The organism is Trinickia sp. (genome assembly GCF_051953955.1).
In the GTDB taxonomy this organism is placed as follows: domain Bacteria; phylum Pseudomonadota; class Gammaproteobacteria; order Burkholderiales; family Burkholderiaceae; genus Trinickia.
This window is the reverse complement of record NZ_JBQCIF010000019.1, coordinates 1-55,375: the sequence shown is the minus strand read 5'-3', so window position 1 is coordinate 55,375 and position 55,375 is coordinate 1. Positions and strand designations below refer to the sequence as shown.

The following is a 55,375-nucleotide window of genomic DNA, read 5'->3' as shown; positions in this document are numbered from 1 at the left end:
GGCGCTTTCTCGGGTAGTGGTCCACCCCCTGACGTTCGTCCATCATGCGGCTCACCACCTCATGGGGGAAGCCCGGGTGCCCCGAAGAACGATAGGCTTCGATCGACGCCAACACGTGTGCCTCTTCGGTCAGATGCGCGTCGTCCAATTCGCTCTCGTCGAGCACGACCTCTTCGACCATGTAAGGCGGGCCTTCGTACCAAACCGGGTCTTCCTCGATCAGCCGGATCGCGACGATCGTGCGCATGCCCACGTCCGTGCAGCGCCACCAGTAAGGGCCGCACATGAACTCGAGGCCAATGTGAAATTCAGACGGTTTCAAACGTTCTCTCCTGCAGTCACTCATCGCCCTACGGCTTCGCCGCAGATGCGGCGAATCTCGGCTGTGACTGTAGTTATCTTGAAATCGCCTCGCAACCCGCTACGCTCCACGCAGGCCAGGTAGAGATCGATCGTCGAACTTCGAACGGGACCATTATTGGGATGGCTACACCGCCGGCGAGAACCACGCCACTTCCCCTAGCCAATGGCCCTCGCGCTGGGAACTAGGCAGGGGCCGGCAGCGAACCTGTCGGCGTTTGTTCCAGCCGATTGCCGCCGAGCGACTTCGCCCGATATAACGCCCGATCCGCAGTTGAAAGGAGGTCGGTCAGCGAAGCCGTTTCGGGATCGGACTCAGCTAGTCCGATGCTGACGGTGGCGCGAATCTGATCACCTTCAGCGCTGTGCGACAGCGCGGCAAATCGGCTGGCAATGGTCTCGCCTAGTTCTTTGGCGCGGTGGCGATCGTAGCCTGGCAGCAATGCGGCAAATTCTTCGCCGCCGATTCGCGCAAGAATCGCGTCGGGACCCGAGACGAATCGAGCCGTTTCAGCAAATGACTTTAAAACCTCGTCTCCCGTCTTGTGCCCATAGCGATCGTTGATTCTTTTGAAGTGGTCGAGATCGAACGCAAGCAGCGTGACATGGCGTCGATGCAACGCGGACTCTTCGATCACCCGTTCTCCCTCCTCGAAAAACAATTTTCTATTGCCCAAGCGAGTCAGGTAATCGGTGCGGGACTCCTTCAACAGTTCGCCATGAACTTCTTCCCGGGTTAGCCGCAGCAGCGTCATCGGCAAAATCACCGAGTAAAGAACGCCTTCGTACATCGTGATGCTGCTCGAAATCGACACGATATGCACCCCGAACGTCGGGACCAACCACGGCAAGACGAAACCTCTGGAGGCGTAAAACAGCGCATGGATGCCGGTCACCCCCACCGCGACGCGCCGAGCCTGGACAGCGGGCATTCCACCGGTTCGCATCAACTCGAGGGCCGTCATCGCGGAGGTCAATGCGATGGGAATGGCACTGACATAGAGCCATACGGCAACTTGCCAACGCACGCCAGCCGCGCCCCATGCAAGCCCCATCAACAGCAATAGACCGATCGAGCTCGCAAGATGCCGACGCCCGTTGAACATGGCCACGGCGTGCAGAACGAGTAGGTAACCGCCCAAGATCACCAGGTTGCTCACAGCGGGACCTGTGGCGCCCAGCAGTTCACGGCGAAACGCAGCCAATGCACAACCGATTCCGAGCGTGGCATACCCAGCCGCCAGCGTTCGCAATTCCTTTCCCCGCTTAGGATGCGAGAGGTGTTCCCAATACGTCATGGCGGAACTGGCTAATAACGTCCCGATCACCAGGAGATAGAGGGTGGCTAAATCGACTTTCATCGTTGACATCAGGGCGTATCCCCGGCACAGAGGGAAAAGTTAGGGGCGAACGTGAGATAACGGCAAATGCAGGCCAATTCTTGAAAAATACAATGAAATGACTCACAGGAAAGTCGAAATCCTCCGCAAGGATACCGTCATCTGGTATCGCCATCCGTCAACGCCGTTCCTCAGCGCCAGCCCATGGCGCGGACCACTAAAGAATCCACATCGCAACGCCGTAAACCAAGAGTGCCCGGGACAGACGGAAGATAGGGGCCGCACCGCCGGGCACATTTCTGGTTGATGGAGACCAATGAATGAATAAGTTTTATCGAACGCTACTGATTTCAACCGGAGCGGCATTGCTCGCGGCAGGCTGCGCGTCGGGCCCGCAGTATAAGGACGTGGCGTCAGCCATCCCGACCCTCGCCCCCGATCATGGCCGCATCTATTTCTTCCGTCCGGGTAATTTTGGCGGCTCGGCAATCCAGCCTGAAATCAAGCTCAACGATAAGGTCGTCGGACGCTCGATCCCCGGCGGCTTCTTCTTCGTCGATGAAGAGCCGGGCGAGTACACGGTCTCGACTTCGACCGAGGTGAAGCGGGACATCAAATTCATGCTGCACGCGGGTGACACGAAATACGTGCGGACCACCGTAAGCATGGGTTTGTTCGTCGGCCACATCACGCCAACGCTCGATGATCCTGAGACAGGACCGCAGGAGATCGAGCAACTCAAATATACGGGCGCTCCGATGAGCACCGCTTCGAAATAACGAATAGCATTTCGCTACCGCTGGCCGTTTCGCTTCATCATCGAGCAAATCGGCCGGCGCTTCGCCGCAAACAATCCCCCGCTCACAGCGCCCCTTCCCTTCGAACAATGCGACATGCGCATCTTCGAGATGGGCGAGCGTTACGGTCGGTTTCATGAGACTAGTATATGGGTCAGCCGAGGCTAGCCGTCGCCCCGGACGGTCCCGACGTGAAACACTTCCGGAAAAGACAATGAATCCCAACGAATACGAAATTCACGATGCGCGTTTTCGTGCGCTGCTCCAACCGAACGCGCCGTTCGAAAAGCTCGCGGGCGGCTGCATGTGGGCGGAGGGGCCGGTATGGTTGCCGGCCGCTGAATTTCTCGTGTGGAGCGACATTCCCAATAACCGCATGATGCGCTGGGTGCCCGGCATCGGCACGGGCGTGTTTCGCACGAATGCGAACTTCAGCAACGGCAACACGCTGGACCGGCAGTGCCGGCTCGTGAGTTGCGAGCACGGCACGCGGCGCGTCACGCGCACCGAGCATGACGGCCGCATCACCGTCATCGCGGATCGTCACGGCGGCCGCAGATTCAATTCGCCGAACGACGTGGTCGTGCACTCGGACGGTTCCGTCTGGTTCACGGATCCGGACTACGGCATCCTCAGCGACTACGAAGGCTTCCGCGCGCCGAGCGAGATCGGCGCATGCCACGTGTACCGCGTCGCGTCCGAAACCGGCGAGGTGGAGCGCGTGGCCGACGACTTCGCGAAGCCGAACGGCCTCGCATTTTCGCCGGACGAAACGCGGCTCTACGTAGCCGACTCCGGCGCATCGCATATCGAAAACGGCCCGCACCATATCAGAGTGTTCGACGTCGACGCGCGCGGCCGCTTGCACAACGGGCGCGTGTTCGCTGACGTTGCGCCGGGCGTGCCGGACGGCATGCGCGCGGACGAGCACGGGAACGTCTGGACCAGCGCCGGTGACGGCATTCATTGCTACGCACCCGACGGCACGCTGCTCGGCAAACTGCTCGTGCCCGAGACCGTGGCGAACCTCGTGTTCGGCGGGCCGCTGCGCAATCGTCTTTTCATCGCGGCCAGCACGTCCGTGTACTCGATCTATGTCGGCGTGCGCGGCGCGTAGTGTGAGGCGCCCACTCGGATAGTCGAGCGGCATCGTGCGCGATCACGTTCGTGTCGACTATCATGCGTACTTCTACCGCCCGGTCAAATCGATGCCAAACGCCGCGGATCCTTACATTCTCGTCGATACGCGACACGGCACGATGCTTGCCAACCGCTTCGACGAATATGTCGGCCAAGCGTTGATCCAATACGGCGAATATGCCGAGTTGGAAACGCAGTTGCTTATGCAATGCATCGACGGGACGGGCACCGTCGTGGAAGTCGGCGCCAATATCGGCAGCCAGACGGTGCCCCTCGCGAAGGCGGCCAAAGCCGCCGGAGCGGACATCATGGCATTCGAGCCGCAGCCATTCGTCTTCCAGAACCTCTGCGCCAATCTCGCGCTGAACGCCACGGACAATGCGGCCGCGTGGCCTTTTGCCTGCGCGGCGCAACCGGGAACGGTCTGGCTTCCTGCCCCGGATTACCGCCGCGCGGGCAACTTCGGCGCGGTGTCGGCCCGCGCGCAACCGTTGACCAACGGCATCGAGGTGCCGTGCGTACGCCTCGACGATATGACACGCGGGCGGACCGTCCGCCTCTTGAAGGTAGACGTCGAAGGGTTCGAGTTACAAGTCCTGCAAGGTAGCGAGCGGATTCTCGCGCATGACCGCCCGTTGCTGTACGTCGAAAACGATCGGGTCGCCCACTCGCGCGCGCTCATCGAGTTCTTGTGGGAGCGCGGCTACTGGCTATATTGGCACGTCAGTCCACTATTCAATCCAGATAATTTCCGGGGCAATGCGCAAAACCGCTACCCGCAAATTTGCTCCTTCAATATGCTGGGCGTTCCGCGCGAGTCGGGCCTCGTGCTGCGCGGCTTCGAGAAAATCGTCGATGCGGCGGCTCATCCGTTGCATCCGTTGGCAAGCGATAAGCCGTGATTCACGCAGGCGACCCGCGCACCGCATCGTGGTGCATATCGGGGTCGGAATTCAATTTAATCACACCACATAATCATCGCGTCAATCGGTGTTTTTCCCCGGCAACACGTTACAACTGCCTGACGGAATACAGTGCGACATTTCCACCCGATAAGCATCGATTTCGATGGCCTATCGCCCATCCGCCTCTGAGGCGGCAAGCGTGCCGACGCGGAGGAGGCCCGCTGGACAACCCTCGGCACGCATTTTCAAGTCTCGCGTCGATTTTTTATGCCTCGATCGGTCGAAGCGTTTTGGCCTTTTTGCGAAAAAAGCGCCTCGGCCAACAGACGTAATCGGGAGAATTCCGCAGTTGAATTTCGCGATTCCTCTGAATAGTATTCGGGGGTCGATAGAATTTTCACATAGCCGCTTCTCCAACGATCAGAGTGCTCATGAACCGCGTCAACGTGCCTTCGAGACAACGCGCAATCGCGGCGGCCCTTGCCGGTGCGCTCGCCAGCATCGCGCCGCTGGTTGCAAAAGCCGACTGCGGGATCAACGGAACGATCAGCTCGAACACCACCGAAGTCGGCTGGTCGTCGGGCAACTGCACGATCAACCCCAATATCGTCCTCTCCAACTTCAACACCGCGACCGCGTTTCTGTCGACCGGCTCCTCGCTAGGCACGCTCACCAACAGCGGCACCATCGCGGGCATCACGTATGGGATGGTCAATGCCGGGACCATCAGCGTACTGACCAACAACAATGTCGGTAACTTCGTCGGCGGCAGTTCGGGCATCAGGAACACCGGCTCGATCAACACATTCAACAACAGCGGGCTCATCAGCACGTCCGGTATTGCGGGCACCATCGCGGCCGGCATCAACAACAGCGGCACCATCGCGACGTTGACCAACACGGCAACCGGCACGATCACCGGCGCCGGGAGAGGCATCTACAACACGAGTTCCGGGACCATCGGCACCATCAACAACATGGGCCTGCTCGCCGGTAGCGGCACGGTCAGCGGCAGCATATTCGGCATCGACAACTCCGGCGGCAGCATCGGTACGATCCTGAACAGCGGCACCATCAAAGGGTCCACGTACACCGGAACGATCGTCGGCTATGGCGTGCTCGGCGAAAACTCAGGCGTGATCGGCACGCTGAACAATAGCGGCACGATCACCAACGAAATCGGCGTTCTTATCCGTAGCGGCGCCAACCTGGGCACGCTCACGAATACCGGATCGATCACCAGCACGTTTTCCGGCGTCGTCGCACAGTCCGCTACCATCGGCACGATCAACAACTCGGGCCTCATCAGCGGCGCGACCACGCAGACGGTGACCGGCTTCCCGAGCGGCCCCTATACCGGCGTCTTCGCGCTGGCCGGCGCAACGATAGGCTCGCTGATCAACAGCGGCACGATTACCGGCCTGCTCAACGCCATCAATATCGACAGCACCAGCACGATCAGTCAGATCAGCAACAGCGGCTTGATCGCAGGTGCCATCCATAACACCGGATCTACCGCTCTGAGCATCAGCGGCGGCAGCGGCGCGGTATTCGGCACGCTGACGGGCCTCGGCGGCGGGATCGCCGCTGCGAACGTGGGCACCATCACGAATACCTCGTCCAATGTGGCGTTTGGCTCCGGCAACGTGCTGCTGAACGACCAAATCAACGTGGGCAGCCACGCCGTCAATAACTCGGGCGCCACCGTTCAGGTCAACAATCCCATCGCGATCACCGGCAACTACACGCAGGGTGCAGCCGCCACGCTATTGGTCGGGGTCGCGGACAGCGCCGTCGCAGGCGGATCGATCGCCGGCGATAGCGGCTATGGCCGGCTCGTCGTCTCGGGCACCGCCAATATCGCGAGCGGTTCCGCCGTGACGCTGCAAAAGCTCAATGCCTATGGATTCGCGGCGGGCCAGCGCTTCGTCGTCGTCGACGCGGCTGGGACCGGGACGAACTACAACGCTGGCACGCTGCGCTATTCGATCGCCGGCGTCACCGGGCTCGTCGTCACCGGCGCAGCCGTGGCCAATGGCTCGAACAGCGATCTGGTCCTGACGCTCGCCAATGCAACGGGAACCGGGACATCGACACCGACACCCGCACCGGTCGTCGCTACCGCCCCCAATGCCGTATCGGCGCTGACCGGGCTGAGAAACTACACGGGCGTCGACCCGGCGCTGCTCAACCTGTACAACGCCTCGCTCGCCTTCGAAGCGGGCGGCTCGAGCCAAGCGCTCAACGCCGCCGGCAAGCAGCTCAGTCCGACGTCGCAGACCTCCTCGAGCCGCGCGGCGGCTGCTCCAACCCTAGACGTGCTGAACATCATCTCGAGCCACGCCAACGGGCTGCGCCTCGCGCAACGGTACGGCAGCGGCATCTCGACCGGCGAGGGCTCGCCGAGCTGGGGCGTCTGGGGCCAAGCGTTCGGCGGGCATGCAAGCCAGAACGAGCGGAATCAAGTGGACGGATACAGCGCCAACTATGGCGGCCTGCTGTTCGGTGTCGATCGCGCGGTCTCGCAGGCGTGGCGGGTCGGCGGCGCATTCAGCTACAGCAACACGGCGGTCAACAATACGGGCGACACCGCCGGCGACAACACTCGGATCAACGCTTACGGCCTGATCGGCTATGGCAGCTACGTAGCGAACAGGTGGTACGCCAATCTGTCCGCGGGCGCCATCGTTCAGCGCTACGACACGAATCGCCTGATCAACTTTCCCGGGTTTTCGGGGCAAGCCAACGGTAGCTTCAGCGGTCAGCAGTACGTCGCGCGAGGAGAGATCGGTTATCCGCTCGCGCTCGGCGTCGCCACGGTCACGCCGCTCGCGAGCCTCACGTACAGCTACCTGCATCAAAACGCCTACACCGAATCGGGGGGCAACGGCGCTGGGCTGTCGGTCGGCGCCACGCATCTCACCTCGGTCACCACCGATCTCGGCGCAAAGATCGACCGCGAGGTGCCGACGTCCTATGGTGTGCTCGTGCCCGAGTTGACCGTTGCGTGGCGACACGAGTACGACAACACGCGCGCGCTCACCACGGCCTCGTTCGCTGCCGATCCGAGCGGCCAGACCAGCTTCACGGTGCTCGGCACGAGCCCCATGACGAACTCGGCCCTGCTGACCGCAGGCATCACGCTGCTGAAGGCAAGCAATCTGAGCTTGACCGCGCGCTATAACGTCCAGCTCGGGCCGGGCTTCGTCTCGCAAGCCGGCAGCCTGCGTCTGCGGCAGTTGTTCTAATATGTCGGGCATGGTCAGCACAGCCGCCCCTCAAGACAACATCAGCATCCAAGAAGCGCTTGCGCGTGCCTACGCGCATTGGAACGCAGGCCAAGCGCAGCAGGCCGAAATGCTGGCGCAGCGCGTGCTCGCCGCCTGGCCGGGCCAGCCCGATGCCCTTCATTTGCTTGGGCTGATGGCCCATGCCTACGGCAACTTGGATCTGGCGATCTCGCACCTGAGGCAGGCTTGCCTCGCCCCGCGCGCACCGGCCGTCTATTCCAGCAATCTCGCGGAAATGTATCGCCAGAAGGGCATGCTGCCGGAAGGCGAGGAAGCCGCGCAGCGCGCCGTCGCAATGGACCCGATGCTCGTGTCCGGATGGAACAACTTGGGCATCGTGCTGCAGGAAGCCGGCAAGCTCGAGCATAGCCGCGCGTGCTTGGAGAAGGTCATCGCGCTCAATCCCGAGTGGCCCGACGCTCGGAACAACCTCGGCAATACGTGGCGGCGACTCGGGCAGATGGACCGCGCCGAGGCTTGCTATCGTGAGGCGCTCGCGCTCAATCCATCCTATGCGGAAGCGCACAGCAATCTCGCCTACCTGCTCTCGACACAAGGCCGCTACGACGAAGCCGCCCGGCATGCGCGGGAAGCCATCGATCTGAATCCTCGCCTCGTCGACGCGTATTTGAACCTGGCCGATGTCGAGATGTCCCGCCAACGCCACGATGCGGCACTGCGCGCATTGGATATGCTCGGCGCTTTCGCTCCCGAGCATCCGGCTGCGCTCACTGCGCGCGCGAAGGCGCTCAGACAGATCGCCCATATCGACGAGGCGCTCGTCATCGCGCGGCATGCCGTGGCGCTTGCGCCGCGCAACGCCGAGGCGCAGTACACGCTTGCGCTGGCGTTGCAAGATCTCGGCCTGACCGATGAAGCGCTCGCCGCCTACGAGCAGGCGGCGACATTGCCCGGCACGGTAGCGGAGGCGGCGCTAGTGGGACGCGCCACCTTGCTGATCGAGGCGGGGCGCCGCGACGAAGCGCTGGCGGCATTCGAGCAGGCGCTCGCGCAGTTCCCGGAATCCGCGCAGGCGCTCGCGGCACGCGCCGAGCTACGCACCTTTACTGCCGACGATCCCGACATCGGAAAGCTGGAGGCGTATCTCGCTCACGGCGAACGACGCCCGCTCGTCGATCGCATCGCGGCGCACTTCGCACTCGGCAAAGCCTACTTCGACATCGACGATCCGGAACGGGCGTTTCGTCATCTAGAAACCGGCAACCGCGGCAAACGTGCTTCGTTCGACTATGACGGCGACCAAATCGGCCGCTGGATGGAAGACATCGGGGCGGTTTTCACGCCGGAACGGTACGGCAGGCTCGCGGGGCTCGGCCAACCGTCGACGTTGCCCGTCTTCATCATCGGCATGCCGCGCTCGGGCACCACGCTCATTGAACAAATCCTCTCGTCGCACCCGCGGGTGACGGGCGCGGGCGAGCTGTCCGCGCTGCGCTTGTCGATCGACGAACTCGGCCCATTCCCCGACTGCGTCGTTGCGCTCGACCGAGAGCCCGGCGCCGAGCAGCGATTGCGCCAGTGCGCGCAGGCCTATTTGGCCCGCGTGGCTCCGCTTGCCGGAGGACGACCGTATGTCGTCGACAAAATGCCGGGCAATTTCTTGTATGCCGGCATGATCCCGCTGATCCTGCCGGGCGCCCGCATCATCCATGTTCGACGCGACCCGGTCGATACGTGCTTGTCCTGCTACACGAAGCTGTTCGCCGGACACCAGCCGTTTGCCTATGACCTCGCCGAGCTGGGCGCGTTCTACCGCCGTTACGAACGCTTGATGGCGCATTGGCATGAACTGCTGCCTCGCGAGGTGCTCATCGAAACGGAATACGAGGCGGTGGTCGACGATCTCGAAGGCGAAGCGCGGCGGTTGATCGACTGGCTCGGGCTGCCGTGGGACGATGCCTGCCTGGACTTTCACCGCAACCGTCGAGTGGTCCGCACGGCCAGCGTCAACCAAGTGCGCCGGCCGATCTACCCGACTTCGAAGGGCCGCTGGCGAGCCCATGCGCGCTATCTCGGTCCCTTGCTCGAGGTGCTGGGCGTCGAGGCGACGTGATGTCCGATCCCGACAGCGATATCCGCGCCGTCGAACTGCGGATTCGTCCGCTGCTCGCGTCGGGACGCTACGAGGAGGCCGAGGCGATCGTGCGGCCCTATCTGGCCTCGGGCAGAGGACCGCTCGCACTCTGGAAGCTGCTCGCGGCGGCGCTTCGTGCGCAAGGACGCATCGCCGAGACGCGCGCGATCCAGGAAATGCTGGTGGAGCATGCGCCGGGCGATCTCCCGACGCGGTTCGACCTCTCCGAGACTTTGCTGCTCTCGGGCGAGTTCGAACGCGGCTGGCGCGAATACCGCTACCGCTATAGCCTCGCGCATACGGCCCCTATCGAGCGCAAGGTGCAACTTCCACGCTGGGACGGCCGCGCCATGCCCGGCAAAACGTTGCTGATTCACGACGAGCAGGGTTACGGCGATACGTTCCAGTTCACTCGCTTGGTGCCGCGGGCCAAGGAAAAGAGCGGTGCCCGGGTCGTCCTCGAAATCAACGCCGAATCGCTTTCGCTCGTACGGCGCGGCACGGGTTTCGACGAGATCATCGAGCGCGGGAGCCTGCCGCCCGCGTTCGACATGCACTGCGAGATGATGAGCTTGCCGATGGCCTTGGGGCTGCGTCTGGACGATCTGCCCGGGCCGATGCCCTACCTGAGCCCGGACCCGCGGCGCGTCGAGCGATGGCGACAGCGGTTGGCTGCCCTGCCCCGCCCGTTGGTCGCACTCGTTTGGGCGGGGCGGCCCACCCACCCCAACGATGCGAACCGCTCGCTGAACCTGGCCGAGCTCGCACCGCTCGCGCAGGCGGACGTCAGCTTCGTGTCGATTCAAAAAGGCCCTGCCGCCACGCAAGCCGATACACCCCCCGACGGTATGCGGCTCTTGTCGCTGTCCGACGAAATCGGCGATTTCGAGGACACGGCGGCAATCCTTTGCATTGCCGATTTGTTGATTTCGGTCGATTCGTCTCCCGTCCACCTCGCGGGCGCACTGGGGCGGCCCGTATGGGTCATGCTGCCGAAAGTCCCCGACTGGCGCTGGCTGCTCGAGCGAACGGATACCCCATGGTATCCGCGGATGCGGTTGTTTCGTCAGGCCACGCGTACGGACTGGAGCGGCGTCGTTTCGCGGATGGCCGCCGAGCTCACGCAATGGACAGTGCAATGAGATTGCCGCGCCGCCGCGCACGCCGGTACGGTGACCAGTCCCATCGCATCGCGTACCGCCGCGCAGCCGTCTCGCCGGATGGGATGTTACCCAGGGTGCGACATCTTTGGACTCTTCTTATGGTGCTCGCGCCGGTTTCGTTGCTGGGCGCGCTGTCGGCATGCGCCGCGCTCGATCCCGACGCGCACGCGAATGCGCTCGCCGAACCAGCTCACCTGCGCCGCCAACTCGTCGATGCCGGCCCCTTCGTGCTGACGGCTTTTTCGCGCATCTCGCAGCCTCGCAAGCCGCTGCGCGTCTACATCGAAGGCGACGGTGCCGCGTGGCTCTCGCGCACGGAGCCTGCGCTCGATCCGACACCGCACCAAGCGATGGGGCTCGCGCTCGCTGCGAAGGACCCCGCGCCGAACGTCGTTTATTTGGCCCGCCCTTGCCAGTTCACGCCGATGGCGATGAACGCGCGATGCACCGTTGCCTACTGGACCGGCAAGCGTTTCGCGGCAGACGTCATCGAGTCCATGAACACGGCCGTCAGCCGCTTTGCCGCGCTCACGCCCGGACAGCCCGTCGAGTTGGTGGGTTACTCGGGAGGGGGCGCCGTTGCGGTACTGATTGCGGCGCGCCGTACGGACGTCGATTCGATTCGCACGGTGGCCGGCAATCTCGACGACGAATTCGTCAATCGACTGCATGACGTATCGCCGATGCCCGAGTCGGAAGATGCGATCGATTTCGCCCACCGGGTAGCCAGCATTGCACAGGTGCACTTCAGTGGAGCCAAGGACGATGTCGTCCCGCCGTCGGTGGCCGAGCGCTTCGTCGACGCCACGGGCACGCGATGCGCGCAGGCATTGACCGTTCCCGGCCTGGCTCACGACAGCGACTGGAGCCAGCGCTGGCCGGCACTGCTGAACATCGTACCGACTTGCCGCCCCATGGATTGAAGCATCGATACACCGCTAGGCCCGGCGGCTCTTTCCCCTCACGCCGCCACGTACCCCAAACTCGTTGCCGCTCGCCCCGCGAGCCTCAGGAGTTTCTCGTCGCTCACGGGGGCGGTGGGCACGACATAGAGGTCCGCCATATCGGTGACCGGCTCGCTGAACGGCGTCGGCTCGCGGCGCTGGGACGTCAGGAAGTCGCCGATGGGCGAGGCGTCGTCCAAGCCGAGAAAGGCGCCGATGCGCTCGGCCGTCGTATCCGAGTCCTCGACAAGGTGGCGATACGCGATCGTCAGTTGCTGCTCGGCCGGCAATTCTTCGAAGAAATCGAGAATCTCCGTCACGTATTGCCCCCATACACGCACGCCATCGTCGAACGCGCCGATCCAGCGCTTGCGGACAAGCGAGTTCGCCACGCGCCCCGGATCACGGTGGATGTGAATGAACCGCGCCGTCGGCAGCAGTTCGCGTATCAGGCGCAAACCCGAACCGGAACGCGGCAGGCGTTCGACGCAGCCCATGCGGCCCGACAGCAGCGTCGGGTCCGCGTAGGGAGGATGTTTGTCGCCCCAGATCGGGGTGGTGATGTCGAGCTCGTCGCGGTAGAAACGCTCGATCCAGCCACCCAGCGTGCGGCGGCTGAACGCGAGGAAGCGATCGCGCAGCGGCGGGCTGAGCAGGTCCGGACGTGCGCTGCCCACGTCGAGCGTGTCTTTGAGCAGCGCAAACACGCGGCATTCGTTCGTCAAATGAATGAGCGGGTGAGCATTGAGCACGCAACAGAGAAAGGTCGTTCCCGACCTCGGCGAACCTACGACGAACAGCGGGAAGGATTCCATGGTTGAACCTTTGAAGGGTCGAGCTCGGAGCGGCGGAAAACGGCCGAAATCGGGTCAACGATTCCTGACAGCTTGGCTGCACACATCCTTTCAGATGGGCGACAAACCTGAACACTAGACGCTCGGCGGCTCCGCCAAACGACTGCTTTGTATCCGCGCGTTACGGTGTAACCGTTGATGGCCGGCGCGCCGGCTCGCATGAACGCCGATTGTTAGGAATGTAATGAGCAGCAAGAATCCGCCCCCCGCGGCGGCAGCCCGCATGGGCAATTCGTCTGGATTTTGATGGGAGGCGGTCGAGCGCCTGAGGCGATCGACCGCGCGGGTCAATCCGCTTTCAGTTCTTCGGCGTGCAACCGGCGCTCGGCGATGGGCAGACTCAAATCCTGCTGCATCTGCGCAGCCAGGTAATCGCAGGTCGGGCGGTTGGATTTTGCGCTGCGCGCGACGACGATATCGAGCGGTTCGATCTCCGGCAACCCATGCCGCCCCGCGAGCACGCTCAGCCGATCGGGAATACTGCAACGAGCCAAGGCCGATACGGCCAGCCCGGCATCCACGGCCGTCAGCACACCCAGCATGCTCGCGCTGCTGTAGGTCGCACGATAAGGCAGTGCCGCCCGATCGAGCGCCGCAACGGTGTTGGCTCGGGCCATACAGCCGGGCTCATAGAGCGCGACCGGCAGCGGACGCGCCTGCCACAAGCGCGGGTCGTCGGGCTTGCCGACCCACAACATCGGCTCACGGCGGATGAAATCCCCGTTCAAGCGCAGGCTGCGATCACGCGTGACGAACGCGAGATCGATGAGGTTATCCGCAAGCATCGGTGCGAGCGCCGTGCTCTGAGCGCAGATCACCGTGACTTCCACGGCCGGATACATCGCGGAAAAGCGCCGCAGCACGGGCGGCAGCAACGAAGAGATGTAGTCGTCCGGGCCGCCCAACACGACATGCCCCGAAATTTCGGGCCGCGCCACGGCCGCCCAAGCCTCGTCCTGCAGCGAGCGCATGCGGCGGGCGTACTCGAGCAGCGTTTCGCCGGTGCGGGTCAACGACAGATTGCGCGTATCGCGAACGAATAGCGGTTTGCCCACGATGCGCTCGAGCCGTTTGATCTGCATGCTGACCGCGGCCTGCGAACGGAAGACGACTTGAGCGGCCTTCGTGAAGCTGCCCAGTTCGGCGGCGGCGATGAAGGTCTTGAGCAGATCGGAATCGAAATCGGGCGACATGATCGAATTATTCAATGCAGCTGATGAGTGGCGTAAGTTTTATTCGTTTGAGTTGGCAAATCAAGCTCGCGATACTGAGGCTCCGCCCAAGGAGTCTTCATGCAGAACTCGGTCCCCGGACAACGCCCTTCTTCTCGCGAGGGCGTGCTCGGCTTTTCGGTCGCCGCCGTCTTGATGGGCACCATGGGAGTCTTCGTCGAACAAGCGGGGCTCGATCCGGTCACGACGGTGTTCTATCGATGCGTCTTCGGCCTCGCGACGATGGCCGCGTACTGCGCATGGAAGGGCTATTTCCGCAGCCAACGCTTCAGCCGCCGCTTGATCGGCTTGGCGTTGCTGTCCGGCGTCCTGATGGTCTCGCAATGGGTGTTCTTCTTCGGCTCGCTCGAGCGCGTCGGAATCGCCGTGTCGACGGTCGTCTTCCACGTCCAGCCGTTTTGGGTCGTGTTGCTGGGCGCGCTCGTCTTCCGCGAGCACGTCAGCGCCGCAAAATTGGCGTGGATCGGTATCGCGTTCGTCGGCTTGGCCCTGGCAGCCGGCATCGGTCGCAATACGCTGTCCGCGGATTCGGCTTATTTGACCGGCATCGCGTTCACGCTGATCGCATCGGTCCTCTACGCCGGCGTCACGCTGATCGCAAAGGCACTCGGCGATCTACGGCCGCATTTGCTGACGATGATCCAATGCGCGGTGGGCGTGATCAGCCTGCCGTGGCTGGCGCCATCCGGCGCGACGACGCACATAGCGCTTCACCAGTGGGGGTGGCTGGCGGGGCTTGGCGTCATCCATACGGGGCTCACATATGCGCTGATCTATGGCGCCGTGCCGAAGATGCCCGTATCGGCGATCGCCGTGCTTCAGTTCATTTATCCGTTGACTGCCGTTCTGGTCGACTGGCTCGTGTACGGACGGGCTTTGACGCCCCTGCAAGGATTAGGCGTCGGGCTCATCGTACTGGCCAGCCTCGGCGTCAATCTCGGATGGTCGCCGAACGGGCGCCTCTTGCGCCGCCTACGTCCGTTGCGCTGAGGGACGCCTCGAACTGGTGCGCCGTTCGTGCGCCATAAAAGTGCATCAGCTCAAATCATGTGCATCCGACGCACCAGTCACGAGCGCGCGCTCTTCCCCAAGCGGCAACGACGTCGCTTCGTTATGGTGCGCCCATGCCCGTCCCACGGTGGCTCCGCCCCATATGCGAACACCGATTCCCCGACTTGGTACGAGACTTGCATACTGCGCCTATTTTTTGCTCACAACGTGACCCATGAATGACCTGAAATCGGGCAGCGACACACTCTTCCTGTTGCTAGGCGCCGGGATGGTGCTCGCGATGCATGCAGGCTTCGCGTTCCTCGAGCTTGGCACGGTTCGCAAGAAGAACCAGGTCAATGCACTCGTCAAGATTCTCGTCGACTTCGCCGTGTCGACGATCGCGTACTTCTTCATTGGCTACACGATTGCCTACGGGGTTCAATTTTTTGGCAGTGCCGCCACGCTCGCCGAGCACAATGGCTACGCCCTCGTTCGCTTCTTCTTTTTGCTGACGTTCGCCGCGGCGATTCCGGCCATCGTCTCAGGCGGGATCGCGGAGCGCGCCAAGTTCAATCCGCAGCTGTGCGCCACGTTCGTCCTCGTCGGCTTCCTCTATCCGTTCTTCGAAGGCATCGCCTGGAATGACCGGTTCGGCATCCAAACTTGGCTGACGGCGGCCCTCGGCGCACCGTTCCACGATTTCGCGGGCTCGGTGGTCGTGCATGCGTTCGGCGGCTGGGTGGCGCTGCCGGCCGTGCTGCTGCTCGGCGCGCGCCGCGGCCGCTATCAACGCGACGGACGCATCGCAGCGCACCCGCCGTCGAACATCCCGTTCCTCGCGTTGGGCGCGTGGGTGCTCGCCGTGGGCTGGTTCGGCTTCAACGTCATGAGCGCACAGACGATCGATAAAATCAGCGGGCTCGTCGCCGTCAATTCGTTGATGGCGATGGTCGGCGGCACGCTGGCCGCATGGCTGGCCGGACGCAACGATCCGGGCTTTGCCTACAACGGCCCGCTCGCGGGGCTCGTTGCCGTCTGCGCCGGCTCCGACGTCATGCATCCGATCGGCGCGCTCGTGACCGGCATCGTCGCCGGCGTTCTGTTCGTCTATATGTTCACTTGCGTGCAAAACCGTTGGCGAATCGACGACGTCCTCGGCGTGTGGCCGCTACATGGCATGTGCGGCGCCTGGGGTGGCATTGCCGCGGGCATCTTCGGCGCGAAGGCACTCGGGGGCGTCGGCGGCGTCTCGTTGACGGCGCAAGTGCTCGGCACCCTGGCCGCCATCGTCGTTGCAACGGCCGGCGGTGCGATCGTCTACGGCGTGCTTCGGGCCACGGTGGGCATCCGGCTCGATGATGAAAGCGAGTTCGACGGCGCGGACCTTTCGCTTCACAAGATCAGCGCGACGCCGGAGCGCGAAACCGTCGTTTGAATGAGCTACCCGAGGTGCGCGAAGGACGAGGCTTGCGCGCACCCGCTTTGCCGCCCTCACCGAATCGGTGAGGGCGCGCTAGTCGGCGTCTTCGCCGATGCTCTCACCGAAGTTGTTGCGCACCCGCTGAAGCAGATGGATCAGCGTGTCGCGCTCCTGCGCCGACAGCCCACGCAATCCCTCCTCCGCCACCTCGTCCCCCACTTGCAGCACGCGCGGGAAAATCGTGCGCGCCTTGCGGGTCAAACGAATCACGAAGGCGCGGCGGTCCTCGCCGCTGGCGACGCGCTCCACCCAGCCGCAGCTTTCCATCCGATCGAGCAGCCGCGTCAATGAAATCGGCGTGATTTCCAAGAGTTCGGCGAGACGCGCCTGGTTCATCTCGCCCTTCCAGTTCAGGTACGCCAACACGCGGCTTTGCGCGCGCGTCAGCCCGAGCCGCTTCGCCCGTTTGTCGAACAGACGCCCGCACAACCGCCCCGCGTCGGAAATCAGAAAGTTCAGCCGGCTCTCGTAGCTTTTGTCCATGCGCGGATTATAGGGGAGCGAGTCACGCCGCTTTCAATGCCTCGGTTCGAACACATCTCATGCACTAACTTATAATAAGCATGCTTACTAACTGAAGATCGCGCAAGGCTCCTCGCCGATCACAGGAGACGCTCGTTGGATGCACCGCTTTCCGCCGCCAAGCCGCGCCCGCCGCTGAATCGGCCGATGCTGACCGTTTCGATCATGCTCGCGACGCTGATGCAAACGCTCGACAGCACGATCGCGAACGTCGCGCTGCCGCACATGCAAGGCAGCCTCTCGGCGTCGCAAGACGAGATCACTTGGGTGCTGACGTCGTACATCGTCGCCGCGGCGATCGCGACACCGCTCACGGGCTGGCTGTCGGATCGCTACACGGTGAAGCGCCTGTTGACGCTATCGATCGTCGGCTTCACCGTCGCATCGGCGCTGTGCGGCTTGTCCGAGACGGTCGCGCAAATCGTCGTGTCGCGCCTGCTGCAGGGCGTCTTCGGCGCCGCGCTCGTGCCGCTGTCGCAGTCCATCCTGCTCGACGTCAATCCGCGCGAGAAGCAAGGCCAGGCGATGGCGGTCTGGGGCATGGGCGTGATGGTCGGTCCCATCATCGGGCCCACGCTCGGCGGGTGGCTCACCGAAAGTTACTCGTGGCGCTGGGTGTTCTTCATCAATTTGCCGATCGGCATGCTTGCCTTGGCCGGTGTCGCGGCGTTCTTGCCCGCGAAGGAACCCAAGCACGGCGTCACGTTCGATGTGTTCGGCTTCGCCACGCTCGCACTCGCGATCGGCGCACTGCAGGCGATGCTCGACCGCGGCGAGCAACTGGACTGGTTCGGCTCGAAAGAGATCGTGACGGAAGCGCTCCTCGCGGCGATCAGCTTCGCATTCTTCGTCGTCCATACGGCCACGGCCGGCAAAGTATCGTTCTTCAAGCGCGAGCTGCTGCGCGATCCGAATTTCGCCGTCGGCACGTTCTTCATCTTCGTCGTGGGGGCCGTGCTTTATGCCACGCGCGCGCTGATTCCGCCCATGCTCCAGAATCTGATGGGCTATCCCGTCGCCACGGCCGGTCTCGTCACGGCACCGAGCGGTGCGGGAACGATGGTCGCGATGCTGCTCGCCGGAAAGCTGCTGCGCCGCGTCGATGCGCGCCTGATGCTGCTCGCCGGCATGGGCATTTCCGCGCTCGCGCTGTGGCAGATGATGCACTACACGATCGTGCTGTCGCCGTCCGACATCGTATGGCCCGGCGTCATCCAAGGCTTCGGGCTCGGTCTCGTGTTCGTGCCGCTCAGCACGCTCACGTTTTCGACGTTGACGGCGGAATTGCGCGCCGACGGCACGGCCACCTACAGCTTGATGCGAAACATCGGCAGCAGCATCGGCATTTCGATCGTGCAGACGCTCATGACGCGCTATACGCAGGTGTCGCATGCGGATCTGGCCGCGCACGTCACCGTGTTCGATTCGACCGTTCGAACACTGCTCGCATCGGGCTCGAAGCTCGGCATCGCCCTGCTCGATCAAGGCATCACTCAGCAGGCGGCCATGATCGCCTATGTCGACGACTTCAAGCTCATGTTCATCGCCACGCTGCTGGCGATCCCGCTGCTCGTGCTCATTCGCTCGCCCCACTCCGCTTCGACGGACGAGGCCGCGTCGCACGCCGCACTCGATTGACAGATCGGCTCGTCCAGATTTTTCTTGAAACCCCCGGCCCAATGTGTAATGATAATCGTTCTCATTTGTATTATTAACTTCGATTGCGCGTCGCGCGCGTCGTCAAAAAAACGGCTCCCGCCGGCAAGCGGCCGAGCCCATATCGACACAGGGGTTTTCTTACATGCTGACGAAGACACCGCTCGCGCGGGCGCTTCCGGGGGCGTTCCAATTGGCGCTCGCGTTACACACGGCAATTCCTCTCGCGGCCCACGCGCAAGTGGCTTTTGCACCTACCGCTCCCGGCAATTCGCCGCAGAAAGATGCGGCAGCCTCGGAGCCGCAGCAAGCAGCTTCATCGTCGAGCGAGGCGTTGCCTACCATCGCAATCAGCGGCAGCAAATCGCATCGCGACTTCCTCACCGATAAATCCTCGGTCGGCGGCAAGGTGCCGACAGCCCAGCGCGACATCGCGCAATCGGTCACGGTGATCAACCAAGCCCTCATGCAATCGCAAGGCGCCACGTCGTTCCAAGACAGCTTGCGCAATGCGCCGGGCATCACGATCGGCGGTGCCGAAGGCGGCCAGATCGGCAACAACATCAATCTGCGCGGCTTCACGGCGCAAAACGACATCTACCTCGACGGCTTCCGCGATCGCAACCAGTACTATCGCGACACGTTCGATCTCGAGTCGGTCGACGTGCTGTACGGCCCCTCGTCGATGCTGTTCGGACGCGGCTCGACCGGCGGCGTCATCAATCAGGTCAGCAAGCAGCCGACGCTCAAGGCATCGGGCGAAATCTCGACGACGATCGGCACCAGCGACCGCTATCGAACCTCGGTCGATCTGAACCATCCGCTGACGGACACGGCTGCGTTCCGCGTCGATGCATTCGGCCAGTCGATCGGCTCGACGCGCGATGAGATGAAGAACAAGGACTACGGTGTTGCGCCGTCCGTCCGCTTCGGCATCGGCACGCCAACGGAAGTCACGATCTCCGCCCTCGTTCAGCACAACTACGACATGCCGGACTACGGCGTGCAGTCGATCAACGGCCATGCATTCGCGCCTTCGATGCACACCTATTACGGGCTGACCGACGATCGCACGATCCAGGACGTGCAGTCGCTCAGAGCGCGCATCGATCACAAGATTTCCGATTCGCTGTCGATATCGAACCAGACGCAAATTTCTCACTCGATGACCGATGCGCGCGAGAGCGCCGCCCGTGCCGTGCTCACGGGCCCATCGGCTTCGAGCACCGCACTCTCGAACGGCAACTTCACCTCGCTCCCGCTGCAAGACCTCTACGTGCAGTTGCAGAGCCACGACCGCGTGATCCAGAATCGCTCGATCAGCAACGACTCGATGGTCCGCTATCGATTCGCCACGGGCCCGATCGGCCACGACTTGATCGCGGGCGCCGAGTTCGGCTACGAGCGTTACGGCAATCAGCAATACACGCGCAACAACATGCCGGTCGTATCGCTGATCGATCCCGTTTATGAGAGCACACCCGCGAACGTCACGCAGTCGGTCGGCAACTATGCCTCGTCCGGCGCGACGTCGCTCGCCGTGTACCTGAACGATACGGTCTCGATCGGCCAGCATTGGAAAGTCATCGGCGGCCTGCGCTGGGATCGCTTCCAAGCTCACATCAGCAACACCGTCAACGCACCGGGCTATGCGGCTCAAACGAACTACTTCACGAGCGTGCGGGCCGGCGTGATTTACCAACCAACCGATTGGCAGTCGTACTACTTCTCGTACGGAACGTCGTTCGACCCCTCGCTCGAAGCCCTGACCGTCACCAACTTGACGCAGAATCTCGCGCCGGAGCACACCCAGTCGTATGAAGTCGGCGGCAAGTGGGACTTGCTCGGCGGCACGCTCTCGGTCACCTCCGCGCTATTCCAGGAAGAGATGGACAACGCGCGCACGCAATCGTCGTCGGGCGAATACACACTTAACGGCGACATCCGCGTGCGCGGCTTCCAGGCTGGCGTGACCGGCCATATCCTGCCGAACTGGCAGGTGTTCGGCGGCTACACCTATATGGATGCGATGGTCCTGCGCGCGCTGGACGGCACGCAAGGCCATACGCCAGCCAACACCCCGCGCAACACGCTGACGCTGTGGAGCACGTACAACCTCTCGCCGCATTGGGAGATCGGCGGCGGCCCGACCTATATGTCCGCGCGCTATGCGGCCAACACGAACTACGTGCAAGTGGGCGGATACACGCGCTGGGACGCGATGGCCGCCTATCACGCGAAGAAGTGGGACGTTCGCCTGAACCTGCTCAATTTGACCAACAAGTTCTACTACGACGCCTTGATCCAATCCGACGGCGGCCGCGCGGTGCCCGGCATCGGCCGCACGCTGCTCGCGACGTTCGAGTATCGGCTCTGAGCGAACCTCCCGCCGGGCGGCCCGAACATGCTCCGCCGAGCAGCACCCGGTGGCCCCCTTCCCCGTCAAGGAAAGATCGTCATGCTGCTACAGATCCCCGGCGTGCTGAACGCCGAACAGATAGGAATCGTGAGAAGCCGGCTCGACGCCGCGGGCGACGCCTGGGTCGACGGCCGCGCGACGGCCGGCTACTCGGGCGCGCCCGTCAAGCGCAACGAGCAGATCGCGGAGCACACGCCGATCGCGCGCGAGCTCGGCGACATCGTGCTCGCCGCACTCGAACGCCACCCGCGATTCATCAGCGCCGCATTGCCGAACCAGGTCTATCCGCCGCTCTTCAACCGCTACGAAGGCGGCATGGCATTCGGCAATCATGTCGACGGCGCCGTGCGCGTGCTGCCGAACGGCATCAAGCTGCGCACGGACGTTTCCGCCACGTTGTTCCTGTCCTCTCCCGACGAGTACGACGGCGGCGAACTCGTGATCGAGGACACGTACGGCACGCACGCGGTGAAGCTGCCGGCCGGCGACATGGTGCTCTACCCCGCCAGCAGCGTTCACCGCGTCACGCCCGTCACGCGCGGCGTGCGCGTGGCCAGCTTTCTCTGGGTGCAAAGCCTCGTGCGCAGCGACGCACAGCGCGCCCTGCTGTTCGACATGGACAACGCGATCCAGCGCCTGAACGCAACCGAGGCCGACACGCTGGCCCGGCGCGATCTGGTCGGCTGCTACCACAACCTCTTGCGCCTCTGGAGCGAACCATGACCCCATCGGAAACGGTGCGAAAGCCGGACCGGCCGCCGTGGCGTAAAATACGCGCTTTCCCGACCCTACCCAACGACATGTCTCTCGCCTCCACTCCCGAGATCATCGCCGAGCTCAAAGCCGGCCGAATGGTGATTCTCGTCGACGAAGAAGATCGCGAAAACGAAGGCGACCTGGTGCTCGCAGCCGATTTCGTCACGCCGGAAGCGATCAATTTCATGGCGCGCTACGGCCGCGGCCTGATTTGTCTGACGCTCACGCAGGAGCGCTGCAAGCAGCTGAACCTGCCGCTCATGACGTACCGCAACGGCACGCAATACGGCACGGCCTTCACGGTCAGCATCGAAGCCGCCGAGGGCGTGACGACGGGCATTTCGGCAGCCGACCGCGCCCGCACGATCGCCGCCGCCGTCGCGCGCGACGCCCGAGCCGAGCACATCGTCCAGCCCGGCCACGTATTCCCGATCATGGCGCAGCCCGGCGGCGTGCTCGTGCGGGCAGGCCATACGGAGGCGGGCTGCGATCTGACGGCGCTCGCCGGGCTCTCGCCGGCCGCCGTCATCTGCGAAATCATCAAGGACGACGGCACGATGGCGCGCCTGCCCGATCTGATGGAATTCGCGGCCCAACACGGCATCAAGCTGGGCTCGATCGCCGATTTGATCCACTACCGCAGCCGCACCGAATCGATCGTCACGCGCGTGGCCGAGCGCACGATGCACACGGCTCACGGCCCGTTCCGCGCGATCCTCTACCAGGATCAGCCGAGCGGCTCGCCGCACCTCGCCCTCGTGCGCGGCACCCCCACGCCCGAGCAGGACACGCCCGTGCGCGTGCACGAGCCGCTGTCGGTGCTCGATCTGCTCGAGGTCGGCACGTCCACGCATTCCTGGACGCTCGACGCCGCCATGAAGGAAGTCGCCGAGCGCGATCTCGGCGTCGTCGTCATGCTCAACTGCGGCGACACGAAGGATCATCTGGTCGACGTCTTCAAAGCATTCGACGAAGAAGAAAAAGCCGCGCAACTCAAGCGCAGGCCGGTCGACTTCAAGACCTATGGCGTCGGCGCTCAGATCCTGCGCGATCTGAACGTCGGCAAGATGCAGGTGTTGTCGAATCCGCGCCGGCTCGGCAGCATGTCGGGCTACGGCCTCGAAGTGACGGGCTTCGTGCCGATGCCGGGCGCCCCGGTGCGGCCTGGCGCATAATCGCGGGCAGTGCGGCGGCGCACGCCACCCCCTTTCTACGGATCTGTTATGGAAATCGGACAATACCAACCGAATCTCGACGGCGACGGCCTGCGCGTCGGCATCGTGCAATCGCGCTTCAACGAACCCGTCTGCAACGGCCTCGCCGACGCCTGCATCGAAGAGCTCGAGCGTCTCGGCGTTGCGGGTGAAGACGTGCTGCTCGTCACCGTTCCCGGCGCGCTCGAAATCCCGCTCGCGCTGCAAAAGCTCGCCGAGAGCGGCCAGTTCGATGCGCTGATCGCGCTCGGCGCCGTCATCCGGGGCGAGACCTATCACTTCGAGCTCGTCTCCAACGAAAGCGGCGCGGGCGTCACGCGCATCGCGCTCGACTTCGGCATCCCCGTCGCCAACGCCGTGCTGACGACGGACACCGACGATCAGGCCGTCGCGCGCATGACCGAGAAGGGTCGCGATGCCGCGCGCGTGGCCATCGAGATGGCGAACCTCTCGGTTGCGCTCGAACAGCTCGGCGGCGATGAAGACGAAGACGAGGACGAAGAAGAAGAGGACGAGGCATGAAGAGCGCCCGCAGACGCTCCCGCGAATTGGCCACGCAGGGGCTGTATCAGTGGCTGCTGTCGGGTGCGCCCGCCGGTGAAATCGACGCCCAGCTGCGCGGTGCGCAAGGCTTCGACAAGGCCGATCAGGAACACCTCGATGCCTTGCTGCACGGCGTGATCCGCGAGAGCGCCGTGCTCTCGGCCGATCTCGCGCCGTGCCTCGATCGCCCGATCGAACAGCTCTCGCCCGTGGAACGGGCCGTGCTGCTCGTGGCGGCGTTCGAGTTCAAGCATCACGTCGACATTCCGTATCGCGTCGTCATCAACGAAGCCGTCGAACTCGCAAAGACGTTCGGCGGTTCGGACGGCTACAAGTATGTCAACGGCGTGCTCGACAAGCTCGCCTTGAAGTTGCGTACCACGGAATCACAGGCAGGGCGCGCCAACCGCTGAGCCCTCGCCGGCAAGTCCTCATCGGCGCGCCCCGCTACCCGCGGCGCGCGCCGATGAATCCGGAACCAACAAGATGAACATCGCCGCAGAACCGCGCACCAAGCTCGCCTCGCGTGTCGACGCGATCGCTCCGTTCTACGTCATGGAGCTGGCCAAGGAAGCTCGCCAGCTCGAGTTGGCGGGGCGCCATATCATCCACATGGGAATCGGCGAGCCCGATTTCACGGCGCCCGAGCCGGTCGTCGAAGCGGCCGCGCAGGCGCTTCGGCGCGGCGTGACGCAATACACTGGCGCACTCGGCATCGCGCCGCTGCGCGAAGCCATCGCCGCTCACTATCAGCGCACCTACGGGCTCGTCGTGGATCCCGCGCGCATCGTCATCACGGCCGGTGCGTCGGCCGCGCTGCTGCTGGCTTGCGCGGCGCTGGTGGACCGCGACGACGAAGTGCTGATGCCCGATCCGTCCTATCCGTGCAACCGTCACTTCGTCGCCGCGACGGAAGGCAGGCCCGTGCTCGTGCCGAGCGGCCCCGAGGTGCGGTATCAACTGACGGCCGCCGACATCGAACGTCTCTGGGGAGCCAAAACGCGCGGTGTGCTGCTCGCCTCGCCGTCGAATCCGACAGGCACGTCGATCGAGCCTTCGGAGCTCGAGCGCATCGTCAAAGCGGTGCGCGAGCGCGGCGGCTTCACGATCGTCGACGAAATCTATCAAGGGCTGTCCTACGACGCGCGCCCCGTGTCGGCGCTATCGTTCGGCGACGACGTGGTCACGGTCAACAGTTTCTCGAAGTACTTCAACATGACGGGCTGGCGGCTCGGCTGGCTCGTCGTGCCGCCGTCGATGATCGAAGCGTTCGAAAAGCTCGCGCAGAATCTGTTCATCTGCGCGTCGGCGCTGGCCCAGCATGCGGCGCTTGCCTGCTTCGAGCCGGAAACGATCGAGATCTACGAAGGAAGGCGCCTGGAATTCAAGCGCCGGCGCGACTTCATCGTGCCTGCTCTCGAGCGGCTCGGCTTCAAGGTGCCCGTCACGCCCGACGGCGCGTTCTACGTCTATGCCGATTGCCGCGGCGTGCCGCATCCGGCGGCCGGCGACAGCGCCGCGCTCACGAAAGCGATGCTTCACGATGCCGGCGTCGTGCTCGTCCCAGGGCTGGACTTCGGGCAACACGCGCCGCGCGATTACATTCGGTTGTCGTATGCGACGGCCTACGCGTCGCTCGAGGAAGCCGTCGAACGCCTGGCGCGGCTGTTCGGGCATTGAAACGCGGCACATAAAAAAAGCACCTCGCGAGTCGTCTTGTCGCGGAGCGGGATGCAAATCCCACTTCGAAAGACAGCTCCGAGGTGCTTTTTTATTTATTTCGCGGCAGGCACGTCTTGCGAGAGTCGTGCGAGATCAGGCGCCGAATTCCACTTGCACGCCGTCACGGTGCGGCGTGCTCGCGTTGACGTTGGCGCTATCGCCGTCCGATGCCGGCGTCGACGATGCGTTGACGCCGCTCGTCTTCGCGGGCGCCGCAGCCGGATGGCTGCCATTGCTGCCGTTGAGTGCGACCTGAACGCGCTTCGTTGCGGCGAGCACCGGCTTTTGCGGCGCCTGCGGCGCGTTGATCGGCACCTGACGGCCGCGCGCCACGTCGCGCAACCGGGCGCGTTCGGCGAGCACCTTGGCGCCATAGCCCCCATCGTCCGGCGAAGTCGAACCGACGTACAACCGCAAGCCGTCGGCCAGCGAACCGCCGCGTGCGATGCAATCTTTCAGGACGACCGCGCCCACGGTGATGTTCGCGAGCGGCTCGAGCGCCGCACCGGTCCCGCCGACGTACTGAAACTTGTCCGAGTGAACCTTCGACATGACCTGCATCAGGCCCTGCGCCCCTACGCCGCTTTCCGCATAGGGATTGAAGCCGGACTCGATCGCCATCACCGCGAGCAGCAGCAGCGGATCGAGGCCGATTTGGCGGCCCGTGTCGAACGCGGCCTTGACGAGGTCGCCGACGGGTTCCTGCGCGACGTGATAGCGGCGGGACAGATACGACGTGACGAGCGCCTGCTCGCGCGCCGAGACGAGCACGCGATCGTCGCGCGCGTCGGCGGAAACCGGCTGCGACGAGATCATTTTCGCGAGCAAGTACAAGTTCGACGGCGTGATGCTCGCGGGGAGGTGCGTGTCCGCGGCCGCAGGGGCGGCGGCCATCGACAGGCCGCTGGCACCGCTGCCGTCGAACGCGCCGTCGTAGCGCGTGTTGTCGAGCGAGAGCCCTTCGTCCATGCCGCTCGCGCTGGGCGACGGCGTGCCGAACGCAGGCAGCGGATGTCCGCTCAAGAGCCGCGCGGGGCCCGCCTGAACCGCGGCTTCGATGAACGGCATCATGCGCGCCGCCAACGTGCCGCGCAGGCCCGGCCACATCCACAATGCAAGACCGGCCAGCACGGCGCAGACGCCGACGATGCTGAAAAGATGGTGACTTACACGCGTCCCGCGGCGCAGCACGGATCGAGCCGCTGCACCGAAACTGCCCTGGGGACGCCACGATAACCAAGTATTCATTCAGTTCTCCCATTGAGCATGGCACGTCTCGACGGGTGCGGCGGCGCGCGAAGCGCCTGTCGAGCGGGCCAAGGCGTCGCGGGCCTTGGTCGGACCTCGGGAACGCCGGGATACGGCACCCTACCGCGCTTGGCGGTAGCGAACCGTGTGGAGAGCCACATCGGAGCAAAAGGACCGGCGACGTGCCGACGGCACGCACACAGGTGGCTCTCACGCAAAAGCCGGCGTCAACGCGCCGGCGCAATGACAACTATTGGACCGTTAGAGCGCCGTGCAGGGCGGCGTACGGTGACGCGACACTTCGCGTCTCGAGCTGGATCGAGGGCAAGAAACTACCAAAACTACTTGGCCCTGCAGCCAATGTGGGACGGATTCTAGCAGGCTTTTATAGATCGTCAATGCTATAAAATCTCAGAATCATAACAAAATGTAATTAAGGAACCTCGCCGCGGCGCCGATAACCACGCCCGGCTTGCGTTTTGACTATTTTGCGATGTCGCCGCGAAAGAAGGCGTCCTTGCTTTCCGCAGGTAAAATCGTCGCCTGCTGGGTGCCGACCATCGAAGCGGCACCGCTGGTCAACCAACGAAACTTATGAAATACAAGGACTTGCGGGACTTCATCGGCCGGCTGGAAACGCTCGGCGAACTGCGGCGCGTGTCCGAAAGCGTCTCGCCCGTGCTCGAGATGACCGAGCTTTGCGACCGCGTCCTGCGCGCCGGCGGGCCGGCGCTGCTGTTCGATGCACCGGCAGGCCACGCCATGCCCGTGCTCGGCAATCTGTTCGGCACCACGCGCCGCATCGCGCTCGGCATGGGTATCGACGAGACCGCGGCCGCCGAGGAAGGCGCCGCGCTGCGCTCGCTGCGCGACGTCGGGCGGCTGCTGTCGGCCCTGAAGGAGCCGGAGCCGCCGAAGGGGCTCAAGGATGCCGGCAAGCTGCTGACGCTCGCCAAGGCCGTCTGGGACATGGCGCCGAAGACGGTCGGTGCGCCGCCGTGTCAGGAGATCGTTTGGGAAGGCAACGACGTCGATCTGGCGCGGCTGCCGATTCAAACGTGCTGGCCCGGCGATGCCGCCCCGCTCGTCACCTGGGGCCTCACCGTGACGCGCGGGCCGAACAAGCCGCGCCAAAACCTCGGCATCTATCGGCAGCAGCTGATCGGCCGCAACAAGCTGATCATGCGCTGGCTCGCGCACCGCGGCGGCGCCCTCGACTTCCGTGAGTTTGCGTTGGCCAACCCGGGCAAACCGTATCCGGTCGCCGTCGTGCTCGGCGCGGACCCTGCGACGATGCTCGGCGCCGTCACGCCGGTGCCGGACACACTGTCGGAATACCAGTTCGCCGGGCTGCTGCGCGGCGCGCGCACCGAACTCGCGCGATGCCTGACGCCGGGCCTCGAAACGCTGCAAGTGCCGGCGCGCGCGGAAATCGTCCTCGAAGGCTTCATCCACCCGCAGGAGCGCGAGCCGAGCGGCGCCTCCGCCGGGGCGCCGCCGCGTCCGTCGAAAGGGGCGACGGCGCGGTACGAGCATGCGCTCGAAGGCCCCTATGGCGATCACACGGGCTACTACAACGAGCAGGAGTGGTTTCCGGTCTTCACGGTCGAGCGCATCACGATGCGACGCGACGCGATCTATCACTCCACGTATACGGGCAAACCGCCCGATGAGCCCGCCATGCTCGGCGTCGCGCTGAACGAAGTGTTCGTGCCTCTGCTGCAGAAGCAGTTTCCCGAGATCACCGATTTCTATCTGCCGCCCGAAGGCTGCAGCTATCGGATGGCCATCGTGCAGATGAAGAAAAGCTACGCAGGCCATTCGAAACGCGTGATGTTCGGCGTCTGGAGCTTCTTGCGTCAATTCATGTATACGAAGTTCATCGTCGTCGTCGACGAAGACGTCGACGTGCGCGATTGGAAGGAAGTCATCTGGGCGATCACGACGCGTGTCGACCCGGCGCGCGACACCGTGCTCGTCGAGCGCACGCCGATCGACTATCTCGACTTCGCCTCCCCCATCGCGGGCCTCGGCTCGAAGATGGGCATCGACGCGACCAACAAGTGGCCCGGTGAAACCGATCGCGAATGGGGACGCCCCATCGCGATGGACGCCGCGGTGAAGACGCGCGTCGACGCTTTGTACGAACGTCTGGGGCTCGCGCGCTGAATCGGCGCCGTGGCCGCGCCATGTAACCGTCCGAGGACATCGCCATCATGACCGCTGCTCACGCTTCCCAAGCCGCCGTGACGACCTATCGCGGCCCGGCCGTCGAAAACCGGCATCATGCGCATGTCGCCGTCGTCGACGGCGCCGGCCGCCTGCTCTTGGCGTTCGGCGACCCGCATCGCGCCACGCTCCCGCGCTCGGCCGTCAAGCCAGCGCAAGCGCTCGCCGTCTTGGAGACGGGCGCGCTCGAGCGCTTCGGCTTCGACGAGACGGATCTCGCCTTGATGTGCGCATCGCACAGCAGCGAGGATCGTCACATCGCCCGTGCGCGCGCCATGCTCGCGAAGGCGCACGTCACCGAAGAAGAGATGCGCTGCGGCGGCCACCCCCCGATCTCCGAGGCGGTGGAGCGCGCGTGGATCAAACGCGATTTCGTTCCCACGCCGGTCTGCAGCAACTGCTCCGGCAAGCATGCGGGCATGCTCGCGGCCGCGCTGGCCATGGGGCAGACGACGACGAACTACGAGCGCCCCGAGCATCCGCTGCAGCAGCGCGTGAGGCGCACGATGGCCGAGCTCGTGGACCTGAACGAAGCCGATATCGCCTGGGGCACCGACGGCTGCAATCTGCCGACGCCGAGCTTTGCCCTGGACGGGCTCGCGCGGCTGTTCATGAAGCTCGCGCACGCAGCCGACAAGGCTGCGCGTGGTGAGCCTGCGTCCACGCGCGATGCCGCGCTCGCGCGCATCTGCGGTGCCATGACGGCGCATCCCGAATATGTCGCGGGCGAAGGGCGGTTTTGCACGGTATTGATGAGCGCGTTCGGCGGCAACGTCGTCGGCAAAGTGGGTGCCGAAGGCAGCTATGGGCTCGGCGTGCGCGCCGGGGCGCATGGGGTCGACGGCATCGACGGGCCGATCGGATTGGCGGTCAAGGTGGAAGACGGCAACGGCGCGATGCTGACGGCCGTGGTCACCGAACTGCTCCACGAGCTCCGCATCGGTACGCCGTCGCAACGCGCCCAGCTCGATGCGTTCCGCGCACCGACGATCAAGAACACGGTCGGGCTCGAAGTCGGGCGCACTGAAGTGAGGCTCCCGCTCACACGCCAGGCGACATAACGATCGCATTCGTCGATCCGAGCGCCGAGGCCCCGCCTCCGTAAACGCCGACGGCGCAACCCGGCACGAGGCCGGCGTTGCGCCGTAGACGGATGGCACGCTTCGTCGTCAGGCGGAAAGCGCCCGGCGGCGATCGGCCGCGTTACCAGCCGCGGTAATAAGGATGGTGGTGCCAATGATGGTAATAGCCGCCACCGCGCCAGTAACCGCCATAGACCACCGGCGGGGGCGCGTAGTACACCGGCGGCGGCGGCGCATAGTACACGGGAGGGGGCGGCTCGTAGTAGACAGGCGGCGGCGGTGCATAAACCGGGTAGGCAGGCGCGACCGGGACACCGATGCCGATGCCCACGGACACGTGCGCTTGGGCCGTCGCGGCGAACCCCGCGCTCACTGCTGCGACGGCAATCAACGAAACGAGCTTTTTCATTTCTATCCTCTGGCGAATGCGCGGTCGCGTTGCCCTGTCCCTGTGTCGGGCGGCACGACCGCAATCTACGCATTTCAATGTATAGAAAAAGCGCGGCCGGAGGGGGTGGCATTTGTTGCAAAATGCAATCGGGGCGCGGCTGACGAGCCGTGAGAGTCGGCGCCCGCCAACCGTGGCGAGGCGCGACAGGTGAAAATTTACCGCTTTGGGGCCGAACGGTCGGGTGCCGTCGGTAATGTTTAATTACAAATTGCTCATCCGACCTTCACGTAGGTGAACTCGCGTGTGATGCTGGGCGGCACGTAGGCCTCCCCGATCTTGACACGCGGCGTCAACCGCTTCTTCTGGTCCCACCAAAGACGACGCTGCGTGCGACTCAGAAACCGCAAATGCTTGCGGTAGGAAAAAACGTTCATCGTGACCTCCCAGGCATGGCTGCGACGCAAGAACGAAGAACGAAGCGCATCGGTCTGGCCCCTTCTTGTGACTGCCGAATGCGCATCTCAATACGACGCCGGAAACATATCGACGAAAATCGGCACGAACCCCCGTTGCAGAACGTCGCGCGAAACGCTATGTGAAACGGGTGCATCCATGCGAAGGACGGATGGGCGATACTGGCGACTTTATCGCTCGCGACCGCAGCGCGCCGCCGGCGCGGTGCCCCTTTTTACCATGCCGCTTCCCGCCCTTCCCCGCCTCGGCTTCGTCGGTGCCGGCCGCTTGGCGCGCTGCCTGGCCAAGGGCTTCGCCCGCGCGGGCTATCCCGTGGCCACGGTGACCGCGCGCTCGCCCGATTCAGCTGGCAGGCTCGCCGGGAGCCTGCCGCTGTGCCAGGCCGTCGCCGATGCACAAGCCGTCGTCGATTCCTCCGACCTTGTCTTTTTAGCGGTTCCCGATGACAGCATCGGTACGATCGCGAACAATCTGACGTTCGACATGCGCGACGGCCGCTCGGTCGCGCTCGTGCACTGCAGTGGGGCTGCGAGCGTCGAAGTGCTCGCGTCGGCGCGGGCGCACGGCGTATCGATCGGCGGATTCCATCCGCTTTATCTGTTCAGCGGCGACGAGGCCGATCTCGAGCGAATCTCAGGCTGCTCGGTGACGATCGAAGCGCGCGACGATCTCGCGCAGCGGCTCGAGGCGCTCGCCCGTTCGCTCGGCTGTGAAATACTGACGCTGGCCGGCGCGCAGCGATTGCTTTACCACGGCGCGGCGCACTACGCGGCGAGTTTCGCGCTCGCCGCGCTTGCCGAGGCCGCCGACGTGTGGCGCACGCTCGGGTTCGACGACGATCAAACATTGCGCGCGCTGCTACCCATGCTGGCCGGAACGGCCGAGGCCGCGCGGGCCAAAGGCTTGCCGGACGCGCTGGCCGGCCCGGTTTCGCGCGGCGACGCGGTCGTCCTCGAGCGTCAACTCGCGGCCTTCGAAGCGCTCGGAGGCGACCATGCGACGCTCTACGCACTGCTGACGCGACGTGCGCTGTCGCTCGCACGATCGAGAACACGGCCGCCGGCCTCGATCGACGCGATGACCGAGGCCGTGGAAGCCGTGCTCGAGCGCTCGCTCGCACGAGGTGCAAGCGCCACGTAAGCCGTGTTATGGTGACGACCGGCGCTCCAGGGCCGCTCCGGCGCGGCTGAGCGCCCCCTAGCAACCTGACGAGAACGCAAGAATGATCAAAGTCAGCATCCTCTATCCCTATCGAGAGAACGTCCGCTTCGACTTCGACTACTATTGCGGCAAGCATATGAAGCGTGCCGCCCGCTATTTCGAGCCGGAGCTCAAGGGATGGTCCGTCGATAAAGGCATCAGCGGCGGAGAGCCGAACACAGTGGCCAGCTTCGTCGCGGCGGGCCATTTTTTGTTCGATTCCCGGGAAGCGTTCGAAAAAGTATTCGCGCCGGTGGCGGGCGAACTCGTCGCCGACATCCCGAATTACACCGACAGCGCGCCGCAAATCGTGATCAGCGAAGTGCTCGTAAACGTTTGACGTTCGCCGCTCGTCTGGTCGAAAAACGCGTTCCACGCTGGGCATCCGGGCTTGGCGTGTGCCGCGCAAGAAACTCCAAGAAGGAAAGGATCGAAGATGTTCGGGGATATTGCCCGTTTTCTGCTCAACACCATTTTCACGTTGTTCGGCGCCGCGCTGATTTTGCGCGCCTGGATGCAGGTCGTGCGCCTGCCGCCGTACAACCCCGTGTCGAACGCCATTTATCAGGCGACGAACTGGCTCGTCCTGCCGCTCAGGCGCGCGCTGCCCAAGGCACAGCGTGTCGATGTCGCGAGCATCGTCGCGGCGCTGCTGGCGGCGATCGTCTTCGTGGTGGCCATGGTGGCGATCGCCGGCGTCGATCCGTTGCAGATCGCCCCCCTCCTCGCGCTCGTGGCGCTGCTCACGGTCCTCAAGTGGGCGCTGAACCTCGTCATCTGGCTCACGATCCTCATGGCGTTGCTGTCGTGGCTCAATCCGCACTCGCCGGCCATGCCGATCCTCTATCAGTTGACGGCACCGTTCCTGAACCCGCTGCGTCGTGTGATCCCCAATCTCGGCGGCATCGATTTGTCGCCGATTCTGCTGTTCGTGATCGTCCAAGTGTTGCTGATGGTCGTGACGCGGATGGCGGTATCGCTGACGCTATTCGGCATCTAGCCGACATTGCGCTTCGGAGCACCGCGCTGTACGCCGCCTGCGTCAGCGCGGCCCGCGTACGGCAACTATTCGGTCATGCATCAGCACCGATGACGCCGAACGTGGCTGGAATCACCGTGTAGACGGCCCGCACCTTCTCCTGCGATGCGAGGTGGATCAGTTGCCGGGCCTCGGCTTCCGTGACCACGAACTCCACTTCCACCGTCAACGATCCCTGCAGTTCGAAGAAGCGATCTTCATGCAGGACGCGATGAGCGCCGAAGCCGGCCATGGCTCGAAACGCCGAGCCTCCCATTACGCCGAGTTCCTTCGCACAGCCGAGCAGCCACTCCCATAGCAGCTTGCCGCGCAGCCGGTGATTCTCGTGGACGTAGAACCGCAACAATACATATTGCTCGGCTTGCATGAGGGCCTCCTGGCGCTAACGCGGCACCATCCGATTGTGCCTGCTGCATCGCCCGGCTACAACGGCGGCGACGCAGCGCCTCGGTGGTAAGGCCGCGTCGCCCTCCAAGGTCCATCCTTCCCCCGCCGCCGCCGCGCGGGCTGCGGAACCATCGAATAAACAAGCCATCGAGCCATCGATCAATCAGGCGGCCACAAGCCAGATGCGCGCGGTCCACATCCCGAGCGCGGTGAGCGCGAACGAGCCGAACAGGTGCATGCCGGCCTCTGCGATTGCCCAGCCCAGCTGGCCTTGGGCCAGCGAGGTGACGACTTCGGCCGAGAACGTCGAGAACGTCGTCAACCCGCCCATGAATCCCGTGATGACGAAGAGACGCCACTCCGGCGGCAAGCCAGCCTTGAACGAGAAGAACACCGTGGCGACGCCGATCAAATAGCCGCCGAGCATGTTGGCCGCGAACGTACCAAGCGGGATGGCCGGAAAGACGGCATTGAGGCCAAGGCTCAGCACCCAGCGCAGCAACGCGCCGAGACCGGCGCCGATGAAAATGGAGAGAATCGAGTAGATCAACCTGTAGTCCCGTTCAAATCGTATTTTCGATCGAACCGGATGGCGGCAGCGCCGAACGAACAAACGCCTACCGATTCCGGCTCGGGAATGGTAGGCATCATCAGCCACGCGGGCGGTTGAAGGAGGTATGCCATCTCCCGTGCGCGCTGCGCGGCCTTACGCCGGCGGGCGGCACCCGTGTCGCGCAACGCCGCGACACGCTACTTTAGGGGTTTGAGCGGCGAGACGCAATATGGGTGGCCCGCGCGGGCTTTGGTGCGTGCGGGGCGCATCGATCTCGCTCGAGCGATGGCGCGCACTGTCGTTTTCCCGCAAGGAAACGATTCCATGCCGATCGCCGATTGAACTGTGCCGCGCCAAGTGCCGATATGTTTATTGGATGACAACGCCCGGGAGGCTGTGACTTCGCGCGTCGCTGCGATGCATAGGCAAGCGTAGGTCGTCGCGACATCCATTGAATTCGGAGGGGCAGGAAGATGATGGTCGAAAGTCGCTCTATCGTTCGCGTTCGCGCACATGCGGGACTGCGGTACGCCCAGCCTTCGCGGCAAGCCATGGCGTGGCTCGCCGCGGCGATGGGAATCGCATTGGCGGCAGCCTTGATGCCGCGTCCCGCGCCTGCGCAGGACGTCATTAGGATCGGCGTGCCGGTCCCGCTGACCGGCAGCTACCAGGAGGCCGGCACGGACATCGTCGACGGCGCGAGGCTTGCCGTGGACCAGATCAATGCGGCGGGCGGCGTGCTCGGCAAGCGGCTCGAACTGGCACCGGCCGACGATGCCTGCAACGCGGACAGCGCTGCTTCGGCGGCGACGCAGCTCGCCGCCGAAAGCGTCGCGGCGGCGGCCGGCGGATATTGCTCGAGCGCCGCGGTACCCGAACTGCGCGTGCTGCATGATCGGCGCATACCCTATGTGCTCGATGCATCGACGTTCCCGTCGTTGACCGAGCATGGTTGGAACGATGCCTTTCGCACGATCGGCCGCATGGATGCGCAGGGAGTATTAGCCGCGAAGTTCATGAAGGAGGTGCTGCACGCGAAGCGCGCGGCGGTGATCAACGATGGGTCGACCTACTCTGTCGGGCTCGCGACGAGCACGATCGATGCGCTCAAGCAAGAAGGCGTCGACATCGCCTACAACGGTGCGATCTCGCCCGGACAGCCGGACTATCGCAACACCGTCAAGGCCGCGGCGGCGGCTAAGCCGGATGTTCTCTATTTCACGGGCTACTACACCGAGGCGGTCGTGCTTGCCCAGAATCGACGCGAGTTGGCTACGTCGATCCAATACTTCATGGGCAACGGCACGGCGGCGCCGACGCTCATCGAGAAAGGCGGCGCGGCGACCGAAGGCATGATCATGACGACTTCGCCGCTGCCGCAGTTTCTCGACAATGCGCAGGCGCGGCGCTTCGTGAAAGCCTACGAGGCGGCGTATCAACGGGCGCCGGGGCCTTATTCGGTCTACGAATACGACGCGATCGGCGTAACGGCGGAGGCCATCAAGAACGCGAAGTCGACCAAGCCGGAGGATATCGCCGCGGCACTGCACAAGCTGAAGGCGTACCGAGGCGCGACGGGCGAGATTGCGTTCGATCAAAAGGGCGATCGAGCCAAGGCGGCCTTCATGGCCGTGACGATCCGGGACGGCAAATTCCAGCCCTACGCGAGAGTCGATGCCTCGGGGCGGTGGGTCGCCGTGAAGTAAGCATGGCGCGGATCAGAGCGCCTTTCTGATCGCCTCGGTGGCCACGCGCAGATCGTCGAACTGCGTGATCATTTCAAAGCAGAGGACGAAGGCGAACGTATAGCCTGGCGCCGGATACCGCTCGATCCAGTGCAGGATCGGAGCCGCGATCCGCGTCCGCACGGCATCCCGGGTCATCAAGCACGCCAATGCGATGCCCAGCACGAGGCCCGCGAGGACGTCGGTGGGGTAATGCAGGCCCAGATAGACGCGCGGCAACAAAATGAACAATATCGTGTACAGCAGCGCCAATACGCCGACGACGCGGTAAACGAGGAAGATGCCCATCGCGATCGCGCCCCACATCATGGCGTGGTCGCTTGGAAACGAGCTCCAGAAGCGCAGGGTCGGCTCCGTGTAGGTCGATTCGGGGAAATGCAGGTGGACGTTCGGGTCGTGTATGGGCCGGATTCGGAACGGCAGGTAATGCGCGAGGAGTCTGCCGACGACAAGGGCCAGCAGGCCGGCTGCAATCGTCGCGATGACCATTTCGCGGTTGGCGGCGTAGCGCTCGTCCTGGGCGAACCACATCCACCAGAGAACGGTGGTCAGTACGAGCCCTTTGACGGTATAGAACTCGGTCAACGCTCGGATCGCGTGGTTCGCGAAGCCGGAATGAAACGCATGCTGCGTCAAGAAAGTCAGAATCGCATTGTCGAAGCCATTCACTACGCCCTTCTCCTCCTGGTAAAGCGGCTCGCCCCGCCAAGCTGGAAAAGCCGAGCCCAGGGAAGCCCCGCATGATGCTCCCACGAAAAAGATTCACAAAAATTTAAAAAAATGGCCGTGGGGTGGTCATCATTGACGCGGATCACCCGCATTGGCCGTGGCGGCGGGACGGACCGGTCAGCTTCGGGGCTGCGGGGCGCGATTTGCTACCATACGTCGCCATTCGACCGACAAAAGGAACGACACGTGCGCTGGGGATCGATTCAACAAGAACGGGCGATGCTCGAGCTCTCGAACGCGCTTTCTCCGTTGATTGGGGTGGAAATAAGCTACCTCAAACTTCCTCCCGAGGCCGCCCGACAGTTCGAGCCGTCACAAATCGGGACGATCGTCGGCACACTGACCGACGCCGTGCTCGCGAGCATAGCGTCTTCAAAACCGGTCGGCCTTCGCAAGGGCCCCGGCATCCTGGGCTCGCGAGAAGGGTATCCCGATTTTCTGCACGAATCCGGATATCGAATCGAGCTCAAAGGATTGTTTTGCGACAATCCATCCGTCGCGCTCAAGAAGCCGCCCACGCGACGGGAACCTTCCGCGCGATTGACTCAAAAAGTCACGCTCAACAACGTTGCGCCCGATGCGGACGCGTTGCTGATCCTGAGCTATCACCTTCATCCCGCGTCGGAAGGCGGCAGTTTGTTGACGCCCGTGATTCGAGACCTCGGCATCTTTCCGGTCATCGAATGCGTCAGAGCGCGCGACTTTCGCCTCGCTGAAGGCGGCGGGCGGTGGTTCGGCAACTACCAAACACCCGCGATCCTGAGCAAGCAGGGAAAAGCCAAGCTGGCTCGCGGCGAGCCGCTCGACATAACGTCTTACGGCCGCAAGGAAAGTGAGCAGAAAGATTTCAACGAAGACACGAACTTCGGAAAGCTCAAGCGAATTCCATACAAACCGCTGCAGGAATTTCTTGCGAGGAACGGAGCCCACTTCGCAGCTCGCGGTGCGTACCCCGCTCCATGGGCAATCAGCGGCTACGAGGGCACGGAATCGACCGACGACGATTGACCGTTTACGGATGCGATGAGCGCGCGAACATCTAGTTGTGCCCTGACATGATCCAGCACCGACTGCTCGACTCGCCGCGACGTCTCATCGCGGCGAGCGATGACGTGATCCGGCACGGTCAACTTCAAGATCAACTCCTCGTTGAACCTCGGGTGATGCCCACCGGTCGTCGCCTGCTCGAAAACGGTTTGCACCCCTTCCGACAACAGCCACGGAACCAGATAGGCGATGGAGTGGCGATCGTCCTTGCTCACGAGAACGTAGTACTCCGTCGAACACAAGATCCTCTCGATCCCTAGGACGTCGCATATTCCATGCGGAATATAGGCGACCTGCTGCAAATACGGCCGCAAACGAGAAATGATCACCGCCCCTTCTGGCGCCACCTTTTTGGTACTCACCCGCGGTGCGCTGTTCTTCCCCGTTATGAACGGCAAGACGAGCAACCCCCGATCGCTGTTACCTGTATCGAGCACGAATGCATCGGCGACATCGCTCGTGCTTTTCTTCTGCAGCGAGACGATCTCCCCCAGCACGGTGCCCGCACCCATTCCATCGGCCGAGATCGATGAAAGCCAATATTCCGGGGAGAGCAACGACAGATCCCCTAGCGCTCCTGCGCTAACCTTGACCTTAACCAATTACCCACTCCTCGGTGATGTCGTTCGCTATTTCGGTCAAATCATGATCGATCTCGCCGTCAGCGAGCACGGGATCGCCATTCGAAGACTTCCCAGCCTTGTCCGATCGATAAAAGCTAATGGCTTCGGATCGGGCTCCGCGATCATCGCGAACGGCAAAAAGGATGCAAGCCTTCTGCGACGTGAAAGGTCTGAAAGTGTACGAATGAAGACTGACGACAGCCTTGACGAGCATGTTCTCCAGCAACCAACGTCTAACGGCAGCGAAACGCGCACCCGAGAACTTGTTATCCGGGAGCACGATCGCGAGCCGGCCACCCGGCTTGAGCAAGGTATGGCACCGCTCCAGAAACAGCGTATCGCGCTCGACCTTAGCCCCGCCAAGCCTCGCCGTCTGATAGTAATTGAGATACTGTGCTTCCGAAACGTCGCCGGCGAATGGAGGATTGGTAGCGATGATGTCGAAGCCTTCGAATTTTCGTCCGTTCGATCGCATGAATTGTTCGATGGAAAAGCCATCGACTTTCAAAAGCGAACTCGACTCCACCGCGAGCGCATCGAGCTGATTGACCGAGAGCCTATCGTCACAAGCGAGATATGACAGCAGCGAAGCGGTTTTCGATGCCCGTTTCGATATATCGAATCCATAAATATCGCAACGGGCCCGCCCCGGCTTCATCGATTCATATGCACTTTTGAGGAACGCACCGCTTCCGCAAGCGGGATCGCACAGCGTTTCTCCCCGGCGTGGCCGCAGCACGTCAATGCAAAAGTCCACCACATGAGAGGGGGTGAAATACTGTCCTTTCTCGGACTTGTACTGCCGCCCCGTCATTTGCTCGAATACGGTGTGCAACATGTCGTAGGACGCATCCTTCAACAGTGTGGGCGACAGTATACGCAGACATTCGTTTGCCACTTCTTCGGGGGCGCATAACAAGTGCTCGCCCTCCACGAAGCGTTTCACCACCTCTTCGCCGGCTTGCAGCACCAACTGTGCGTTTTCATATGTCAGAGGTTCCGTCTCTCTAGCTTTCTCCCAGAACGATTTGGCGAGCAGCAGCCTCACCGTTTCGTAGAACTCGTCCACGCCCGTGCGAGCCATGATGAGTTCCTGGCAGCGGCGAACCTGCGAGATGAGGTGTTCTGAAGCTTGATGTCTCTTTGCCATGCGACGTATGTCAGTTGATGGTGACCCACGTCTATTCTACCCGGAGCGCTGTGATTTTCGTTCGTTTCACTCCCGCTGCCGCGCCGGAAGAAGTCCAAGGGGCACGCAAGGCCCCCTGTCCCCTCCTCACGCGAAGGAGGCACATAGCTAGCGCTTCGAGCGGCAAGTCGCCGCCCGTCCCGCGCGCCTACTGAACGAAGCGGCGCAACTCGACTGTCGAGGGGCGATCGAAGATTTCGTCGGGCGGGCCGCTTTCCCATACTCGGCCTTGGTGCATGAAGACAACCTTATCGCTGACCGCACGCGCAAAGCGCATTTCGTGCGTCACCATGACGAGCGTCATATGCTCGCGCGCGAGGCTTTCCACCACGCTCAGCACTTCACCGACGAGTTCCGGGTCGAGCGCCGACGTGATCTCGTCGCACAGCAGCACGGACGGCTTCATCGCCAGCGCGCGAGCAATGGCCACGCGTTGCTGCTGCCCGCCCGAAAGCTGATCGGGATAGGCGCCGAACTTATCGCCGAGACCCACACGCTCGAGCATCTGAGCGGCAACCGCATGGGCCTCGTGCCGCGGCGTCTTCTTGACGACGATCTGCGCAAGCGCGACGTTCTCGCCCGCCGTGAGATGCGGGAAAAGGTTGTACTGCTGGAAGACCATGCCCACTTTTAGGCGCAATGCGCGCAGATCGCCGTGGCGTGCATCGATACGCGCGCCGTCGATTTGAATCGATCCGGCATCGATGCTTTCGAGTCCATTCAGCGTGCGCAGGAACGTGCTTTTGCCCGAACCACTGCGGCCGATGATCGAAACCACTTGCCCGCGCTCGATGGAAAAATCGACGCCTTTCAACACTGGGGTCGCGCCGAACTGCTTTTCGACGCCGACAGTCTCAACGAGAGCCATACAAAGTCCTTTGCAACGTCCGCGCGTAATGCGTGAGCGGATAACAGAGCGCGAAGTAAATGAGTGCGACGAGCCCGTAGACGAGGAACGGCTTGAACGTCGCGTTGGAGATTTCGGTTCCGGCCTTGGCGAGCTCGGAAAACCCGATGATCGAGACGAGCGCCGTATCCTTGATCGCCTGCACGCCGAAACCGACGGTAGGCGCGATCGCGATGCGAGCCGCCTGCGGCAAGATGACGTGCCGCAATTGCTCGAAGTAGTTCATCGCCAGGCTCGACGAGGCTTCCCACTGCCCTTTCGGAATGGCTTCCACGCAGCCGCGCCAGATCTCGGCAAGATAAGCACTCGTGAAAAACGTGAGCCCGAGCGTCGCCGCGACCCACGGCGAGACGTCGATGCCGAGGAGCGGCAGCCCGAAGAACACGATGAAGAGTTGCAACAGCAACGGCGTGCCCTGAAACACCTCGATGTAGATGCGCACGAGCGCACGCAACACGCGCGAACGCGATACGCGCATGACCAGCAGCACGAGCCCCACCGCTCCGCCCGCGAAGAACGAGATCAGCGAGAGCAAGACGGTCCAACGCGCGGCGAGCAGCAGCGCCTCGAGCATCTGAGCAAAAGTGAAGTCGATCATCGAACGCCTCGCAAGTTGCGCGCGAAGAGCCTGCGGCCCGTCGCATGGAGGGCGGCGCGCAGCACCAGTGCCAGTGCGAAATAAATCAATGCGATGAGGAAGTACGTCTCGAACGCGCGGAAGTTTCGCGATTGCACGTAGCTGGCCGCATAGGTGAGATCGGCCACCGAAATCTGCGAGACCACCGCCGAGCCGAGCATCGTGATGACGATCTGGCTCGAAAGCGCGGGAAAGACTTTCGCGAACGCCTGCGGCAGCAGCACGTGAATGAAGGTCTCGCGCGGAGACATCGCCAGCGCCGCGGCGGCTTCCCGGTGTCCCGCGGGCACGGCGCGAATGCCTGCGCGCAGAATCTCCGTCGAATAGGCGCCGAGATTGAGCGTCATCGCGGCGATGGCCGCCGTGTATTCGCCGATGTGGATGCCGAGGGCAGGCAAACCAAAGAAGACGAAAAAGAGCTGCACGAGAAACGGCGTGTTGCGGATGCCCTCTACATAGGTGAGCGTCATCCTGCGCCACGCCGTGTATCGGCTCTCGCACGCCGCCGCGCCGAGCACACCCACGCTCGTGCCGAGCAGCGTCGATGCGGCGGTCAGCCCTAACGTGACGGCCGCGCCGCTCGCAAACATGCCGGTATAAGCCGCCAGTTCGCCGAACTGCAGTTGATAACTCATGGAAGGTACCGTTGAAGCAAACGCCGGGGCGGCTCGCCACGCTGTGGCGAGCCCGATGCGAATGCGTTTAGTGCGTTAGAACGTTGCGGGCAACGGCTGGCCGAGCCACTTCTTCGACATCGCCTGGAGCGTGCCGTCCTTTTTCGCCTGCTCGATCGTCGCGTTGACCTTCGCCAGCAGGCGGGGCTCGTTCTTGCCGAGGCCCACGTAACACGGCGAATCCTTGATGATGAATTTCATTTCGGGCAGCCGCGGCGGGTGCTTCGCGATGATGGCGGCTGCGACGACGTTGCCGGCCGCAATGAGTTGGACTTGACCGGAAAGGAACGCTTGAATGGTGGCGTTGTTGTCGTCGAAGCGGCGGATCGTGGCGTTGGGCGCCATGTTCGTGAGCGCGATCTCTTCGAGCGCGCCCCGCGTCGCGCCCACCGTCTTGCCGGCAAGATCCGACGCGGTCTTCACGTTGATGTCCGCCGGGCCGAATACGCCCTGGAAGTACGGCGCGTAGGGCGCGGAGAAATCGACGACCTTCTCGCGATCGGGCGTCTTGCCGAGCGACGAGATGATGAGATCGACCTTATCCGTTTGCAGATACGGAATGCGGTTCGCGCTGTTGACGGGCACGAGTTCGACCTTTACGTTCATCGACTTCGCGAGCAACGCAGCCATGTCGATGTCGTAGCCTTGCGGCTTCATGTCGGGACCGACCGAACCGAACGGCGGATAATCCTCGGGCACCGCGACGCGAAGCGTGCCCCGCTTGGCGATGGCGTCGAGTGCGTCCGCGTGCGCGGCCTGCGTGGCGAAGAAAACGAGTGCCGGTGCGGCGGCGAGTGCGGCGAGCCAACGGCGCAAAGCGGTGCGGTGCGACTTCTTGTGATCCATGGCGATTCCCGAAACGAGTGGTTGAGGCACGGGCCATGCTACGTAGCGGCCCAGCGGGCGCAATGGGGAGCAAAGATCGCGCCAATGCCCGTGCGACGGGAAGCGCACGAGGGCTCGCACCGGAAAAGAGCGGGGGCACCGCCCTCCTGTGGTTCAATATTCCCCAACTTGGTTCATGAGCGCGAAGGCGGCTGCGCCGGTCGCGTGTCACCGTTCGCCTGCGCCACCGCGGCCCTCGAACACTTCCCGGCCTTGCGCGCCTACCTCGATCTCGAGGGCGAGCGCGCCACTGTGCGGGAAGCGATGCAGGCCGAAGGTTTGAAAGCCTGAAGGCCTGAAAGGCGCACACGTCATGAACGCGACGAGCGCCACGGCGTGACCGCGGAGCGGCGACGGTTGAGCACATCGCCGCTCCGCAATCGGGCCTTCATACGAGCGGAATGTAGATGTCGGTCTGCCACTCGTGCTGCGGCGTTTCGGGATAAACGCTCAGGTAATGGAAGAACAGTGGGTGGTCCCTCAGTTCCTCCCCACTTGCCGGAAGCCAGTCGCGATAGATAGGATAGATGGTCTCGCCGATGTGGTCCGTCGATCCTGAATGCCGAACCACGGCACATCGACCGCCGGCAATGACGAGCTCGCGGACACCCTGAGCGTTCGGCTCCAGCGGCGCGTCGATCTCCGCGCAGAGGTCGAAGCGAAAATCGTCGGCCGGCATCGTATCCGGATTGCCGTACGGAATGCCGAACGTCCGGGTCGATGCCACGGGCGCTTGCCCGCTTCGTTTGCGCCAATCGATGAACTTTCGCACGCTTTCGTTGAGGAGCCCGGGTGGCCCGCGGTGTTCGAGCGCGGCGACACGCACTTCTGAAAAATCGACGATTTGCACCTGCATGGTCAGTTTCCTTGAAAAGTAAGGGACGACGAAGAACGCACTCCAGATCTGCCAACTCGGGCGCTGCCGGAATTCGCTCGGTGCCGTGCCGAACACGCGCTTGAATGCCCGACTGAAGGCTTCGGGACTCTCGAAACCCGCCTCGAGCGCCGCGTCGAACACCGAGCACGGTTCGCGCGAAGCCAGCCGGCGAGCCGCCTGACGCAAGCGCATCAGCTGGACATAGCGCGCGACGGGCACCCCGACGTATGAGGCAAACTGCCGATGAAAATGGAACTTCGAGAAGTTCGCGATTCGGCTCAACGCATCGACCGACAGGTCGCCCTCGAGGTTGGCCTCGATATAAGCGAGGACGGCCTCGAAGCGCTTCGCGTAACGGGTTCTGGCGTCGTCGTCCGTATGTATTGGTATTGGCATGGTCTGGGTTGTGCGATTTGCGATATGGTCGCCGATGACGAGCATGACGCGCCTAGCCGGGCTTGCTCGATGTGATTTCGGAATCACAGAGACACCTAGTGCCCTGAAGCGACGTTCGCGCTACCCGAAAGCAGCCATTCACGACGCGGCCGACGCCGCCATCCTCAACGTGCGGCGGCGCAAATAGACGTTGTTCATGATCAGCGCGACGGCCGTTAATGTTGCCCCCGCAATCTGAACGGACATCGGTACTAGTCCGGTCAGGGCGGACACGGCGAATGCAGTGATCGGCACCACATCCATGAACAGCACGCCGTTCATCGGACCGAGGATCCGGTTTCCGGAGACCCAGAACAAGATCGCGCCGAACCCAGCGACGGGCCCCATGTAGAGTAGATGCGGCGCAATGGAGCGCAGCATCGACAACGTCGGCGTGGGCACCACGTGCAGCGCAATGAAGATCGCGTTGACGGTTACGATCGTAGTAAGCCCGAGCCAGGTCGTCATCGTTGTGTACTTCAATGCTGACCAGCGTGCGAACCGCGCGGAGCCGAACGTGTATACCACCCAACAAAACGCTCCGATCACGATCAGCCCGCTGGCAGCGTAGTGCTGGGGTCCGTGAATGGCGGCCAGCGGATCACCGTTCGTAATCACCAGCGAGACCCCTGAGAACGATGCCGCGACGAACACGAGCGAGAGCAGTGGCGGTGGGCTGCGTCGTAGCCACGCGCTAAGAAGCAAGCCCATCATCGGTTGCGTTGCCATCATTATCGACGCATCGAGCGCGCCGTCCGGCCCGGCAAGTTGCTGCCCGAGAAACACGAACGAGCCGAAGCCGCAAAAGCCGACCGATCCCAGCAACCATGCAGTCCCGAGCGAGTGGCCGTCGGCTGCAAACGCGCCAGCGCCTTCGCGATGCCGCAGCAACATCGCGAAAGCGATCCCAGCTATCAGATAGCGCAGGGACGTAAACGTGAATGGATCGACGTGCGTCAACGCGGCGGTCATCACGGGAAACATCGCCCCCATCAGCGCCGTACCCGTCAGGCACAACGCGACGCCCTTCCAGTAATTTTTCGACGATGCAGATGAAGCGGAGTTTGATTTCATGACTGATCGTTCTCAAAATAGATCAAAAAATGCCGGCGGCTGCCGACACTCATCAAATCACCGACGCGCGCCGATGGAAAAGCTCGTCTCAGACCAGCGCTCGCATCGTCATGTCCACAATCGACGTCAACGCGGATTTATCCATATCGGTCTTGCCGAGCACTCGCATCCCCTGAACAATGCAGAGCAGAAACCGTCCGACTTCCTCTGCATCCAGGCTTCCATCGAATTGGCCAGCCTGCTGGCCGCGCGCGATCGCAAGACTGAACTGCGTCGCGATGCGGTGCAAGGTCGATTCGATATGGGAACGCATGGCCTGGTCGCCCGGTAGCAACTCGATGGCCGCATTGGTGATCAGGCAGCCATACCGATCCAGAAGATTCGCGCTGACCAACGTGTAATGCAGCAGCGCCGCGCGCAACGCGTCAGCTGGTGGCATGTCGGCGGCCAGTCGTTCCTTCAGTCGCGCGACTGCACCTTCCGCATAGCGATCGAACGCCGCAACAAGCAAGCCGTGCTTGTCGCCAAAGGTCCGGTACAGACTGCCGCGGAACACGCCGGTCGCCTCGCACAGCGCGTCGACCGGCGTCGCGTGATAGCCATGCTCCCAAAAGATGCGGGCGGCAGCGTCGATCGCCTGATCGACATCGAATTCCCGTGGTCGGCCGCGTTCCGCCGGATGATCGGAACGGAAACGGGCGCGATTTTGGGAACTGTCGAAGGTAGTCATGGAGCATGATATTAGAACTGATCGTTCTCAAAATCAACCATGCGCCTCCACCGGAAGCGTTGGCTTGTCGACGAAAGTAAGTTGCCAGTAGCCCACGTCGATCCAGCGCTCGAACTTGAAGCCGACCTCATTGAAGTGAGCCACCTTCCGGAAACCCAAGCGTTCGTGAAGCGCAACGCTGCCTTCGTTCGGCAAGGCAATTCCGCCGATGACCACATGCGTCTTTCCAGAGCGCAATCGAGCGAGCAGAGCGTCATAGAGCGCCGCGCCGATGCCCTGTCGCGTGTACTCGGCGTCAACGTAGACGGTGCTCTCGATCGAAAAGCGGTACGCGCAGCGCCCCTTCCACTTGCTGGCATAGGCGTAGCCGACGACACGGCCATTGCGCTCGGCGACCACCCAGGGCAGACCAGCCGCGGCCACCTCGCGGACGCGAGAGGCCATTTCGTCGAGAGGAACAACGTCCGTCTCGAACGTGACGGCTGTACTCAAGACATAGTGGTTGTAAATGCTGGCGATCGATGCGGCATCTTCGGGCGTTGCGGTGCGAATCACTTGATTCTCCTTGTAGCCGTCGGTTCGATGATATCTCCTCAGCGCAGCTCGCCGCGAAGGTCGCGTACACCGCGGCCCGTCCTCTGGCGAAGGAGCGCGCCCAACGTCGCCCCGTCGATGTAGCCCACGTGAGCGGCCACGGCTTCGAGATCCATGCCGCTGCGGAGAAGCGATTGGGCATGCTCCACGCGTAAGTCCTGAAAGTAGGACAAGGGGGATTTGCCCAGTATGGCTTGGCATCGCCGCTGCAACGAGCGCGTGCTGGTTCCCGCCGCAGACGCGGCATCCTGTAGGGAGAACCCCTCTTTGAGATGATCCCTTGCCCAGCGCTCGAACCGCAGGACGAGGGGATCGGCCTGCGCCAGGTGGTTAGGAATAATGTATTGCGCCTGCGATGAACGAAGGTCGGCCAGCAAGTATCGCGAGACGACGACGGCCAGTTCCGGACTAGCTTTGCGGATCAGCCAAAGCGCAAGATCGAGATGCCCCATAGCCGCGCCCGCCGTGACGCCGATATCGGTCGGCACCAACATTCGCGACTCTTCGAGCTGCACCTTGGGGAAGCGTTGCCGGAACAGCGGCGCGAGCCACCAGGTCGTAGTCGCCTCGCGATGATCGAGAAGGCCGGTTTCGGCCACGAGGAACGTTCCGATACACGAAGTGGCGATCCTGGCGCCCCGCTCATGCCACTTCCCGAGCTCGCTAACGGCCTGCTTGACGTCAGGCCGCTCAAGCGCCGGAAGGAGGCGCTCGGGGGTCGAGGTCGCCAGCGCGGGAAGGACCACCCAGTCTGGCATCAATGCGGGCGTTATAGGCTGCACGGGAAGAGCGAGACCGCCGCTGGTCCGCACCTTCTTGCGCACCCCCACGACGCTGATTTCAAACGGAGGTTGCCTGCCTTCACGGACAGCGAAACTGTTCGCGATGCTAAGCGAATCGAGCACCGCGGTGTACCCGGTGTCAAAAACTCCATCGAGAGCAAGCAGAGCGATCCGCATGGCGTAAACGCCTCAAAAGTTGGCATTTACGACTGTACCGGTTTTCGAGTGCGCGGCCTAGACTTTGTCTCGTCGATTCACCAAGGAGACGACAAATGAAAGTTTTCGCGATCGGAAAAGGCGTGAAACCCCTCACGGACGAAGTTCGGCAACAGATCATGCCGAAGGAAGTCCCTCACACGCTCAAGCTCTACCTCGAAGGCAAAATCGAGCAGTTTTACTTTATCGACGAAAAACCAGGGGTGGTCTTCCTGATGAGCGCCGAATCCGTCGATGAAGCCAAGGCTATCGTGGGCGCAATGCCGCTCGCGTCCGCCGGCTTCCTCGACTTCGAGTTCCTGCCGGTAGGCCCACTCAAGCCCCTCGGTATGCTGCTTCAGGGCAAATAAGCCTAGTCGCGCCGTCAATGACGCTGCGAGGGCCGCGGCGCGCTCGCAGCGGAAAATGTCACGTTGAGCGAAGCGCCGCGTATCTTCCTCTGTCCGTCAATACATTCGAAGGAAGGTTCGCGCGACTGAGCGCATCCGGTTGCGGAAAACTTCGCTTTGGACGCGCAACATCGGTGTCTTCGTGGGCCGCACCGCCTCGATCATCGGTGAAGTCATCCTCGCTTACGACGTGTCCGTGAGCTTTTATACTAAAATATATCGAAGTATAAGCCGATGAGGATATACTTATGTATACATCTGTATATAGAGCGCCATCATGGATCCAGTTCGAAATCCCTTTGCACCGGGTGCGGGCAACAAGCCGCCTGAGCTCGCCGGCCGCGAAGCAATCATTGAGGATGCTCGCATTGCAATTGAACGCGCCTTGCTGTGCAAGCCCAGTCGTTCACAGATGTTTCTTGGATTACGTGGCGTAGGCAAGACGGTCTTGCTCAACGCGGTAGAAGCGCTTGCAACGGAGCGCGGGCACGTGACTTCGATGATCGAGGCCCCTGAAAACAAGTCGCTGGGTGAGCAACTGCTACCCCGCATGCACCAAGCGCTCCGAAAGTTGTCGGTGACGGCCAATGCAAAGGCGAAGGCATTCGACGCCCTGCGCGCCCTCAAGTCCTTCGCCTCCGCATTCAAGCTTCGATACGGCGATCTTTCTATCTCAGTGGATGCCGAAGAAGGTGTAGCAGACAGCGGAGATCTTGAAAATGATCTTCCCGAGTTGTTCGTACGGATCGGCGAGGCTGCCCAGGCTGCAGGTAGAGCCTGGACCCTACTGATTGACGAAGTCCAATACCTCAACGAACGAGACCTAGCGGCGCTCATCGTAGCGTTGCACAAGGTCAACCAGAAAGGCTTGCCTGTCCTGTTTTTTGGCGCCGGCTTGCCCCAAGTCGCCGCCTTGTCAGGAGAGGCCAAGTCGTACGCAGAGCGGCTGTTTCATTACCCGGACGTAGGCGCGTTGCCAGAAGAAGACGCGAAAGCAGCAATCCGTCAACCCGTGAATGACGAGGGCGCGTTCGTGGATGACGCAGCCTTAAGCGAGATTTTTGCGAAAACCCAGGGGTACCCTTACTTCCTTCAGGAGTGGGGCCATCAATGCTGGAACCTTGCAACTGGCGATACGATATCCGTCGTCGATGCGCAGCGAGCCGAGACGACAACGCTCAAGCGTTTGGACGAGGGCTTTTTCAAGGTACGCTTTGATCGGCTAACGCCTAAAGAACGAGAGTACGTCATCGCGATGGCGAAATTGGGAAATGGCCCCTATCGTTCCTCCGATGTTGCCGACGCGCTCGGCGAGACCCCGCAAAGCCTCGGGCCCCGCCGCGCACAGATCATCAGCAAAGGCATGATTTACAGTCCATCGCATGGAGACATCGCGTTTACGGTGCCGATGTTCAATGACTACCTGATTCGCAATTTCACGAGCCTGACTTAAGGCCTGCAACACCTACACATACCGCAGCGCCGTTCATTACAACCAGCTCGTGAAGCCCGAGGACCGCCTATGAGCAATTCGCTGCTGCTCGAAGAAGTCGAATCGTTCGTGCGCAAGGAGCGCGGCTTGTCGAAGAGCAAAGTCATCACATCGGTCACGACGCTCGAAGACGATCTCGGCATCACCTGAAACGCCCGCCGCCCGCCTGGGGTCACTCAGGCAATGACCTTCTGCTCTACGGTAGCCTCCTCGCGAATGCGACGGGCTTCATCGCGCAGGAACTGCTGATAGTCGTCCAGATCGCCGTCGAAGGGCTCGACGCCGCCCTTGGTGACCAGCCAGAACTCATCACATACCGCACGTAGCAGGGCCCGGTCGTGACTGACCAGCATCACCGTGCCCTCAAATTCGTTGAGCGCCATCGCTAGCGCTTCGCGTGTGGCCAGGTCGAGGTGGTTGGTCGGCTCATCGAGCAGCAGCAGGTTGGGACGCTGCCACACGATCATGCACAATACGAGCCGCGCCTTTTCGCCGCCGCTCATCGTGCTAACCGCTTGATGGACCATGTCGCCGCTGAAGTTGAAAGTGCCGAGGAAGGTGCGAAGCGACTGTTCAGTTCCACTCTGGCCAGGGGCGCGCATGTGAGCCGGCGTGTCCTTCGCAAGGCGAATCATGTGTTCCATCGGCGTGTCGAGCGGGCGCAGCACGTCGAGTTCCTGCTGTGCGAAGTAGCCGATGTTCAGGCCTTTGCCTTCACTGATTTCGCCGGCGATCGGCGCCAGCGTGTGCGCCACCGTCTTCACCAGCGTGGACTTGCCTTGGCCGTTGGCGCCGAGAATGCCGATCCGCTGCCCGGCCAGCACCGAACGGTTGATGCCCCGCACGATGACCGTGGGCGGCGTGCCCGGCAGCGCGTCGGTCGGCGCCGGGTAGCCGAAGCTCGCGTCCAGCATCGACAGCAGCGGGTTCGGGATGTTGAGGGGCTCCTTGAACTCGAAGTTGAACTCCGCCTCGGCCAGCACCGGTGCGATCTTCTCCATGCATTCGAGCGCCTTGACACGGCTCTGTGCCTGCTTTGCCTTCGAGGCCTTGGCCTTGAATCGGTCGATGAATTTCTGCAGGTGAGCGATCTTGTCCGCCTGCCTAGCCACCGCGGCCTGCTGCAACACGAGCTGTTCGGCGCGCATGTCTTCGAACTTGCTGTAGTTGCCGCCATAGCGCACGAGCTTGGCGTTGTCGACGTGCACCGTCACCTCTGTCACCGCATCGAGGAATTCGCGGTCGTGACTGATCACGACCATCGTTCCCTGATAGCGCTTGAGCCAGGCTTCCAGCCAGACGAGCGCGTCGAGGTCGAGGTGGTTGGTTGGCTCGTCGAGCAACAGCAGGTCGGACGGGCACATGAGCGCGCGCGCCAGTTGCAGCCGCATGCGCCAGCCGCCAGAGAAGCTGTTGACTGGCTGGCTAAGCTGCGCAGCACTGAAGCCAAGGCCGAGGATCAGCGCTTGGGCACGTGCGGGGGCATCATGCGCGCCGGCGTCGTGCAGGGCCATGTAGGCGAGCGCCATGCGCATGCCGTCGTCGCTAGCCTCGGCGGCGGCTACTTCGGCCTGCGCGGCCAGCAACACCGTGTCACCCTCGATGACGAAGTCCGTCGCGCTCTGCTCGGTCTCTGGCATCTCCTGCGCGACCTGGCCCATCTTCCACGCGGCAGGAATCGAGAACTCGCCGCTGTCTTCGTGCAGCGTGCCGTTGAGAAGGCCGAAGAAGGACGATTTACCGGCGCCATTGCGGCCGACAAGACCAATCTTTTCGCCGGGCGCGAATGTGATGGACGCGCGATCGAGTACGACATTTACGCCGCGGCGCAGTGTGAGAGTACGGACGGAAATCATAAGGAGCTACTTCGGAGAGGATTGGCATGATAGCCGAGCGGACGTCCAGCGTCGCCACACCAACGTCGATTGCCCGAATTGTGCGCGTAACGCCTTCGTCGGGTTCCAGAGATTCGCTGCCGTTCCAACGGCAGGCTTCCCCTCTCCCTGAATGGCAGGTTGTGGCCGTCTGCTGCCCCGCATGTCTGACGCGTGCCGATGCGCGACAGGAAGCCAGACATCCAAGCCACTAACCGTTGCTTCATGGTGGTTGCCGACCACCGCAGCCGGCGCGGCTCGCGTCATTCGCTGCCCATCGCGATCGTCCTTGTTAGGTTCGGAGCAGCCGGATTCTGGAAAGAGTAGACTTGCCCACTTCAATTCGCCGTTCAAGGTAGCCTCGATGTTGATGAAAGCCCTGCGTGTCGGTCTCGGCCAGTTGATCTTGATCGGCGACGCCGTCAGTCGCCCACGCCCGCAGCGCCGCGGGGCGCAAGGTCAGGCGGTTGTAGAAAAAGAAGCGGCGCTGCTATCGCTGTATCAGTTCCATGCGTGCCCCTTCTGCGTCAAGACCCGGCGCGCCCTGCATCGTCTGAATGTGCCGATGACGCTGCACAACGCCAAAAACGATCCCATTGCACGGGATCGTTTGCTGGCCGGTGGCGGCAAGGTCAAAGTGCCTTGCCTGCATATTCAGGAAGAGGGCCAGTCGCGCTGGTTGTACGAGTCCAAGGCCATCATCGCCTATCTGGAGCAACGCTTCGCCGGGATCGCGTGATCCGTCGCCCGCAGACGATTATCTGCACCTGTGGGCATGCCGCTCGTTCTCCGCTTGAAGAACTGGTCGCGCTTCGAGCGTCGATTCCCGCATGATGCGACGTTGACGAGATCTAAACATCGAGATTGTTGACGATCTAGCCGACGACAGCGATTGTCTCGGCTTGGCCGCGCTCCGGCGCTCGATGTCGTCCGCAAGTTGAACCAACCGCTAGCCACCGCATTTGCGCCAACGACACACACTCGATGCAGGAAGTGAAAGGCGGCGGAAGCGCGTAATTACGCAGCGGGAGACCACCGAATTCGATGTGTGGCGCCGCTTTGCGTGACTTACGTGTGCTTCAGAAATCTCAAATAGAAGGCAGTGAATACCAGGACAATGCCGATGTTCACCATCAACCGTTCCCAGAAGCGGTGCTTGAAGAAGAGCAAATCCACACCAACGATAACGACTATCAACGCTGCCACGTAAAACACGGTGGACGTGCTTCTTGTCATTTCGATTGCCCGTTCAAATAGGTCGAGAGCGACCTGGCCATGAGCGTGTGGCGATTGTCTACGATCTCGGGCCCGCCGTCGACTGTCCGAAACTGGCCGAGCGGCGGCATCCTCGAAGACCTTTCCTTTCTGGCGATCTTCGGGGGACATCGAGCACGGTTACCGGCCTGCGCTCAGTTCCTGCTGTCGCCGCACTCGCGCGTCCTCCTCAAGACGTGTCTCTTCGAGTTCCTGCAGCACGCCATCGATGTCCACAGGTCGCGTGTCGACTTCGATGCGCCCGGTCAGTTCGGCATCGACATGCAGTCGCCCTGCTTCGAAGAGCGCCCAGATCTCCGTGCCGTAACTCGCGGTGAGTATTTGCGGTGCAAACCGCCCGAAGTACGCGGCCAGGTTGTCGACGTCTCGCTTGAGCATCGAGGCGGCTTCGTTGTTGCCGGCTGCGTCGACGGCCTGTGGCAGATCAATGATCACCGGCCCATCCGCTGCCAGCAGGATGTTGTATTCCGACAGGTCGCCGTGAATCACCCCTGCGCAGAGCATGCGGACAACTTGGTTCAGCAGCAGCGCGTGCAGTTCGAGGGCGTGGGCTTCGGTCAGATCGACATCGTTGAGCCTTGGTGCGACGTCACCCACCTCGTCGATCACCAGCTCCATCAGCAACACGCCGTCGGTACAAATATAGGGTTGCGGCACGCGCACACCTGCGTCGGCGAGCCGGAACAGCGCGTCGACTTCAGCGTTCTGCCATGACGCTTCCTGCATTTGACGGCCGTAGCGCGTCCCTTTTTCCATCGCCCGCGCCTGCCGGCTGTTCTTGACCGTGCGACCGTCCCGATACGACGCGGCTTGACGAAAGCTGCGCTGCTTCGCGTCCTTATAGACCTTAGCGCAACGCGTCGATTCGCCGCTGCGCACGACGTAGACTGTTGCCTCCTTGCCGCTCATCAACTGGCCGATGACTTCGTCGATAAGTCCTTCTTCGAGAAGCGGTGCAAGTCGTTTGGGTATTTTCATACGATCGTCGGCTGTGAATGGCCCGCTGAGGTATGCGCGACCAACAAACCGATGAATCGAGCAGCCGGTGCTGGCGGCTGTAAGCTTGCTGCGTGGGAGATGAATGGAGTCATGCCGGATTATAAGGGTGGCCGAGGACGAACCGACGCAAATCTCCCTGCGGCGACTGCGTAGATGCATTGATCTATGAACTCGGAAATGCGATTCGGAGGAAGCTGGGCTCATAGCGGACACGCTTCGGGTTTGATGCATGGGCGGAGCCCCGGGATGAGCTTCGTCATGGTCGCCAGTACGAGCCAAGCGTCGCTTTTGTCGAGCTATCCTGTTGAACGCATCCCGGGTGATGCCACGGCAGCCGCTCAGCCATATATCCTGCCGACGCTAACGCTCGGCAGCGTCCGACGCCTCAAAATCCTTTGGACCCGCAACATCGGCGTCTTCGTTGGTCGCACCGTCCCGATCATCGGTGAAGTCATCCTCGCCTACGACGTGTCGGTAATCAGCTACCGCAGCGCCGTTCATTACAACCAACTCGTGAAGCCCGAGGACCGCCTATGAGCAATTCGCTGCTGCTCGATGAAGTCGAATCGTTCGTGCGCAAGGAGCGCGGTTTGTCGAAGAGCCAGGTCATCACGACCGCAACGACGCTTGAAGACGACCTCGGCATCACCGGCATCGAAGGCGAAACGTTCATGGAAGCCTTCTTTGCCCGGTTCAAGGTCGACGAAGGCGATTTTTCGTCAGGGCGCTACTTCATAGACGAGGGGTCCGGCCTTCTGCTCATGCTCGTCACAGCCCTGTCGCGAAAACGGCGCAAGGCGCTCGATCGCATTCCTATCACGGTCGGCATGCTCGTCACGGCTGCCAGCCTTGGTAAATGGGATTCCGCCGAGGTCGAAAGCGGTCGCTTGCGATGAACGTTCGGGCAGGCGGTGGGCAGTTACGCATTGGATGATTCAATTGGAGGCCACTGCTGGCGTAACGGTCGAAGCGAAGGTTCATCGGTTCATCGGTTCATCGGTTCATCGGCTCGGCGGTTCGGCGGTTCGGCGGTTCGGCGGTTCGGCGGTTCGGCGGTTCGGCGGTTCGGCGGTTCGGCGGTTCGGCGGTTCGGCAAGAACGGTGACGGAAGCATCGGTTTGATGCGGGCCGACCGCTCGCCTATCAGGAGGTTGCCAGTCTGATCGCAGGCGGTGGCAACGCGTTCGTCATCGTGCCTGCGCAGACCTCCTTTAACCAGAAAATTCTGCCCCTGATCCCGCTGGTTCTTCGATAGGCTTACAGCTGAAGTAACCTTCAAAAACCTAACGTTAGGTTATAATCACAGCGTGCCAACACTGCTAAGAATCCTCGGCTATCGTATTCAAATATTCACCAACGACCATAGCCCACCGCACGTTCACGTTGAAAAGACGAGCGGCCCATCATGCGTGTTCGAACTGGGGTGTCCGCGCGGTCCGCTCAGGTTGCGGACAGTAAAGGGCCGCATGTCGGATCGCACAATCGCCCGGCTTGCCGAACTGATCGAGCCCGAAATCGAGCGCCTTTGCAGGGAATGGAGAAAAATGCATGGGTAACATCACTGCTGCCGAAATTGCCGCTGCACGCAAGCGCGGCGCGGAGGAGCCGACCATCGTATCGGCGCGATTCATACGCTCAACGCGTACGCTGGAGGTCAGGTTTGTCCATGGCGTGAAAATCGCGGTCCCTATCGCGCTGATTCAAGACTTCAGCATGTTGGAGCGTGCGCCGACACTGGCCGAACTGGCTCAGGTCGAGGTCTCGGGCGCGGGCACTTCGCTGTACTGGCCGCGCCTTGATCTCGGTTTGTGGGGCCCGGGCCTGTTGCAAGGCATTTTCGGAACCAAGGCATGGATGCAGGAACTCGCGCGCGGGATGGGCGCGATCAAGTCCCCAGCCAAGGCTGCGGCATCCCGCGAAAACGGACGCAAGGGTGGCCGCCCGCGCAAACATCCGGCAACGCCCGCACACGCGTAACGAAGAGAACTCGGACTACGGTAGCAGCGGCGCCTTCTCGCATGCCCGCCCCGTCAGATGGCATCGCGTCCGCTCAAGATACAAGCTTACTTACGCGGACCTCGAAACCCAACTCCCCAATCCACCCAAAACCCAGTACAATCGCTGTCTCTGCGGGCGTCGTATAATGGCCATTACCCTAGCTTCCCAAGCCCCTG

The 55,375-nt window shown here is 62.7% G+C and carries 54 protein-coding genes, 1 pseudogene and 1 riboswitch (1 of these 56 cut by a window edge); of the genes and pseudogenes, 31 read left to right on the top strand and 24 right to left on the bottom strand.

Features of this window, described 5'->3' with window-relative positions; genetic code table 11:
* Together ACTHNZ_RS03575 and ACTHNZ_RS03570 are read right to left on the bottom strand one after the other, a co-directional pair.
* Nucleotides 1-322, bottom strand: the 5' portion of a protein-coding gene (locus ACTHNZ_RS03575; RefSeq protein ID WP_440541118.1) for a hypothetical protein. 200 nt of this gene lie to the left of the window's left edge; 322 of the gene's 522 nt are visible here — the first part of the coding sequence; the start codon lies at nucleotides 320-322; its stop codon lies off the left edge, out of view.
* A gap of 223 nt (nucleotides 323-545) precedes the next feature.
* Entirely contained in the window at nucleotides 546-1,721 is a 1,176-nt protein-coding gene (locus ACTHNZ_RS03570; protein WP_440541133.1) for a diguanylate cyclase domain-containing protein, read from the bottom strand.
* Between the two features lie 299 nt (nucleotides 1,722-2,020).
* On the opposite strand from ACTHNZ_RS03570, the gene ACTHNZ_RS03565 reads away from it, so the two are divergent.
* The 7 genes from ACTHNZ_RS03565 to ACTHNZ_RS03535 all read left to right on the top strand — a co-directional run bounded on the left by ACTHNZ_RS03565 (nucleotide 2,021) and on the right by ACTHNZ_RS03535 (nucleotide 12,013).
* The gene (locus ACTHNZ_RS03565; protein WP_440541117.1) at nucleotides 2,021-2,479 is read left to right on the top strand and encodes a DUF2846 domain-containing protein; all 459 of its coding nucleotides are present in this window, start codon (nucleotides 2,021-2,023) and stop codon (nucleotides 2,477-2,479) included.
* A 232-nt stretch (nucleotides 2,480-2,711) separates the two neighbouring features.
* The gene (locus ACTHNZ_RS03560; protein WP_440541116.1) at nucleotides 2,712-3,614 is read left to right on the top strand and encodes an SMP-30/gluconolactonase/LRE family protein; all 903 of its coding nucleotides are present in this window, start codon (nucleotides 2,712-2,714) and stop codon (nucleotides 3,612-3,614) included.
* Between the two features lie 34 nt (nucleotides 3,615-3,648).
* Entirely contained in the window at nucleotides 3,649-4,539 is an 891-nt protein-coding gene (locus ACTHNZ_RS03555) for an FkbM family methyltransferase (protein ID WP_440541115.1), read from the top strand.
* Nucleotides 4,540-4,973: 434 nt separating this feature from the next.
* On the top strand, nucleotides 4,974-7,790 hold the full coding sequence (locus ACTHNZ_RS03550; RefSeq protein ID WP_440541114.1) for an autotransporter outer membrane beta-barrel domain-containing protein: 2,817 nt from the start codon (nucleotides 4,974-4,976) through the stop codon (nucleotides 7,788-7,790).
* A gap of 10 nt (nucleotides 7,791-7,800) precedes the next feature.
* A complete protein-coding gene (locus tag ACTHNZ_RS03545) occupies nucleotides 7,801-9,906 on the top strand; it encodes a tetratricopeptide repeat-containing sulfotransferase family protein (RefSeq protein WP_440541113.1) in 2,106 nt (701 codons plus the stop codon).
* Complete coding sequence (locus ACTHNZ_RS03540) at nucleotides 9,906-11,069, top strand: glycosyltransferase family 9 protein (protein WP_440541112.1); 1,164 nt, start codon at nucleotides 9,906-9,908, stop codon at nucleotides 11,067-11,069. Before ACTHNZ_RS03545 ends, ACTHNZ_RS03540 begins: the two co-directional genes overlap by 1 nt.
* A 119-nt stretch (nucleotides 11,070-11,188) precedes the next feature.
* Complete coding sequence (locus ACTHNZ_RS03535; protein WP_440541111.1) at nucleotides 11,189-12,013, top strand: alpha/beta hydrolase family protein; 825 nt, start codon at nucleotides 11,189-11,191, stop codon at nucleotides 12,011-12,013.
* Nucleotides 12,014-12,051: 38 nt separating this feature from the next.
* Here ACTHNZ_RS03535 and ACTHNZ_RS03530 read toward each other — a convergent pair whose 3' ends face one another.
* Nucleotides 12,052-12,849 (bottom strand): sulfotransferase family protein, encoded by a 798-nt coding sequence (locus ACTHNZ_RS03530; protein ID WP_440541110.1) that lies wholly within the window; start codon nucleotides 12,847-12,849, stop codon nucleotides 12,052-12,054.
* Between the two features lie 326 nt (nucleotides 12,850-13,175).
* Complete coding sequence (locus ACTHNZ_RS03525; protein ID WP_440541109.1) at nucleotides 13,176-14,081, bottom strand: LysR family transcriptional regulator; 906 nt, start codon at nucleotides 14,079-14,081, stop codon at nucleotides 13,176-13,178.
* Nucleotides 14,082-14,180: 99 nt separating this feature from the next.
* Here ACTHNZ_RS03525 and ACTHNZ_RS03520 point away from each other — a divergent pair, with 99 nt between their 5' ends.
* Both ACTHNZ_RS03520 and ACTHNZ_RS03515 read left to right on the top strand, forming a co-directional pair.
* Nucleotides 14,181-15,110: a DMT family transporter gene (locus ACTHNZ_RS03520; protein ID WP_440541108.1), complete on the top strand. Its 930-nt coding sequence runs from the start codon at nucleotides 14,181-14,183 to the stop codon at nucleotides 15,108-15,110.
* Nucleotides 15,111-15,345: 235 nt separating this feature from the next.
* Nucleotides 15,346-16,548 carry an ammonium transporter gene (locus ACTHNZ_RS03515; RefSeq protein ID WP_440541107.1) on the top strand — a complete coding sequence of 401 codons (1,203 nt, stop codon included), beginning with the start codon at nucleotides 15,346-15,348 and terminating at the stop codon, nucleotides 16,546-16,548.
* A gap of 78 nt (nucleotides 16,549-16,626) precedes the next feature.
* On the opposite strand, the gene ACTHNZ_RS03510 is transcribed toward ACTHNZ_RS03515, so the two are convergent.
* Nucleotides 16,627-17,076: a MarR family winged helix-turn-helix transcriptional regulator gene (locus tag ACTHNZ_RS03510; RefSeq protein ID WP_440541106.1), complete on the bottom strand. Its 450-nt coding sequence runs from the start codon at nucleotides 17,074-17,076 to the stop codon at nucleotides 16,627-16,629.
* A gap of 186 nt (nucleotides 17,077-17,262) precedes the next feature.
* On the opposite strand from ACTHNZ_RS03510, the gene ACTHNZ_RS03505 reads away from it, so the two are divergent.
* From ACTHNZ_RS03505 to ACTHNZ_RS03475, 7 genes are all read left to right on the top strand, one after another.
* Entirely contained in the window at nucleotides 17,263-18,753 is a 1,491-nt protein-coding gene (locus ACTHNZ_RS03505) for a DHA2 family efflux MFS transporter permease subunit (protein WP_440541132.1), read from the top strand.
* 163 nt (nucleotides 18,754-18,916) lie between these two features.
* A complete protein-coding gene (locus tag ACTHNZ_RS03500) occupies nucleotides 18,917-21,148 on the top strand; it encodes a TonB-dependent receptor (RefSeq protein WP_440541105.1) in 2,232 nt (743 codons plus the stop codon).
* A gap of 81 nt (nucleotides 21,149-21,229) precedes the next feature.
* Entirely contained in the window at nucleotides 21,230-21,913 is a 684-nt protein-coding gene (locus ACTHNZ_RS03495) for a Fe2+-dependent dioxygenase (RefSeq protein WP_440541104.1), read from the top strand.
* A 77-nt stretch (nucleotides 21,914-21,990) separates the two neighbouring features.
* Nucleotides 21,991-23,121, top strand: a complete 1,131-nt coding sequence (gene ribBA / locus ACTHNZ_RS03490; protein ID WP_440541103.1) for a bifunctional 3,4-dihydroxy-2-butanone-4-phosphate synthase/GTP cyclohydrolase II — start codon at nucleotides 21,991-21,993, stop codon at nucleotides 23,119-23,121.
* Nucleotides 23,122-23,169: 48 nt separating this feature from the next.
* The gene (gene ribH, locus ACTHNZ_RS03485) at nucleotides 23,170-23,682 is read left to right on the top strand and encodes a 6,7-dimethyl-8-ribityllumazine synthase (RefSeq protein ID WP_440541102.1); all 513 of its coding nucleotides are present in this window, start codon (nucleotides 23,170-23,172) and stop codon (nucleotides 23,680-23,682) included.
* Nucleotides 23,679-24,116, top strand: a complete 438-nt coding sequence (nusB, locus tag ACTHNZ_RS03480) for a transcription antitermination factor NusB (RefSeq protein ID WP_440541101.1) — start codon at nucleotides 23,679-23,681, stop codon at nucleotides 24,114-24,116. The genes ribH and nusB overlap by 4 nt, the downstream gene beginning before the upstream one ends.
* Before the next feature lie 73 nt (nucleotides 24,117-24,189).
* The gene (locus tag ACTHNZ_RS03475) at nucleotides 24,190-25,383 is read left to right on the top strand and encodes a pyridoxal phosphate-dependent aminotransferase (protein WP_440541100.1); all 1,194 of its coding nucleotides are present in this window, start codon (nucleotides 24,190-24,192) and stop codon (nucleotides 25,381-25,383) included.
* Nucleotides 25,384-25,518: 135 nt separating this feature from the next.
* Here ACTHNZ_RS03475 and ACTHNZ_RS03470 read toward each other — a convergent pair whose 3' ends face one another.
* Entirely contained in the window at nucleotides 25,519-26,673 is a 1,155-nt protein-coding gene (locus ACTHNZ_RS03470; RefSeq protein WP_440541099.1) for a transglycosylase SLT domain-containing protein, read from the bottom strand.
* A 594-nt stretch (nucleotides 26,674-27,267) separates the two neighbouring features.
* Between ACTHNZ_RS03470 and ACTHNZ_RS03465 the strand changes: the two genes are divergently transcribed.
* Complete coding sequence (locus ACTHNZ_RS03465; protein ID WP_440541098.1) at nucleotides 27,268-28,842, top strand: UbiD family decarboxylase; 1,575 nt, start codon at nucleotides 27,268-27,270, stop codon at nucleotides 28,840-28,842.
* 47 nt (nucleotides 28,843-28,889) lie between these two features.
* Nucleotides 28,890-29,963, top strand: coding sequence for an asparaginase (locus ACTHNZ_RS03460; protein WP_440541097.1), 1,074 nt, complete (start codon nucleotides 28,890-28,892; stop codon nucleotides 29,961-29,963).
* 142 nt (nucleotides 29,964-30,105) lie between these two features.
* Here the strand turns inward: ACTHNZ_RS03460 and ACTHNZ_RS03455 are convergent, their stop codons facing one another.
* Nucleotides 30,106-30,393 (bottom strand): hypothetical protein, encoded by a 288-nt coding sequence (locus tag ACTHNZ_RS03455; protein WP_440541096.1) that lies wholly within the window; start codon nucleotides 30,391-30,393, stop codon nucleotides 30,106-30,108.
* A 254-nt stretch (nucleotides 30,394-30,647) separates the two neighbouring features.
* A complete protein-coding gene (locus tag ACTHNZ_RS03450; protein ID WP_440541095.1) occupies nucleotides 30,648-30,809 on the bottom strand; it encodes a hypothetical protein in 162 nt (53 codons plus the stop codon).
* Nucleotides 30,810-31,068: 259 nt separating this feature from the next.
* Here ACTHNZ_RS03450 and ACTHNZ_RS03445 point away from each other — a divergent pair, with 259 nt between their 5' ends.
* From ACTHNZ_RS03445 to ACTHNZ_RS03435, 3 genes are all read left to right on the top strand, one after another.
* Nucleotides 31,069-31,989, top strand: coding sequence for a Rossmann-like and DUF2520 domain-containing protein (locus tag ACTHNZ_RS03445; RefSeq protein WP_440541094.1), 921 nt, complete (start codon nucleotides 31,069-31,071; stop codon nucleotides 31,987-31,989).
* An 82-nt stretch (nucleotides 31,990-32,071) separates the two neighbouring features.
* Nucleotides 32,072-32,389 (top strand): EthD family reductase, encoded by a 318-nt coding sequence (locus ACTHNZ_RS03440; RefSeq protein ID WP_440541093.1) that lies wholly within the window; start codon nucleotides 32,072-32,074, stop codon nucleotides 32,387-32,389.
* A 96-nt stretch (nucleotides 32,390-32,485) separates the two neighbouring features.
* Complete coding sequence (locus tag ACTHNZ_RS03435; protein ID WP_440541092.1) at nucleotides 32,486-33,049, top strand: YggT family protein; 564 nt, start codon at nucleotides 32,486-32,488, stop codon at nucleotides 33,047-33,049.
* 73 nt (nucleotides 33,050-33,122) lie between these two features.
* Here the strand turns inward: ACTHNZ_RS03435 and ACTHNZ_RS03430 are convergent, their stop codons facing one another.
* Both ACTHNZ_RS03430 and crcB read right to left on the bottom strand, forming a co-directional pair.
* Complete coding sequence (locus ACTHNZ_RS03430; protein ID WP_440541091.1) at nucleotides 33,123-33,455, bottom strand: DUF190 domain-containing protein; 333 nt, start codon at nucleotides 33,453-33,455, stop codon at nucleotides 33,123-33,125.
* 183 nt (nucleotides 33,456-33,638) lie between these two features.
* Entirely contained in the window at nucleotides 33,639-34,025 is a 387-nt protein-coding gene (gene crcB, locus ACTHNZ_RS03425) for a fluoride efflux transporter CrcB (protein ID WP_440541090.1), read from the bottom strand.
* An 84-nt stretch (nucleotides 34,026-34,109) separates the two neighbouring features.
* A riboswitch (Fluoride riboswitch) is annotated at nucleotides 34,110-34,172 on the bottom strand.
* A gap of 407 nt (nucleotides 34,173-34,579) precedes the next feature.
* On the opposite strand from crcB, the gene ACTHNZ_RS03420 reads away from it, so the two are divergent.
* Nucleotides 34,580-35,734, top strand: coding sequence for a branched-chain amino acid ABC transporter substrate-binding protein (locus ACTHNZ_RS03420; RefSeq protein ID WP_440541089.1), 1,155 nt, complete (start codon nucleotides 34,580-34,582; stop codon nucleotides 35,732-35,734).
* 12 nt (nucleotides 35,735-35,746) lie between these two features.
* Here ACTHNZ_RS03420 and ACTHNZ_RS03415 read toward each other — a convergent pair whose 3' ends face one another.
* The gene (locus tag ACTHNZ_RS03415) at nucleotides 35,747-36,442 is read right to left on the bottom strand and encodes a phosphatase PAP2 family protein (protein WP_440541088.1); all 696 of its coding nucleotides are present in this window, start codon (nucleotides 36,440-36,442) and stop codon (nucleotides 35,747-35,749) included.
* Between the two features lie 246 nt (nucleotides 36,443-36,688).
* Here ACTHNZ_RS03415 and ACTHNZ_RS03410 point away from each other — a divergent pair, with 246 nt between their 5' ends.
* On the top strand, nucleotides 36,689-37,510 hold the full coding sequence (locus ACTHNZ_RS03410; RefSeq protein ID WP_440541087.1) for a hypothetical protein: 822 nt from the start codon (nucleotides 36,689-36,691) through the stop codon (nucleotides 37,508-37,510).
* On the opposite strand, the gene ACTHNZ_RS03405 is transcribed toward ACTHNZ_RS03410, so the two are convergent.
* From ACTHNZ_RS03405 to ACTHNZ_RS03380, 6 genes are all read right to left on the bottom strand, one after another.
* Nucleotides 37,477-38,151, bottom strand: coding sequence for a hypothetical protein (locus ACTHNZ_RS03405; RefSeq protein WP_440541086.1), 675 nt, complete (start codon nucleotides 38,149-38,151; stop codon nucleotides 37,477-37,479). The genes ACTHNZ_RS03410 and ACTHNZ_RS03405 overlap by 34 nt on opposite strands.
* On the bottom strand, nucleotides 38,144-39,322 hold the full coding sequence (locus ACTHNZ_RS03400) for an HsdM family class I SAM-dependent methyltransferase (RefSeq protein WP_440541085.1): 1,179 nt from the start codon (nucleotides 39,320-39,322) through the stop codon (nucleotides 38,144-38,146). The genes ACTHNZ_RS03405 and ACTHNZ_RS03400 overlap by 8 nt, the downstream gene beginning before the upstream one ends.
* A gap of 187 nt (nucleotides 39,323-39,509) precedes the next feature.
* The gene (locus tag ACTHNZ_RS03395; RefSeq protein ID WP_440541084.1) at nucleotides 39,510-40,229 is read right to left on the bottom strand and encodes an amino acid ABC transporter ATP-binding protein; all 720 of its coding nucleotides are present in this window, start codon (nucleotides 40,227-40,229) and stop codon (nucleotides 39,510-39,512) included.
* On the bottom strand, nucleotides 40,216-40,866 hold the full coding sequence (locus ACTHNZ_RS03390; protein WP_440541083.1) for an amino acid ABC transporter permease: 651 nt from the start codon (nucleotides 40,864-40,866) through the stop codon (nucleotides 40,216-40,218). Before ACTHNZ_RS03390 ends, ACTHNZ_RS03395 begins: the two co-directional genes overlap by 14 nt.
* On the bottom strand, nucleotides 40,863-41,540 hold the full coding sequence (locus ACTHNZ_RS03385) for an amino acid ABC transporter permease (RefSeq protein ID WP_440541082.1): 678 nt from the start codon (nucleotides 41,538-41,540) through the stop codon (nucleotides 40,863-40,865). The genes ACTHNZ_RS03390 and ACTHNZ_RS03385 overlap by 4 nt, the downstream gene beginning before the upstream one ends.
* 75 nt (nucleotides 41,541-41,615) lie before the next feature.
* Nucleotides 41,616-42,425, bottom strand: a complete 810-nt coding sequence (locus tag ACTHNZ_RS03380; RefSeq protein ID WP_440541081.1) for a transporter substrate-binding domain-containing protein — start codon at nucleotides 42,423-42,425, stop codon at nucleotides 41,616-41,618.
* A gap of 204 nt (nucleotides 42,426-42,629) precedes the next feature.
* On the opposite strand from ACTHNZ_RS03380, the gene ACTHNZ_RS03375 reads away from it, so the two are divergent.
* The gene (locus ACTHNZ_RS03375; protein WP_440541080.1) at nucleotides 42,630-42,755 is read left to right on the top strand and encodes a hypothetical protein; all 126 of its coding nucleotides are present in this window, start codon (nucleotides 42,630-42,632) and stop codon (nucleotides 42,753-42,755) included.
* Nucleotides 42,756-42,852: 97 nt separating this feature from the next.
* Here the strand turns inward: ACTHNZ_RS03375 and ACTHNZ_RS03370 are convergent, their stop codons facing one another.
* The 5 genes from ACTHNZ_RS03370 to ACTHNZ_RS03350 all read right to left on the bottom strand — a co-directional run bounded on the left by ACTHNZ_RS03370 (nucleotide 42,853) and on the right by ACTHNZ_RS03350 (nucleotide 47,133).
* Nucleotides 42,853-43,737, bottom strand: coding sequence for an AraC family transcriptional regulator (locus ACTHNZ_RS03370; RefSeq protein ID WP_440541079.1), 885 nt, complete (start codon nucleotides 43,735-43,737; stop codon nucleotides 42,853-42,855).
* 138 nt (nucleotides 43,738-43,875) lie between these two features.
* Complete coding sequence (locus ACTHNZ_RS03365; RefSeq protein ID WP_440541078.1) at nucleotides 43,876-44,850, bottom strand: DMT family transporter; 975 nt, start codon at nucleotides 44,848-44,850, stop codon at nucleotides 43,876-43,878.
* A gap of 88 nt (nucleotides 44,851-44,938) precedes the next feature.
* Entirely contained in the window at nucleotides 44,939-45,580 is a 642-nt protein-coding gene (locus ACTHNZ_RS03360; protein ID WP_440541077.1) for a TetR/AcrR family transcriptional regulator, read from the bottom strand.
* Between the two features lie 33 nt (nucleotides 45,581-45,613).
* A complete protein-coding gene (locus ACTHNZ_RS03355) occupies nucleotides 45,614-46,135 on the bottom strand; it encodes an arsinothricin resistance N-acetyltransferase ArsN1 family B (protein WP_440541076.1) in 522 nt (173 codons plus the stop codon).
* 38 nt (nucleotides 46,136-46,173) lie between these two features.
* Nucleotides 46,174-47,133 (bottom strand): GlxA family transcriptional regulator, encoded by a 960-nt coding sequence (locus ACTHNZ_RS03350; RefSeq protein WP_440541075.1) that lies wholly within the window; start codon nucleotides 47,131-47,133, stop codon nucleotides 46,174-46,176.
* Nucleotides 47,134-47,228: 95 nt separating this feature from the next.
* Here ACTHNZ_RS03350 and ACTHNZ_RS03345 point away from each other — a divergent pair, with 95 nt between their 5' ends.
* Together ACTHNZ_RS03345 and ACTHNZ_RS03340 are read left to right on the top strand one after the other, a co-directional pair.
* Nucleotides 47,229-47,522 carry a hypothetical protein gene (locus tag ACTHNZ_RS03345; protein WP_440541074.1) on the top strand — a complete coding sequence of 98 codons (294 nt, stop codon included), beginning with the start codon at nucleotides 47,229-47,231 and terminating at the stop codon, nucleotides 47,520-47,522.
* A 316-nt stretch (nucleotides 47,523-47,838) separates the two neighbouring features.
* Entirely contained in the window at nucleotides 47,839-49,014 is a 1,176-nt protein-coding gene (locus tag ACTHNZ_RS03340) for an AAA family ATPase (protein ID WP_440541073.1), read from the top strand.
* A 215-nt stretch (nucleotides 49,015-49,229) separates the two neighbouring features.
* Here the strand turns inward: ACTHNZ_RS03340 and ACTHNZ_RS03335 are convergent, their stop codons facing one another.
* Nucleotides 49,230-50,909 carry an ABC-F family ATP-binding cassette domain-containing protein gene (locus ACTHNZ_RS03335; RefSeq protein WP_440541072.1) on the bottom strand — a complete coding sequence of 560 codons (1,680 nt, stop codon included), beginning with the start codon at nucleotides 50,907-50,909 and terminating at the stop codon, nucleotides 49,230-49,232.
* Nucleotides 50,910-51,291: 382 nt separating this feature from the next.
* Between ACTHNZ_RS03335 and ACTHNZ_RS03330 the strand changes: the two genes are divergently transcribed.
* Entirely contained in the window at nucleotides 51,292-51,666 is a 375-nt protein-coding gene (locus ACTHNZ_RS03330) for a glutaredoxin family protein (protein ID WP_440541071.1), read from the top strand.
* A 656-nt stretch (nucleotides 51,667-52,322) separates the two neighbouring features.
* Here the strand turns inward: ACTHNZ_RS03330 and ACTHNZ_RS03325 are convergent.
* A complete protein-coding gene (locus tag ACTHNZ_RS03325) occupies nucleotides 52,323-53,180 on the bottom strand; it encodes a PA4780 family RIO1-like protein kinase (RefSeq protein WP_440541070.1) in 858 nt (285 codons plus the stop codon).
* 369 nt (nucleotides 53,181-53,549) lie between these two features.
* On the opposite strand from ACTHNZ_RS03325, the pseudogene ACTHNZ_RS03320 reads away from it, so the two are divergent.
* The 4 genes and pseudogenes from ACTHNZ_RS03320 to ACTHNZ_RS03305 form a co-directional block, all read left to right on the top strand.
* Nucleotides 53,550-53,738: pseudogene (locus tag ACTHNZ_RS03320) on the top strand (STM2901 family protein); the annotation flags it as partial.
* Entirely contained in the window at nucleotides 53,735-54,097 is a 363-nt protein-coding gene (locus ACTHNZ_RS03315) for a DUF1493 family protein (RefSeq protein WP_440541069.1), read from the top strand. The pseudogene ACTHNZ_RS03320 and the gene ACTHNZ_RS03315, both read left to right, overlap by 4 nt.
* 411 nt (nucleotides 54,098-54,508) lie before the next feature.
* Nucleotides 54,509-54,757 carry a DUF4160 domain-containing protein gene (locus ACTHNZ_RS03310; RefSeq protein ID WP_440541068.1) on the top strand — a complete coding sequence of 83 codons (249 nt, stop codon included), beginning with the start codon at nucleotides 54,509-54,511 and terminating at the stop codon, nucleotides 54,755-54,757.
* Nucleotides 54,750-55,178, top strand: coding sequence for a DUF2442 domain-containing protein (locus ACTHNZ_RS03305; protein WP_440541067.1), 429 nt, complete (start codon nucleotides 54,750-54,752; stop codon nucleotides 55,176-55,178). Before ACTHNZ_RS03310 ends, ACTHNZ_RS03305 begins: the two co-directional genes overlap by 8 nt.
* The last annotated feature ends 197 nt before the right edge of the window (nucleotides 55,179-55,375 follow it).

Coding starts and splice junctions, on each gene's coding strand:
- ACTHNZ_RS03570 (WP_440541133.1), bottom strand. CDS start 1,721: ATGAAAGTCGATTTAGCCACCCTCTATCTCCTGGTGATCGGGACGTTA.
- ACTHNZ_RS03565 (WP_440541117.1), top strand. CDS start 2,021: ATGAATAAGTTTTATCGAACGCTACTGATTTCAACCGGAGCGGCATTG.
- ACTHNZ_RS03560 (WP_440541116.1), top strand. CDS start 2,712: ATGAATCCCAACGAATACGAAATTCACGATGCGCGTTTTCGTGCGCTG.
- ACTHNZ_RS03550 (WP_440541114.1), top strand. CDS start 4,974: ATGAACCGCGTCAACGTGCCTTCGAGACAACGCGCAATCGCGGCGGCC.
- ACTHNZ_RS03545 (WP_440541113.1), top strand. CDS start 7,801: ATGGTCAGCACAGCCGCCCCTCAAGACAACATCAGCATCCAAGAAGCG.
- ACTHNZ_RS03540 (WP_440541112.1), top strand. CDS start 9,906: ATGTCCGATCCCGACAGCGATATCCGCGCCGTCGAACTGCGGATTCGT.
- ACTHNZ_RS03535 (WP_440541111.1), top strand. CDS start 11,189: ATGGTGCTCGCGCCGGTTTCGTTGCTGGGCGCGCTGTCGGCATGCGCC.
- ACTHNZ_RS03530 (WP_440541110.1), bottom strand. CDS start 12,849: ATGGAATCCTTCCCGCTGTTCGTCGTAGGTTCGCCGAGGTCGGGAACG.
- ACTHNZ_RS03525 (WP_440541109.1), bottom strand. CDS start 14,081: ATGTCGCCCGATTTCGATTCCGATCTGCTCAAGACCTTCATCGCCGCC.
- ACTHNZ_RS03520 (WP_440541108.1), top strand. CDS start 14,181: ATGCAGAACTCGGTCCCCGGACAACGCCCTTCTTCTCGCGAGGGCGTG.
- ACTHNZ_RS03515 (WP_440541107.1), top strand. CDS start 15,346: ATGAATGACCTGAAATCGGGCAGCGACACACTCTTCCTGTTGCTAGGC.
- ACTHNZ_RS03510 (WP_440541106.1), bottom strand. CDS start 17,076: ATGGACAAAAGCTACGAGAGCCGGCTGAACTTTCTGATTTCCGACGCG.
- ACTHNZ_RS03505 (WP_440541132.1), top strand. CDS start 17,263: ATGCTGACCGTTTCGATCATGCTCGCGACGCTGATGCAAACGCTCGAC.
- ACTHNZ_RS03500 (WP_440541105.1), top strand. CDS start 18,917: ATGCTGACGAAGACACCGCTCGCGCGGGCGCTTCCGGGGGCGTTCCAA.
- ACTHNZ_RS03495 (WP_440541104.1), top strand. CDS start 21,230: ATGCTGCTACAGATCCCCGGCGTGCTGAACGCCGAACAGATAGGAATC.
- ribBA (WP_440541103.1), top strand. CDS start 21,991: ATGTCTCTCGCCTCCACTCCCGAGATCATCGCCGAGCTCAAAGCCGGC.
- ribH (WP_440541102.1), top strand. CDS start 23,170: ATGGAAATCGGACAATACCAACCGAATCTCGACGGCGACGGCCTGCGC.
- nusB (WP_440541101.1), top strand. CDS start 23,679: ATGAAGAGCGCCCGCAGACGCTCCCGCGAATTGGCCACGCAGGGGCTG.
- ACTHNZ_RS03475 (WP_440541100.1), top strand. CDS start 24,190: ATGAACATCGCCGCAGAACCGCGCACCAAGCTCGCCTCGCGTGTCGAC.
- ACTHNZ_RS03470 (WP_440541099.1), bottom strand. CDS start 26,673: ATGAATACTTGGTTATCGTGGCGTCCCCAGGGCAGTTTCGGTGCAGCG.
- ACTHNZ_RS03465 (WP_440541098.1), top strand. CDS start 27,268: ATGAAATACAAGGACTTGCGGGACTTCATCGGCCGGCTGGAAACGCTC.
- ACTHNZ_RS03460 (WP_440541097.1), top strand. CDS start 28,890: ATGACCGCTGCTCACGCTTCCCAAGCCGCCGTGACGACCTATCGCGGC.
- ACTHNZ_RS03455 (WP_440541096.1), bottom strand. CDS start 30,393: ATGAAAAAGCTCGTTTCGTTGATTGCCGTCGCAGCAGTGAGCGCGGGG.
- ACTHNZ_RS03450 (WP_440541095.1), bottom strand. CDS start 30,809: ATGAACGTTTTTTCCTACCGCAAGCATTTGCGGTTTCTGAGTCGCACG.
- ACTHNZ_RS03445 (WP_440541094.1), top strand. CDS start 31,069: ATGCCGCTTCCCGCCCTTCCCCGCCTCGGCTTCGTCGGTGCCGGCCGC.
- ACTHNZ_RS03440 (WP_440541093.1), top strand. CDS start 32,072: ATGATCAAAGTCAGCATCCTCTATCCCTATCGAGAGAACGTCCGCTTC.
- ACTHNZ_RS03435 (WP_440541092.1), top strand. CDS start 32,486: ATGTTCGGGGATATTGCCCGTTTTCTGCTCAACACCATTTTCACGTTG.
- ACTHNZ_RS03430 (WP_440541091.1), bottom strand. CDS start 33,455: ATGCAAGCCGAGCAATATGTATTGTTGCGGTTCTACGTCCACGAGAAT.
- ACTHNZ_RS03420 (WP_440541089.1), top strand. CDS start 34,580: ATGGCGTGGCTCGCCGCGGCGATGGGAATCGCATTGGCGGCAGCCTTG.
- ACTHNZ_RS03400 (WP_440541085.1), bottom strand. CDS start 39,322: ATGGCAAAGAGACATCAAGCTTCAGAACACCTCATCTCGCAGGTTCGC.
- ACTHNZ_RS03395 (WP_440541084.1), bottom strand. CDS start 40,229: ATGGCTCTCGTTGAGACTGTCGGCGTCGAAAAGCAGTTCGGCGCGACC.
- ACTHNZ_RS03390 (WP_440541083.1), bottom strand. CDS start 40,866: ATGATCGACTTCACTTTTGCTCAGATGCTCGAGGCGCTGCTGCTCGCC.
- ACTHNZ_RS03385 (WP_440541082.1), bottom strand. CDS start 41,540: ATGAGTTATCAACTGCAGTTCGGCGAACTGGCGGCTTATACCGGCATG.
- ACTHNZ_RS03380 (WP_440541081.1), bottom strand. CDS start 42,425: ATGGATCACAAGAAGTCGCACCGCACCGCTTTGCGCCGTTGGCTCGCC.
- ACTHNZ_RS03370 (WP_440541079.1), bottom strand. CDS start 43,737: ATGCCAATACCAATACATACGGACGACGACGCCAGAACCCGTTACGCG.
- ACTHNZ_RS03365 (WP_440541078.1), bottom strand. CDS start 44,850: ATGAAATCAAACTCCGCTTCATCTGCATCGTCGAAAAATTACTGGAAG.
- ACTHNZ_RS03360 (WP_440541077.1), bottom strand. CDS start 45,580: ATGACTACCTTCGACAGTTCCCAAAATCGCGCCCGTTTCCGTTCCGAT.
- ACTHNZ_RS03350 (WP_440541075.1), bottom strand. CDS start 47,133: ATGCGGATCGCTCTGCTTGCTCTCGATGGAGTTTTTGACACCGGGTAC.
- ACTHNZ_RS03345 (WP_440541074.1), top strand. CDS start 47,229: ATGAAAGTTTTCGCGATCGGAAAAGGCGTGAAACCCCTCACGGACGAA.
- ACTHNZ_RS03340 (WP_440541073.1), top strand. CDS start 47,839: ATGGATCCAGTTCGAAATCCCTTTGCACCGGGTGCGGGCAACAAGCCG.
- ACTHNZ_RS03335 (WP_440541072.1), bottom strand. CDS start 50,909: ATGATTTCCGTCCGTACTCTCACACTGCGCCGCGGCGTAAATGTCGTA.
- ACTHNZ_RS03330 (WP_440541071.1), top strand. CDS start 51,292: ATGTTGATGAAAGCCCTGCGTGTCGGTCTCGGCCAGTTGATCTTGATC.
- ACTHNZ_RS03325 (WP_440541070.1), bottom strand. CDS start 53,180: ATGAAAATACCCAAACGACTTGCACCGCTTCTCGAAGAAGGACTTATC.
- ACTHNZ_RS03315 (WP_440541069.1), top strand. CDS start 53,735: ATGAGCAATTCGCTGCTGCTCGATGAAGTCGAATCGTTCGTGCGCAAG.
- ACTHNZ_RS03305 (WP_440541067.1), top strand. CDS start 54,750: ATGGGTAACATCACTGCTGCCGAAATTGCCGCTGCACGCAAGCGCGGC.